This window comes from Gelidibacter japonicus, from assembly GCF_010725055.1.
Classification (GTDB): domain Bacteria; phylum Bacteroidota; class Bacteroidia; order Flavobacteriales; family Flavobacteriaceae; genus Gelidibacter; species Gelidibacter japonicus.
This window is the reverse complement of the sequence record NZ_BJKB01000007.1, coordinates 57,672-115,342: the sequence shown is the minus strand read 5'-3', so window position 1 is coordinate 115,342 and position 57,671 is coordinate 57,672. Positions and strand designations below refer to the sequence as shown.

46 protein-coding genes (2 of these 46 cut by a window edge) are annotated in these 57,671 nt (G+C 38.0%); 14 read left to right on the top strand and 32 right to left on the bottom strand.

Features of this window, described 5'->3' with window-relative positions; all coding sequences use genetic code 11:
* The 5 genes from G6N06_RS09115 to G6N06_RS09095 all read right to left on the bottom strand — a co-directional run.
* Positions 1-1,872, bottom strand: the 5' portion of a protein-coding gene (locus G6N06_RS09115) for an efflux RND transporter permease subunit (protein ID WP_163516090.1). Its footprint begins 1,326 nt before the window's first position; only the first 1,872 of its 3,198 coding nucleotides appear in the window; the start codon lies at positions 1,870-1,872; the stop codon falls past the left edge of the window.
* 19 nt (positions 1,873-1,891) lie between these two features.
* On the bottom strand, positions 1,892-3,016 hold the full coding sequence (locus tag G6N06_RS09110) for an efflux RND transporter periplasmic adaptor subunit (RefSeq protein WP_163516088.1): 1,125 nt from the start codon (positions 3,014-3,016) through the stop codon (positions 1,892-1,894).
* A gap of 3 nt (positions 3,017-3,019) precedes the next feature.
* Positions 3,020-3,520: a GbsR/MarR family transcriptional regulator gene (locus tag G6N06_RS09105; protein WP_163516086.1), complete on the bottom strand. Its 501-nt coding sequence runs from the start codon at positions 3,518-3,520 to the stop codon at positions 3,020-3,022.
* A gap of 123 nt (positions 3,521-3,643) precedes the next feature.
* Positions 3,644-4,663, bottom strand: coding sequence for a phenylalanine--tRNA ligase subunit alpha (gene pheS, locus G6N06_RS09100; RefSeq protein ID WP_163516084.1), 1,020 nt, complete (start codon positions 4,661-4,663; stop codon positions 3,644-3,646).
* 112 nt (positions 4,664-4,775) lie between these two features.
* Positions 4,776-5,132 carry a hypothetical protein gene (locus G6N06_RS09095; RefSeq protein WP_163516082.1) on the bottom strand — a complete coding sequence of 119 codons (357 nt, stop codon included), beginning with the start codon at positions 5,130-5,132 and terminating at the stop codon, positions 4,776-4,778.
* 341 nt (positions 5,133-5,473) lie between these two features.
* Between G6N06_RS09095 and G6N06_RS09090 the strand changes: the two genes are divergently transcribed.
* Complete coding sequence (locus tag G6N06_RS09090; RefSeq protein ID WP_163516080.1) at positions 5,474-6,013, top strand: CvpA family protein; 540 nt, start codon at positions 5,474-5,476, stop codon at positions 6,011-6,013.
* A 285-nt stretch (positions 6,014-6,298) separates the two neighbouring features.
* On the opposite strand, the gene G6N06_RS09085 is transcribed toward G6N06_RS09090, so the two are convergent.
* The 10 genes from G6N06_RS09085 to G6N06_RS09040 form a co-directional block, all read right to left on the bottom strand.
* Positions 6,299-6,925 (bottom strand): carbonic anhydrase, encoded by a 627-nt coding sequence (locus G6N06_RS09085; protein WP_163516078.1) that lies wholly within the window; start codon positions 6,923-6,925, stop codon positions 6,299-6,301.
* Between the two features lie 289 nt (positions 6,926-7,214).
* A complete protein-coding gene (locus G6N06_RS09080; RefSeq protein WP_163516076.1) occupies positions 7,215-7,964 on the bottom strand; it encodes a tetratricopeptide repeat protein in 750 nt (249 codons plus the stop codon).
* A gap of 1 nt (position 7,965) precedes the next feature.
* Positions 7,966-9,741, bottom strand: coding sequence for a BatD family protein (locus tag G6N06_RS09075; protein WP_163516216.1), 1,776 nt, complete (start codon positions 9,739-9,741; stop codon positions 7,966-7,968).
* Positions 9,742-9,784: 43 nt separating this feature from the next.
* A complete protein-coding gene (locus G6N06_RS09070; protein ID WP_163516074.1) occupies positions 9,785-10,603 on the bottom strand; it encodes a tetratricopeptide repeat protein in 819 nt (272 codons plus the stop codon).
* Between the two features lie 153 nt (positions 10,604-10,756).
* Entirely contained in the window at positions 10,757-11,794 is a 1,038-nt protein-coding gene (locus G6N06_RS09065) for a vWA domain-containing protein (protein ID WP_163516072.1), read from the bottom strand.
* 90 nt (positions 11,795-11,884) lie between these two features.
* On the bottom strand, positions 11,885-12,889 hold the full coding sequence (locus tag G6N06_RS09060; protein WP_163516214.1) for a vWA domain-containing protein: 1,005 nt from the start codon (positions 12,887-12,889) through the stop codon (positions 11,885-11,887).
* Positions 12,889-14,544, bottom strand: a complete 1,656-nt coding sequence (locus G6N06_RS09055) for a BatD family protein (protein ID WP_163516070.1) — start codon at positions 14,542-14,544, stop codon at positions 12,889-12,891. Before G6N06_RS09055 ends, G6N06_RS09060 begins: the two co-directional genes overlap by 1 nt.
* Positions 14,545-14,565: 21 nt before the next feature.
* Entirely contained in the window at positions 14,566-15,432 is an 867-nt protein-coding gene (locus tag G6N06_RS09050; protein ID WP_163516068.1) for a DUF58 domain-containing protein, read from the bottom strand.
* Positions 15,433-15,536: 104 nt separating this feature from the next.
* Positions 15,537-16,535, bottom strand: a complete 999-nt coding sequence (locus G6N06_RS09045) for an AAA family ATPase (RefSeq protein WP_323028310.1) — start codon at positions 16,533-16,535, stop codon at positions 15,537-15,539.
* A 154-nt stretch (positions 16,536-16,689) separates the two neighbouring features.
* Positions 16,690-17,499, bottom strand: coding sequence for a DUF4382 domain-containing protein (locus G6N06_RS09040; protein ID WP_240338022.1), 810 nt, complete (start codon positions 17,497-17,499; stop codon positions 16,690-16,692).
* A gap of 381 nt (positions 17,500-17,880) precedes the next feature.
* On the opposite strand from G6N06_RS09040, the gene G6N06_RS09035 reads away from it, so the two are divergent.
* The 3 genes from G6N06_RS09035 (at position 17,881) to G6N06_RS09025 (ending at position 20,316) form a co-directional block, all read left to right on the top strand.
* A complete protein-coding gene (locus tag G6N06_RS09035) occupies positions 17,881-18,639 on the top strand; it encodes an SDR family NAD(P)-dependent oxidoreductase (protein ID WP_163516066.1) in 759 nt (252 codons plus the stop codon).
* A gap of 41 nt (positions 18,640-18,680) precedes the next feature.
* Positions 18,681-19,070: a four helix bundle protein gene (locus tag G6N06_RS09030; RefSeq protein WP_163516064.1), complete on the top strand. Its 390-nt coding sequence runs from the start codon at positions 18,681-18,683 to the stop codon at positions 19,068-19,070.
* Between the two features lie 112 nt (positions 19,071-19,182).
* Positions 19,183-20,316 carry an ATP-binding protein gene (locus G6N06_RS09025; protein ID WP_163516062.1) on the top strand — a complete coding sequence of 378 codons (1,134 nt, stop codon included), beginning with the start codon at positions 19,183-19,185 and terminating at the stop codon, positions 20,314-20,316.
* A 418-nt stretch (positions 20,317-20,734) separates the two neighbouring features.
* On the opposite strand, the gene fbp is transcribed toward G6N06_RS09025, so the two are convergent.
* Positions 20,735-21,742, bottom strand: coding sequence for a class 1 fructose-bisphosphatase (gene fbp / locus G6N06_RS09020; protein WP_163516208.1), 1,008 nt, complete (start codon positions 21,740-21,742; stop codon positions 20,735-20,737).
* A gap of 122 nt (positions 21,743-21,864) precedes the next feature.
* On the opposite strand from fbp, the gene G6N06_RS09015 reads away from it, so the two are divergent.
* From G6N06_RS09015 to G6N06_RS08995, 5 genes are all read left to right on the top strand, one after another.
* Entirely contained in the window at positions 21,865-22,359 is a 495-nt protein-coding gene (locus tag G6N06_RS09015) for a GNAT family N-acetyltransferase (RefSeq protein ID WP_163516060.1), read from the top strand.
* Positions 22,346-23,605, top strand: coding sequence for an aspartate kinase (locus G6N06_RS09010; protein ID WP_163516058.1), 1,260 nt, complete (start codon positions 22,346-22,348; stop codon positions 23,603-23,605). Before G6N06_RS09015 ends, G6N06_RS09010 begins: the two co-directional genes overlap by 14 nt.
* 88 nt (positions 23,606-23,693) lie before the next feature.
* On the top strand, positions 23,694-25,532 hold the full coding sequence (locus tag G6N06_RS09005; RefSeq protein ID WP_163516206.1) for a GNAT family N-acyltransferase: 1,839 nt from the start codon (positions 23,694-23,696) through the stop codon (positions 25,530-25,532).
* Positions 25,533-25,845: 313 nt separating this feature from the next.
* A complete protein-coding gene (locus G6N06_RS09000; RefSeq protein ID WP_163516057.1) occupies positions 25,846-26,649 on the top strand; it encodes a GLPGLI family protein in 804 nt (267 codons plus the stop codon).
* A gap of 68 nt (positions 26,650-26,717) precedes the next feature.
* A complete protein-coding gene (locus G6N06_RS08995) occupies positions 26,718-29,321 on the top strand; it encodes a carboxypeptidase-like regulatory domain-containing protein (protein ID WP_163516055.1) in 2,604 nt (867 codons plus the stop codon).
* Positions 29,322-29,463: 142 nt separating this feature from the next.
* On the opposite strand, the gene G6N06_RS20050 is transcribed toward G6N06_RS08995, so the two are convergent.
* From G6N06_RS20050 to G6N06_RS08950, 9 genes are all read right to left on the bottom strand, one after another.
* Complete coding sequence (locus G6N06_RS20050; protein ID WP_163516053.1) at positions 29,464-29,898, bottom strand: DUF4870 domain-containing protein; 435 nt, start codon at positions 29,896-29,898, stop codon at positions 29,464-29,466.
* A gap of 156 nt (positions 29,899-30,054) precedes the next feature.
* Positions 30,055-31,002 carry a 2-hydroxyacid dehydrogenase gene (locus G6N06_RS08985; protein ID WP_163516052.1) on the bottom strand — a complete coding sequence of 316 codons (948 nt, stop codon included), beginning with the start codon at positions 31,000-31,002 and terminating at the stop codon, positions 30,055-30,057.
* Positions 31,003-31,317: 315 nt separating this feature from the next.
* Positions 31,318-32,691 (bottom strand): magnesium transporter, encoded by a 1,374-nt coding sequence (gene mgtE, locus G6N06_RS08980; protein ID WP_163516049.1) that lies wholly within the window; start codon positions 32,689-32,691, stop codon positions 31,318-31,320.
* 18 nt (positions 32,692-32,709) lie between these two features.
* Positions 32,710-33,495, bottom strand: coding sequence for a 16S rRNA (adenine(1518)-N(6)/adenine(1519)-N(6))-dimethyltransferase RsmA (gene rsmA, locus G6N06_RS08975; protein ID WP_163516047.1), 786 nt, complete (start codon positions 33,493-33,495; stop codon positions 32,710-32,712).
* Positions 33,496-33,700: 205 nt separating this feature from the next.
* Positions 33,701-34,024 (bottom strand): DUF4286 family protein, encoded by a 324-nt coding sequence (locus G6N06_RS08970; RefSeq protein ID WP_163516045.1) that lies wholly within the window; start codon positions 34,022-34,024, stop codon positions 33,701-33,703.
* Positions 34,025-34,233: 209 nt separating this feature from the next.
* Positions 34,234-36,018, bottom strand: coding sequence for a tetratricopeptide repeat protein (locus G6N06_RS08965; RefSeq protein ID WP_163516042.1), 1,785 nt, complete (start codon positions 36,016-36,018; stop codon positions 34,234-34,236).
* Between the two features lie 387 nt (positions 36,019-36,405).
* Positions 36,406-37,674 carry a serine--tRNA ligase gene (serS, locus tag G6N06_RS08960; protein ID WP_163516040.1) on the bottom strand — a complete coding sequence of 423 codons (1,269 nt, stop codon included), beginning with the start codon at positions 37,672-37,674 and terminating at the stop codon, positions 36,406-36,408.
* A 61-nt stretch (positions 37,675-37,735) separates the two neighbouring features.
* On the bottom strand, positions 37,736-39,088 hold the full coding sequence (locus G6N06_RS08955; RefSeq protein WP_163516038.1) for an HTTM domain-containing protein: 1,353 nt from the start codon (positions 39,086-39,088) through the stop codon (positions 37,736-37,738).
* The gene (locus G6N06_RS08950) at positions 39,081-40,016 is read right to left on the bottom strand and encodes a bifunctional riboflavin kinase/FAD synthetase (RefSeq protein ID WP_163516036.1); all 936 of its coding nucleotides are present in this window, start codon (positions 40,014-40,016) and stop codon (positions 39,081-39,083) included. Before G6N06_RS08950 ends, G6N06_RS08955 begins: the two co-directional genes overlap by 8 nt.
* Before the next feature lie 461 nt (positions 40,017-40,477).
* On the opposite strand from G6N06_RS08950, the gene G6N06_RS08945 reads away from it, so the two are divergent.
* The gene (locus tag G6N06_RS08945) at positions 40,478-43,732 is read left to right on the top strand and encodes a zinc-dependent metalloprotease (protein ID WP_163516034.1); all 3,255 of its coding nucleotides are present in this window, start codon (positions 40,478-40,480) and stop codon (positions 43,730-43,732) included.
* A gap of 297 nt (positions 43,733-44,029) precedes the next feature.
* Here G6N06_RS08945 and G6N06_RS08940 read toward each other — a convergent pair whose 3' ends face one another.
* Both G6N06_RS08940 and G6N06_RS08935 read right to left on the bottom strand, forming a co-directional pair.
* Entirely contained in the window at positions 44,030-45,223 is a 1,194-nt protein-coding gene (locus tag G6N06_RS08940) for a beta-helix domain-containing protein (protein WP_163516032.1), read from the bottom strand.
* Positions 45,224-45,274: 51 nt separating this feature from the next.
* Positions 45,275-48,010 (bottom strand): TonB-dependent receptor, encoded by a 2,736-nt coding sequence (locus G6N06_RS08935; RefSeq protein ID WP_163516030.1) that lies wholly within the window; start codon positions 48,008-48,010, stop codon positions 45,275-45,277.
* A gap of 179 nt (positions 48,011-48,189) precedes the next feature.
* Between G6N06_RS08935 and G6N06_RS08930 the strand changes: the two genes are divergently transcribed.
* Together G6N06_RS08930 and G6N06_RS08925 are read left to right on the top strand one after the other, a co-directional pair.
* Positions 48,190-49,533, top strand: coding sequence for a deoxyguanosinetriphosphate triphosphohydrolase (locus G6N06_RS08930; RefSeq protein ID WP_163516028.1), 1,344 nt, complete (start codon positions 48,190-48,192; stop codon positions 49,531-49,533).
* A gap of 72 nt (positions 49,534-49,605) precedes the next feature.
* Positions 49,606-49,743 (top strand): hypothetical protein, encoded by a 138-nt coding sequence (locus tag G6N06_RS08925; RefSeq protein ID WP_163516026.1) that lies wholly within the window; start codon positions 49,606-49,608, stop codon positions 49,741-49,743.
* On the opposite strand, the gene dxs is transcribed toward G6N06_RS08925, so the two are convergent.
* On the bottom strand, positions 49,740-51,518 hold the full coding sequence (gene dxs, locus G6N06_RS08920; protein WP_163516024.1) for a 1-deoxy-D-xylulose-5-phosphate synthase: 1,779 nt from the start codon (positions 51,516-51,518) through the stop codon (positions 49,740-49,742). The two genes, G6N06_RS08925 and dxs, sit on opposite strands and share 4 nt — an antisense overlap.
* Before the next feature lie 61 nt (positions 51,519-51,579).
* Between dxs and G6N06_RS08915 the strand changes: the two genes are divergently transcribed.
* A complete protein-coding gene (locus G6N06_RS08915) occupies positions 51,580-52,029 on the top strand; it encodes a nucleoside deaminase (RefSeq protein WP_163516023.1) in 450 nt (149 codons plus the stop codon).
* Here G6N06_RS08915 and G6N06_RS08910 read toward each other — a convergent pair.
* The 4 genes from G6N06_RS08910 to G6N06_RS08895 form a co-directional block, all read right to left on the bottom strand.
* Positions 52,026-52,259, bottom strand: a complete 234-nt coding sequence (locus G6N06_RS08910) for a hypothetical protein (RefSeq protein WP_163516021.1) — start codon at positions 52,257-52,259, stop codon at positions 52,026-52,028. The genes G6N06_RS08915 and G6N06_RS08910 overlap by 4 nt on opposite strands.
* Positions 52,259-54,061: a chloride channel protein gene (locus tag G6N06_RS08905; RefSeq protein WP_163516019.1), complete on the bottom strand. Its 1,803-nt coding sequence runs from the start codon at positions 54,059-54,061 to the stop codon at positions 52,259-52,261. The genes G6N06_RS08910 and G6N06_RS08905 overlap by 1 nt, the downstream gene beginning before the upstream one ends.
* A 39-nt stretch (positions 54,062-54,100) precedes the next feature.
* Positions 54,101-55,858 carry an aspartate--tRNA ligase gene (aspS, locus tag G6N06_RS08900; protein ID WP_163516017.1) on the bottom strand — a complete coding sequence of 586 codons (1,758 nt, stop codon included), beginning with the start codon at positions 55,856-55,858 and terminating at the stop codon, positions 54,101-54,103.
* Positions 55,859-55,961: 103 nt separating this feature from the next.
* Positions 55,962-56,249 carry an RDD family protein gene (locus G6N06_RS08895; protein WP_262890112.1) on the bottom strand — a complete coding sequence of 96 codons (288 nt, stop codon included), beginning with the start codon at positions 56,247-56,249 and terminating at the stop codon, positions 55,962-55,964.
* 695 nt (positions 56,250-56,944) lie between these two features.
* Here G6N06_RS08895 and G6N06_RS08890 point away from each other — a divergent pair.
* A protein-coding gene (locus G6N06_RS08890; RefSeq protein WP_163516015.1) for a LytR/AlgR family response regulator transcription factor crosses the window boundary here: on the top strand, positions 56,945-57,671 show its 5' portion. 8 nt of this gene lie beyond the right edge of the window; only the first 727 of its 735 coding nucleotides appear in the window; its start codon is at positions 56,945-56,947; the stop codon falls past the right edge of the window.

Genomic DNA, 57,671 nt, shown 5'->3' with positions numbered 1-57,671 from the left:
GAAGTTGCTCCCTGCACCTCCCAAAAAGCTACTTCCTTCAATAATTGACCCCCCTTTAACCCCTGGGATTTGAATGAGCTTTTTATATAAATCAGCGTTTACCTGATGGGTTCTGTCTATTGAAGATCCGGCAGGAAGTTCAATATTTACGAATACGATACCTCTATCTTCATCAGGGACAAATCCAGTTGGCAATACGGAAGAAGACCACCAGATAGCACCAACGGATATTGCAAGAACAACCACGGTTATCCATTTATGTTTGTATAGGAAATGAACAGATTTTCCGTATTTGGTAACGGTGGCGTTAAAACCTTTATTGAAACCATCAAAGAATCGTCCAAGATATCCTTTCTTCTTCTTATTTTGCTTGTCGTCATGACCTTTTAGGAACAGGGCACATAAGGCAGGGCTCAGGGTTAATGCATTAACGGCCGAAATAATAATGGCCACAATTAGCGTAACTCCAAATTGCTCATAGAACACTCCCGTCGGACCTTGGATGAAGGTTACAGGAACAAACACTGCTGCCATGACTAAGGTAATGGAAACAATAGCCCCAGTAATATCATGCATGGCATCTACCGTTGCTTTTTTAGGGTCAGATTCTCCTTCATCAATCTTGGCGTGAACAGCCTCTACCACGACGATGGCGTCATCCACCACAATACCAATTGCCAATACCAAGGCGAAAAGTGTTAATAGGTTGATAGAGTAACCAAAAAGATTTAAGAAGAAAAACGTACCGATAATCGAAACCGGAACTGCAATAGCCGGAATTAAGGTTGATCTAAAGTCTTGAAGGAAAATAAACACTACCACGAACACGAGTAAAAATGCCTCAGCCAGGGTGGAGACCACCTTTTCAATGGATGCATTCAAGAACGTATTGGTGTTGTAGGGTATAAAAATCTCTACACCTTTAGGTAAATCGGCTTTGATCTCTTCCAACTTTTTCTCAATATCAATAATAATGTCTCGAGCGTTGGAACCTTTGGTTTGAAAAATACCCATGTTTACCGCTGGAAGGCCGTTGGTAATAGATCCACCTGCATAAGACTGTGCGCCCAATTCAATATCCGCGACGTCAGAGAGTTTTAAAAACTGTCCGTTGCCCAGGGCTTTAATGATAATATCGCTATACTGCGCTTCAGTTTTAAATCGGCCACCGTATTTGATGACATAACTAAAGGCTTCTCCGTCATTTTCACCCAATGATCCTGCGGCAGCTTCCAAACTCTGTTCGCGCAATGCTGCGGTAACATCGGTAGGAATCAGTCCGTAGGCAGCCATTTTTTCCGGACGCAACCAAATACGCATGGCGTAATCTTTGACTCCAAACACATTCACATCACCAACGCCGTCAACCCGTTGTAATTCTGGAATGACATTGATTTTTAGATAATTCTGTATAAATGTGGCATCGTAATCAGGATTGGTGCTATAAAATGAGGTAAACATCAAGGCGCTGGTTTGCTGCTTTGAGGTAGTTACACCGGTTTGCAACACCGCTTGGGGCAATTGCGGATTGGCACGTGCCACACGGTTTTGAACGTTTACCGCTGCAATATCAGGATCGACCTCCTGATCAAAATATACGGTAATGGTTGCACTTCCTGTATTGGAAGCACTGGAGGTAATATAGGTCATTCCTTCCACACCGTTGATTTGCTCCTCGATGGGGATAATCACACTCTCCAAGATGGTTTCAGCGTTGGCACCAGGATAATTGGCATTTACTGAAATAGTTGGTGGTGCAATATCAGGATATTGCGTAATAGGTAATGTGGTAAGACCAAGAATACCCAAAATCACGATGATGATCGAAACGACCGTTGAAAGTACCGGTCTTTCTATAAATGTCTTTATCATAAGTTCTTATCTTGGTTTATTATCTGAATACTTTTTCGATTGGTTTTGCAATCGTGTCAAAAGGCACTTCCATTGGTTGTATCTGTGAATCACCTCTTAACTTTGCAACGCCTTTTGCAACAATTTTATCGCCTGCTTTAAGACCATCAGAAACTACATAAACATTGTTAACATCGGCTAAAACCGCAATTCGTGTAGAAACAGCCATATTATCTTCAGCTAGTTTATAGACATAATAACTGCCTTGCTGCTCATAGGTAGATTCTTTAGGGACTACCACAACATTTGAATAAGTTTTTGGAACTCTTATTTTTCCGCTGTTGCCGTTGGTCAATAATCTTGAGTCATTATTAAAAACGGCCCGAAAGGATATAGATCCAGTATTGGCATTTACTTGGGAGTTTATGGTTTCAATGGTGCCTTCTTGATCATAAACACTTCCATTGGCCAAGATCAAAGTGACTTTTGGAAGATTTTTGATCTTTTCTTGAATACTGTTGCCATCTGCGTTTTGAATAAAATCAAGATATTCTCGTTCATTCATTGAGAAATAAGCATAGACTTCACTAATGTCAGAAACTGTAGTTAACGGTTCTGGACCTGTAGGACTCACCAATGTTCCCTTACGTAATCTAATTGATCCAACATAACCGTCCACAGGACTTTTTATATTGGCATAGTCAATGTTGGCAACAATGCTGTTATAGGCACTTTGTGCCTGCAATAATTTGGCCTTTGCAGTTTCTAATTGTACACCACTGATAATGTTTTTTTCAACCAGAGGTTTTAGTTTGTCAACCTCAACTTGAGCTGCATTGACATTGGCCTTTGCTCCGGCAGCATCTTGGCTGAGTGTTTGTGTCTCTAACTTGAATAAGGTTTGTCCCTTTCTCACTTTCTGACCTTCGTCAACGAGTACCTCTGTAATATAGCCTGAGATCTTAGGGCGTACTTCACTGTTATTGACGCCTTCAATGCTCGTTGGATAAGTTGTAAAACCTGTTACAGTTTTTTGGGGAATGGTGGTCACTTGAAACGGCATCGGTCCTTGTGGCCCTTGTGGTGCTTGTTCTTTGTCCCCACAACTCAAGAAAAGAGTGATGATACTAAGGGAGATGACTAATGGGAGTTTGATTGTTTTCATTGATTAGAGTTTAGTGTTTTTTTCTAAAATTCTTGATTTTAATGTTGATACTGCTTTGGTGACTTCATCTAAAAACTCGATATAATTGTCATGAAAGTCCAGATTAAACTTTGAAGTATAATCGTTTTTCAATTGATTGGTCTTTTCCTTATATTCTCTTATTTCTAAATGCAGTTCTTTTTGGAGAATCCAAGACTCTGTCATGGCATCAATACTTTGAATGATACTGTCTTCGTTAATAGTGTAATACTTTTTTCGATCGCCGGTTTTGGTGAAGTAAAGAATTCGCTTTAAATCGGCTAAATGGTTTAAATGTGTGGAAATCGTGCTTTTACTGGCACATAAATCTCTGACTAAATCATCAAAAGTGGTCCCAGCCTTACCGGTTAAAATAATATAGGATAAAATACGGGCTGCAACCGGAGCAAGTTGTTCTTTTTGCTCCATAAAGACACCCAATCTTTCGACTAAGTCTTCTTTGTCATTACGCATTTTACTTATCATGTGATTCAAATTTCATGCAAAGATAAGCGAGGTTCGGAACAATCCGAACCAATCGAAGTTAAAAAAATGTTAAATAAAAAAACCGATGAAAACTCATCGGTTATCGTTATGGGTCATAACGATTTATAAAGATGATTTAAATTGCTCCAAAAATCGGACATCATTTTCGCTCAACAATCGGATATCACCAATTTGATGTAAAAGCATGGCAATCCGGTCAATACCCATTCCAAAGGCAAATCCGGAATAGACTTTTGAATCGATGCCGCAATTTTCTAGAACGTTCGGATCGACCATTCCGCAGCCCATGATTTCCAACCATCCAGTACCTTTGGTGATGCGATGGTCGATTTCAGTTTCCAGTCCCCAATACACATCTACTTCTGCACTTGGTTCAGTAAATGGAAAATAGGAAGGACGCAAACGGATTTTACTTTTCCCAAACATTTCGGTGGTGAAATATTGAAGAGTTTGTTTTAAATCGGCAAAACTCACGTCTTTATCAATGTACAAACCCTCCACTTGGTGGAAGAAACAGTGCGAACGTGATGAAATGGCCTCGTTCCTAAACACCCGCCCAGGAGAAATGGTACGGATTGGTGGTTTGTTGGTTTCCATATAGCGTACCTGAACAGAGCTTGTGTGTGTACGCAACAAAATATCGGGATTGGTTTGAATAAAAAACGTGTCCTGCATATCTCTTGCCGGGTGGTATTCTGGCAAGTTCAGTGCGGTAAAATTATGCCAGTCGTCTTCAATTTCAGGTCCTTCGCTGACGTTAAAACCTACGCGCGAAAAGATATCTATGATCTGATTTTTAACGATGGAAATTGGGTGACGTGCGCCAATGGCAATAGGTTCGCCAGGACGTGATAAATCGCCAAAGACGCCTTTGATCTCTTCTTTACTTTCCAATTCTTCCTTTAAAGAATTGACTTTGTCTTCGGCAGTGCTTTTTAATTGATTGATGACTTGACCAAACTCTTTCTTTTGATCATTAGCTACGTTTTTAAATTCTGCAAAATATTCATTCAATACTCCTTTTTTTCCTAAGTATTTAATCCGAAATGCTTCGATCTCTTCCTTGGATTGAGCTTTAAAAGCCTCGACTTCAGCGATGAGTTCTTTAATCTTGTCTATCATAAATCAAAAAAATGAATGGCAAATTTAAGGCTTTTCAGATAAAAACCTACAAGATTTTGTAAACCTTAAAGACCTATCAGGTTTTAAACACCTGAAAGATCTGATGAGAGAATTATTTTATAAATTCAGTTTCAATAAAATAATTGACAATGGCTTCTTTCATCAGGACACTTTGTTCCCCTGCTTTTAATGGAGGGAGTTGTTCTTTAATGGTATAATGAGGCCACTTATCCTCATCAAAATAATCGAATTCGTAATAACCATAAGGCTCTAATAATCGACAGATGCCAATATGCATCAAATCCAATTTATGGTCTTTCTTGAACTTTCTATGGAGTTGTCCTAATTCTTGCACACCAATCAAATAGATGATGGCATCCAAATCTAATATATCGCCTTCAGCGAATTGGGTAGAAAGCTTTTTGACTACTAACTCCCAACGTTCTTTTAATAGTTTGTCTCTTGACATGATCACTTCCTGCGAAGGCAGGAATCTTTTTAGTTAATAATTCCTTGTCATTACCATAATAGCAGCGACAATTTTAATTTCCTGCGTGTTACTGAGTTTGTCGAAGTAAGGCAGTAATCTTTTTAGTTAGTATTGAAATTCAACTTCAAATTGGAACGAAACTTGAGATTCAAATCAACTTCAAGTTCAATTTTGTCGGTAACTAAATAGTAGTGACCGTTTTTTGTTGTTAATCTTTCAACTAGAACTCTTAGGCAAAGTTAAGAAACTATACATTCTGTTTAGAATTTATAAGTCTTAAAATCCGAAATTTATGTACGTTTGCTAAAATACAATAGCTTATGAGTGTTTTGGATATCATTTTACTAGGGGTTATCGGTCTTGGATTGGTGAGAGGTTTTATGAAAGGATTTTTTGTGGAAATTGCTTCTGTCATAGCCTTGATCGCCGGGGTATATGGCGCGATCCACTTTAGTAATTATGCCGAAACCTTTATTGATGAAAACTCACAGTGGGATGAGAAAACAATTAATATTATTGCATTTGCCGTAACTTTTCTCATCATTGTCTTGGCGATAGCCTTAGCAGGGAAAGCCTTGACAAAGCTTGCGGATTTTGCCGCTCTGGGAATTGTCAATAAGCTGCTTGGCGCTCTTTTTGGAGCGATAAAATTGGCATTGATTTTAAGTGTAGTGCTCAATATTTATGATATTACTAACCGGGCCATTCCAATGACCGATGAAAAAAGCATTGAAGACTCTGCACTTTATACTCCTGTGAAATCCTTGGTGCCAATGATGTTTCCGATTATCCTGGAAAAGAAGAAAGAACTGGAAGAAGATTGGGAAGAAGATCCTGTTGAGACCGATGGTACCATTTAAAAATATCCAAATGTGTGTTCGCCGTCACACTGTTGGTTAGCCAAATGTTAACCATGTAGCAGATACGCCAAGTTCATGAGGCTATGAATTTTGTAGTGATACAATCCAAATCACAAAAGAATGCACTTTATATATTGATTGGTCTGATGACTAGAGAGCTGCTTTCGTTGGCAGTAATGACTGTAAAACCTGCAACCTTGGCTTGATGGAAATGACAGTTTCGCATTCTTCTCTTAAAATAGGGCTCGCCCGTGTCGGTCGGACGAGCCACGACATTTTTGGTGGTTATTCCAAATGATAAATCTCCATGATTTTACTGAGATATTTATCAAAATCAATTTTCAAATCGATCAACTTTCCTGTTTTGACATCAAATACCCAACCATGTACTTTTAGGCCTCTATCTCTATTTGCCTTTTGAACTGCTGCAGTTTTTATCAGGTTGACACATTGTTCCTGAACATTGAGTTCTACCAATCGGTCATATCTTTTTTCTTCATCTTCAATGGCATTTAGTTTGTTGCGATGGATTCGATAGACGTCACGGATGTTACGAAGCCACGGATTTAGAATCCCCAAATCAGCCGATTGCATCGCCGCTTTAACGCCACCACAGGCATAATGGCCACAAACGATAACGTCTTTAACCTGCAACTGATTGACCGCATAATTGACTACAGACATGACATTAAGATCAATACTAATGACCATGTTTGCAATGTTGCGATGTACAAATACTTCTCCTGGACCTAAGCCCATCAATTCTTCTGCCGCAACGCGACTGTCAGAACAGCCAATAAACAGTAATTCTGGGTTTTGTCCTTTGCTTAAACCCTCAAAGAAGCTTGGGTCAGCAGACAGTCTATCTTTGATCCATTTTTTGTTGTTTGCAAATACTTTGTTTAAATCCATCTTATTTAAATTCTTATTTTAAACATTCCAATTTATGTTTGGAGTTGATGCACTAAAAGTAGTGATAAAATGGCTTTTTTTGAATCAAATATGAAAGAATAAAACGTTCATGTTTACGAACTAGATATGCGTATCCAGCGATTCCATATTGGTAAATCGCAATAAAGCAGTGGAATAGGGGCATAATTTTTATTCTAAGGAAACTTGCTTCTTTTTTAATAAAATTATAACGAAGAATGTCCAAATGTCTTTATTGGGTGTTTATCCTCAGGAAACCATCCATGAAAGTCTAAAGTGCTTTTATGTCATCAGCAGGAATCCAACCGGTTTTTCCATCGGCGATCTGTATTTTTTTCCAGTGATTGACAGTATCCAAAATTTGAACTTTTGTACCTTCATGAAGCTTAAAGGATTCAGAACTTCTTAGGTTTGGCTCACTTTTTACTTGACTCTCTTTGGCAAAGACAATGGCAGGTTGATCATTTTTTGTAGAATGATAATTATTAAAAGCCAAAGCTACAGAACAACATGAGAGAATAAAGAAAGTTATCGCGGTGATAAACGCCACTCGTTTTTTGGTGGAGCCATAATTAAAATAATAAATGAGATAAAATACCACAAAAAGCACCATCAACAGTATCGATAATTTAGCCCAAGTATCAAAAGTGAGCCAATTGGTGATCTTCTTTGCGAATTTTTCGAATCCAAACACAGGCGTCTTGTCTATGGCATCAATGGTCATATTGCGGGCAAATGCAATATTGTTGTGAATTTCCTTATCGTTTGGTGATAATTTTAATGCCTTTTCGTAATAATAAATACTTGGGGCAATATGATTGAGTTTATAATGTGCATTGGCCAGATTAAAGTACAGAGCTGCAGAATGCTCTCCAGACTCAATAATGCTTTCATATTTTGAAATGGCATCTTCAAAATCGCCTTTGTTGTATAAGTCATTGGCTTGTTGAAAGAGCTGCTCATTTTGGCCAAACCCTAAGCTGCCAATTAAAAATACCAGTATATAAATAAAATGCTTCATCTTATCGAATCTGTTTATCAATTACTGAAATAGTTTGGGCTGCTTTGTCATAATCATGTTGCATGGTCACTTCAGAAAAAGGTGTATAGCGCGCCAATTCGCAACTGTCAAGAATGGTTACAAACTCATCTATTACATATTCGTCCACTTGTCTTCTTAAGAGTAACTCTTTAATCCGATCCTTACTGAAATCGCTGGTTTCAATACGCAGTTTTGCTTTTAAGTAATTATGAAGGGCTCTTTCGAGAGCAATATAAAAGGCTTCTTTTTGACCCAATGATTTTCTGGCTTCTCCCAAATATTTTTTGGCAAGTTTATCTGCCTTACGTATTTTATTCCCTTGTATGTCAGCACGACGCTCTGCCTTCTTCTTACGGAAAACCATTGCCAAAGGAATGGCCATAAGCGGTAATAAAAGTGAACTCCAATACCAAGAAGAGTTAAAGAAAGGCTCCGATTTAATTGGTTTAAGATTTGCCTCGCTTTTAACAAATGCAAACTGATCGTTATTCATGATCACCCGCTGTTTACCTTCCCCAGCAACGGTTATATTGCTATCGGTATGCGTACTGTTTGTTGGGCCTTCAAGTACGTTGATCATCATTTCTCCTGAAGAAATGGTTTTGTACGACTCTGTTTTTAAATCGAAATATGAAAATTCTACATTTGGAATAGGATACTTGCCCTTAAATTGTGGGACAATCGTATAACTATCTGCAATGCCACCTTGCATGCCGTCAATAGTGGTTCTTATATTTTGGGTGTGTTCTGGTTCATAGACCTCTAAGGAACTAGGTAAAGTTAATTTCGGCAATTGAAACAGTTTAAGGTTTCCCTTACCTTTTACTTCCAGTCGTGCCTGTAGAGACTCCGTGGCATTTAATTCGCTTTTGGAGGTGGTTACCTTAAAATCAAAATTACCCACAGCTCCAGTGAAGTTATCAGGTTTTCCGATTTCTGGAAGTGGTTTAACCTCAAGTGTTTTACTACCAGCAGAAACTGTTTTGTGAACTTGGGTCATCAACCGACCGCCAAAAAAGTCGCGTCTATTGGAAGGTACCTCTACTGTAATATCGAGACTTAAAGGTTCAATCTCCAACTTTCCTGATTTTTGCGGATATAGAACCACCTGTTTGATGACCAAAAAGCGATAAGGCCGTCCTTTAAATTGAACGTTTTGAATTTTATTTCCTTTGAGGTCAATATTCTGACTCCAAAAGTCATTGTATTTCGGGCTGTCAATTTCCCTAAATGTACTAACGCCGATATCTTCAGAAACATATAATTTATAAACCACAGTTACGGCTTCGTTGAGATAAGGGTTTCCTTTTGATATTTCTGCAATGAGATGAAGGTTGTCATCTGCAACATTTTCAGCATTGTCGGGATCATTAGGCCTGTTGACTGCTGAAGTAATTTGAACGGTTACCGGCGAAGTTTTATAAATTTCACCTTCAATTTCAATGGTTGCTTGATTGATTGTAATCGTTCCTGTTTTTTTTGGAGCTAAAAAGTAACTGTAGGTCTTTGTGAACGAGCGAACACCATTGATCCAAGAATGGCTGACGGATTGGTTTGGGCCACCTACTACCGTAAAGTCATTAAATGACGGTGGATTGAAATTATCGCCATCGGTATTCATTTCAAAATCGACGCGTAAACGTTCATTGATGCCAAGCTTGGTCTTGCTTACTTTAGCCTCAAACTTTACTTGGGCCGCAACAAAACTTGTACTAGCTACAATTAAAAATAATGATATGTATGCTTTTAATTTCATTGGATTACTGACTACTGTTGACTGTCGCCCGCCAACTTGTTCTCTACCAGTCTTTATCTGTTTGTATTTTGACGCCTTTTTGTTTATCGGCATTCATTTTTTCCTGAACTTTTTGTTCCTGCATATTCATGGCTTCCAATAAATTCTTTATTTGTTGAGGAGATAGTTGACCAGGTTGAGGTTTTTTCTCTTGATTCTTCTGGTCCTTTTCATCTTTTGGTTTCTCTTCATCTTTTTTATCGTCGCCGTCCTTCTTATCCTGATCGTTTTGGTCGTCTTTATTATCTTTCTTGTCTTGATCCTGCTGATCTTGATTGTCTTTATTCTGATCGTCTTGATCTTTGTTCTCGTCCTGTTTATCCTTGTCCTTATCTTGGTTTTCGTCTGGCTGATCATCTTTTTGCTGTTCAGCACATTCTTTTGCCAAAGCTAAATTATAACGTGTCTCATCGTCCGTTGGATCATTTCTTAAGGCATTCTTATAAGCTTCAACTGCTTCTTTACATTGTTTGTTCTTCATTAAAATATTTCCAATATTATGGAAAGCCTTATGCTTGTGCGATTTCTCGGTGGCGTTTTTGGCAGCTTGTTGCTGTCTGTAGAGTGCCTCTTCGTAATTGCCTTCCTTAAAATAGGAATTCCCTAAATTATAGGTGCCTGCTACTGAAGTGGGTTGTTTTGAAATAGCTTTTCGGTATTCTTTTTCTGCAGAAATGAACTTGTTATTATCCATTAGCTCATTGGCTTCATAGATGAGGTTATTCGATTTCTTTTCTGCCAATAATTGTTCTTTTTGGTTCTCCTTATCTTGAGAAAAAGTAAAACTTGTAAAAAACAAAATTAGAAGTGTAAGGTTTTTCATTTTTCTAGGTCATTATGGACTCGTTTTTAAAGTTGATGGTTGTATTCGTCAAAAGTCCAATTCAATCAAAATCATAATTTATCTTCCTCATTTTTAAACAGTTCATAAATCTAAAAAAACTATTGGTATCCATATTATAATGTTTTCTTAAAGTTATGTAGCGTTTTCGTTAAATAAATTTAAACGTTTTAGCCATGAGGTACGTCTTTCAAGTAATAGAACATCGATCATCAAAAAGAAAAGTGCCGCTCCCAAAAACCATTGAAACTGCGATTCAAAATCTGCGAATTGTTTGGCTTCAAATTCAGTTTTGTCCATCTTGTCCAAAATGTCGCGTATATGTTCTACCACTTCCGTGGTGTTTCGGCCGTTAATATACGAGCCATGGGCCTCTTGGGCGATACTTTTTAGAGTGTTTTCATCCAATCGGGTAATGACCGTTTCGCCTTGTCTATCTTTTTTATAGTTGACAATAATGCCATTTCGCTTTTCTGGAATAGGACCACCTTTTACATCTCCAACACCTATGGTGAAAATCCTGATTCCCTCTTCATAGGCTTCCCTTGCCACTTCCGTGGCCAATTCGCCATGATCTTCACCATCAGAAATGATAATGAGAACCCTGTTAGTGTCTTGGTCATCGTCGTAATAGTCTTTTGCAAGCTCAATAGCTTCATGAATAGCGGTGCCTTGAGATGAAAGCATATCTGTATTCATGCTCTGAAGGAACATTTTTGCCGAGCCATAGTCGGTTGTAATTGGCAATTGCGGAAATGCTTTTCCTGCGTAAGCGATAATGCCCACACGATCACTGGCCAAATTGTTAATGATTTGAGTGACCAATTGTTTTGATTTCTCCAAACGGTTAGGAGCAATATCCTCGGCCAACATACTTTTTGAAACATCAATGGCAAAAACTATATCAACACCTTCACGCTTTACTGTCTCAAGCTTTGTGCCAACTTTTGGGTTGACCAAAGCTATGACCAAGCACGCGAAAGCGAGAGAAAGCACTACAACTTTCAAAATAGATTTGAAAATGGACGTGTTTGGACTTAATCTTTTCAATAAAGGCTTACTTGCAAATTTGCGCTGCATTCGGTGTTTCCACCATTGCAAAAGCAAAAATATAAGCACAATCAATGGAATGACCATTAATCCCCAAAACCATATTCTTTCTTCTAATTGCATGTTAAGTATTCAGTGTTTAGTATTTTGATAGCGTTAAATGACCACAAAATGCACAAATGTTTTTCTATGAAATCTGTTTATAGTCCGTCGTTAATTAAAGCTTCTAAACAAGGTAGAGCGCAATAAAAATTCAAAGAACAAAAGCCCAAAAGCCAATAATATCAATGGACGGTACTTTTCTTCGTATTTGGAGTATTTAAACTCCTCAACCTCTGTTTTTTCCAACTTGTTTATTTCGTCATAAATAGCCTCTAATTTCTTATTGTTATCGGCTCTAAAATATTTTCCTCCAGTTGCTTTTGCAATATCCTTCATTAACTCTTCATCTATTTCTACCAGTTGGCGCTCGTATTGAAAACTGCCATTCGGTAAAATCCTAACCGGAGACAAGGCCATTCCGTTGGTTCCAATACCTATGGTATAAACTTTAATGTCATAAGCTACAGCTAGTTCACTCGCAATTTTTGGATCTATAAAACCACTGTTGTTGACCCCATCGGTCAATAAAATAATAACTTTGCTTTTTGCCTTACTATCTTTAATCCTGTTGACAGCGGTTGCTAATCCTGAGCCTATGGCAGTTCCTCCTTCAATAATGGTATTGTACCTAATATCGTTAAGAGCACGTAATACAATGGCCTTGTCACTAGTGATAGGTGTTTTAGTATAAGCTTCACCCGCATATTCCACAATGCCAATCCGATCATTAGGTCGGCTTTTTATAAATTCTGATGCGACCACTTTTAGCGCTTCCAAACGGTTGGGCATTAGATCTTTGGCCAACATACTTGCAGAAACATCAATGGCTATGACAATATCTATACCCCTAGTGGTTTTTGTTCTTGTAGATACATCTACGGTTCTTGGACGTGCCAAAGCGGTAATCACCAAAGATAATGCCAACAACCTCATAACAAATAAGGCATGCTTTGTTTTTGGCAACCAAGAGTTGGTCAGCTTAAATCCTTTTGTTGTTGAGATATTGAGTTCTGCTGTTTGTTGTTTGTGCTTGAACACATACCAAAGAATGAGCATTGGAAGTAGTAAAAACAACCAAAAAAACTCTTTATTTACAAATTCAATTCCTCCCAGCATCATTCTACCTTTTTAAGTTCGACGGAGTTCAAAACACGCTCCATTATCTCTTCAGCGTATCGGTCTTCTGCATCCCAAACCAAAATGACTTGCTGTAATATATTCTGAGCAGTAAATGCCAGAAAAACATACTTGCCTTTGCGATATTGATCAGGTAAGAGTCCTGGGAACGATGCTGTACCAAACACTTTCAATCCTTCGGCCGCATTTGGAGTGACAAATTTCTCTCTCTTAGTAATGATGTCCTTAACATTGTTTTGTTCAAGCATTCGCAGTCCCCCTTCAATGGCCATATTTAAATCGACTGATGCAGAATCTGGAATGTTCAACCTTGACGTGCTGACCGCGATGTTCAATGAACTCAATAGAGTACCATAGCTGAACATCGTTGTTTTGGCGTTGGAAATAGTGTCAATGGCCTTCGATTCAACCCGCTCTAAAACGACCGGAGTGGAAATGTAGATTGGCGGAATGCCGTATTCGCTAGTTACCCAATCACCTTCCAACAGTGTCTTGCTCTCATGACCAATGATGGTGTCTTTGACATAATCAAATCCGTATTTTACAGAGAAGCCAACAAAAGTTGCCAAAATTAAAAACAAGGAAACAGCCACAGTGATGATAATTTTGCGACGTTTCTTTTTGCGCTCTAGCATTTCCTTATACTGCTGATCGCGCAGTTTTTCTTCTTCTGTGGGTTCTGGAAGCGCTTGTTTGACATTATCAATTTCAAGATCAACGGTATCTCTATCAATTTTGGCCAATTCGATATCTGGGGTCACCTTGGCGAATTTCACCAAATCGGCCCGCTTTAAAATCGTTTCAATATTCCTGATATCGTTCTTGCTCAACTCAATCTGATTGCCATCTTTAAGTAGATTCAAACGATTGATCAATTCGTCGGTTGTACTTTCCAGCGCACGATCATATACTTGTTCATCCAAATAACGACGGATGATAAAAGTCAGTTCCGAATAGTATCCCTTAAGTTCGGCTTGTTGCAGGTAATCGGATTCGTCCAGCTTTTGAAGGGCCATTTTTGCACGTTCATAGGGTGGCAGCAATGCGATTTCCTCAGCTTCGGTCAATGGCTTTTTGCGCCAGATAAACCAGTACATTAAGAATGCTACCACGGCGAGAATCGCTATAATTATAAGGGCAGTCTTCCACCAATCGCTTCTGCTTTTTTCGACTTTAATAAAAGGTTTGATATCGTAAAGTCCCTGTTTTGTTGAATCGACAAGTACGTTATTCACTTCTACTCTTAAAGAATCAGTAAAATATTCTTTGCTGCCAATAATTATTTTCTGTCGCGGGATGGTATAATGGCCAGAATCAAATTGGGTTAGACCATATTTTTTAACGAGGTTGTATGTCGCTTGATTTCTTGTCGTATCCGGCTTATAGGACTCAATCATTTCCAGTGGTGTAAAGGTTTGTCCTTCTGGAAAAACGACTAAATCGGTAGTGTCCGCCTCCACTTCTATTTTATAGGTAATCTGCTCTCCAATTTTGATTTTTGTGGAATCGATGGATGATTTGACTTGGGCGGAGGAGAAAATAGAAAATAGAAAAAAGAGAAAAGACAGAACGCTTGAAGCACGGAGCGTGAAGCGTGAAGTTTTAATAGGTATATGTCGTAAATTGTAATTCATAAATCGTAAATCCTTAAGCCGTTACGCTCTGCGTTTAAAATAACCCAATAATTTTGTGACATAACTTTCGTCCACACGACAGTCGATGGCACCGGCGCCAGATTTTGTAAAGGTCTCCTTAAAATAGTTGACCCGCTCGTTGTAATACTTTCCGTAATCTGTTCTGATCTTTTTGGAGCCCGTATTGACCAACAAATATTCGCCAGTTTCTGCATCTCTCATTTGGACCATTCCCAAATTTGGAATATGTTCTTCGCGTTTATCGTAGACTCTTATTCCGGTCACGTCATGCTTGTTGGCCGCAATTTTAAGCGTTTGCTTATAACCATCAGCCATAAAATCAGAAAGTATAAAAACAATAACTTTCTTTTTCATTACGCTGGATAAAAACTTTATGGCTTGAGTAATATCTGTCTTTTTACTTTTTGGTTTAAATTCTATCAGTTCGCGGATAATTCGCAAGACGTGGAATCGACCTTTTTTTGGTGGAATATATAATTCGATGGCATCAGTAAAAAGGATTAAGCCAATTTTATCATTGTTTTGGGTGGCTGAAAATGCCAAGGTTGCGGCAATTTCAGTAATCACTTCATTTTTAAACTGGACGTCAGTTCCAAACCATTCTGAACCAGAAACATCAACCATGAGCATCATGGTAAGTTCACGTTCCTCCTCAAATATTTTTATATGGGGCTCATTGTAGCGCGCGGTTACGTTCCAATCGATATTACGGACATCATCACCATACTGATATTGGCGTACTTCACTAAAAGTCATACCACGTCCTTTGAAAGCAGAATGATATTCTCCTCCAAAGATGTGATTAGACAAGCGTCGAGTCTTAATCTCAATTTTGCGTACTTTTTTTAAAAGTTCTTTTGTGTCCATTTTTTTTTGAGTCTGCAGTTGGCAGTCTTCAGTTTTCAGTCGCTATAATTCAGAAATGAGTTGCCATATTATTGCCGACTGCATACTGAATACTGCGGACTTATTTATGGTACTTCAATTTGATTGACGATTTTGTTGATAATATCAACGGAAGTGATATTTTCTGCCTCGGCTTCGTAAGTAATACCAATTCTGTGTCTAAGGACATCATGAACCACGGCGCGGACATCTTCAGGTATCACATAGCCACGTCGTTTGATAAAGGCGTAACATTTAGCTGCGGTGGCTAAATTGATACTACCTCGAGGTGAGGCTCCAAATGAAATCAATGGTTTTAAATCGGCAAGTTTATATTTTTCTGGATAACGCGTGGCAAAAATGATATCAAGAATGTATTTTTCTATTTTTTCATCCATATAAACCTCACGAACGGCTTCTTGGGCCCTTAAAATTTGTTCTGTAGAAACAACGGCATTGACTTTATCAAAGGCGCCTTTAAGATTGGCACGTATAATCAATTGTTCTTCGTCGATTTTAGGATAATCGATAACGGTTTTCAACATAAAACGATCCACTTGAGCTTCAGGAAGAGGGTATGTCCCTTCTTGCTCAATTGGGTTTTGGGTGGCCATTACTAAAAATGGTCGGTCCAGCTTAAAGGTTTCATCACCAATGGTTACTTGCTTTTCCTGCATGGCTTCCAATAATGCCGATTGTACTTTGGCTGGAGCTCTATTGATCTCATCGGCCAATACAAAATTGGCGAAAATAGGGCCTTTTTTGATCGTGAAGTCATTCACTTTCATGTTATAGATCAAAGTTCCAATCACATCGGCAGGTAATAGATCTGGTGTGAATTGTATTCTGCTAAAACTGGATTCGATAGCTTGGGATAAGGTATTGATAGCCAATGTTTTTGCTAAACCAGGAACACCTTCCAAAAGAATATGGCCTTGCCCAAGCAATCCAATCAGCAAGCGTTCTACCATATATTTCTGGCCAACAATGACCTTGTTCATTTCAAAAGTAAGCAAGTCGACAAAGGCACTTTCTCTTTCAATTTTCTCATTAATGCTTTTGATATCAACAGTATCTTCCATCATATTTAGAATTTATTTTAGGCTCAAAATAGGGTCTGATTTTTTGAGTAGTGCAAATTGTTAAAATTTTTATTGGATTGCTGTTAAGGATTGGTTAAAAGTTAAAGAGCAACACCCACGGTGTTGCTCTTTTAATATAGTTTTATGATTTATACGCCTATTCCATTGTAATTACGCCTATTGCAGTGTTGTTTTCTGCTGACACTTCAACGTTTTCCAGAACTGTCGGCAGGAGATCAGACATTGGATCTGGTGTAATGGTAACGGTATAGTTTCCAGGAGTTAAACCAACCAATAAAAAGTTCCCTTCAACATCGGCGTAGGTTGTTATTTCATCCACACCATTAGTAGCGCTAATTTGTGTTTGTACATCTAATGGCAAAATGCTTCCTGAGATAGTACCTGTGGTTGCTTCCGCACTGGCTCTGATAACTGGTTTCAGATTGATATTGCCTGAGTTTCCAGCAACAACTATGGATTTGTCTACGTCAAAATCCAATAGAAATGTATAAGCCATATTTGGCAATAAGGTTTGGTTGATTTTTATTTTTAAACCAGATTGCTGTGCACTTGGAGTTTTTAGCGGATGGGTCACACCATCAATGACCACCGTGTTATGGTCACCTAAAATCAAACGGATTTGATTTAAAGTACCTGAAAGCACTTCAAAATCGTCAACCAAAAGTACATTTACGCCTCCTGTCAATGTGAGAAGATCATATACTCCAGTATTAATGGTTTCCAAACTTTGCCATCCTTCCTCCCCGTCCCTGTTGTCATTTACCTTAACCATCACATCAACGATGTCAATATAAACGTGCTCAAAATCTCCTGGAGCATCCATCAATTTGATAGAAACTTTAGCCTTTCCTTGTGTGTCAGGTGCGGAATCATCGTCACTGCATCCAAAGGAAAAGAAACTTATTAAGACTAATAAAATTGCTTTTTTTAATAGATTCATCATCATTTTATTATTTAAGGTGTACTATGTGTATATACGCTTTCTTTAGGGAATTGGACTACATGGATGTGTTCACTGATGTATAGTAAGCCGCATTATAGTCGTTGTTGTTAATAAAAGAATTTATGATTATATGAAATTATAAATGAAGACTATCATAAGAATTCAAGTTCGTTTAAGCTAAAAATCTCGGACACTAAAATCGATTAGTCTATGCGTTTTAAGTATTTTTATAATCAAAAACTTAAATTGCTGCACTTGCCTGTTGGCAGATATGAAGACATTTACTTCTTAATTTTAGAGATGTGGATAATAGGTAATATGGGAGACAATTAATTTTTAATAACAACATAAATAGAGATTCCCGTTTCCACGGGAAGAGGAAACATGAGAAGAAAAACAGCATTGATCACAGGCGCCACAAGTGGTATTGGACGCGCAACAGCACATGAATTTGCAAAACACGGCATTAATTTAATTTTATGTGGCAGACGGCAAGAACGCCTGGACATTGATAAAAAAGCGCTCGAAAAAACCACCGATGTACATACTTTAAATTTTGATGTCCGTGATAAGGATGCCACTTTTGAAGCTATTGCATCGCTACCCGAAGCATTTAAGCATATTGATATTTTAATCAATAATGCTGGAAACGCCCACGGTTTGGATCCCATTCAAACTGGAGATACTGACGATTGGGATGCCATGATGGACATTAATGTCAAAGGCTTATTGTACGTCAGTAAAGCCATCATTCCGCAAATGACCGAGCGACAATCAGGACATATCATAAACATCGGGTCTTCTGCAGGAAAGGAAGTCTATCCGAAAGGGAATGTGTATTGTGCCAGCAAGCACGCCGTTTTGGCCATTACGGAAGGGATGCGGATTGACCTGAATCCATTTGGTGTAAAAGTGAGTGCTATTAATCCAGGATTGGTAGAAACCGAGTTTTCCCAGGTGCGATTTAAAGGCGATAACTCAGTTGCCGATCAGGTATATAAGGGATATAAGGCATTGCAGGCAGAAGACATTGCAGAGATTATTTATTTCGCGGTTTCCAGACCTGCGCATGTGAATATTGCAGATTTGCTAGTGTTTCCGACGGCTCAGGCGTCGTCTACAATTGTCAAAAAAACGAACTGATTTTTTTCACAATTGTGGAGATTTTTTATTCTCTATTAATTTTGGCACACTTTAGATCATTTGAAGAATTAGAGGTTTATAAGGAAGCGACTCTATTTTGTGACGCTATTTGGGATATGATTAGTAACACCTCGCTTCAGAAGGATTATAAATTGAAAGAGCAGATCAATAGATCTTCTGGTTCAATTATGGACAATATTGCTGAAGGCTTTGGTCGTGGAGGGAACAAGGAATTTATTATGTTTTTGGGGTTTGCAAGAGGCTCTTGTAGTGAATCAAAATCACAACTATTACGGGCATATAATAGACAGCATATTTCGGAAGAAACATATCTTGAACTAAATAAAAAAGCACAGAACCTTATTGATCAACTTTCAAAATTCATTGATTATCTTAAGAATTTAGAACGTAGAGGTTCAAAGTTTGATTGAATAGTGTTTTCTCGAAACAATATATCAAATAATAGCAATAGAGACTATTCAACCCAGAACAGTGATAATAAATAATATTAATAACCAATAACCAATAATCAATCGCCACAAAGTGATCAACAAACGTCTTCTCATAAAAAACCTATTGGCTCACAACGATGAGAACAGCTTCTATGACAAAAAGCGGCAGGTGGATATTGGCGAAAAAGAAGGGAAGGCAAAGTTTTTAAAGCATATTTGTGCCTTGTCCAATAGCAATCCAAAGAACAACTCATATATCGTTATTGGTGTGGAAGATGAGGACAATAGCATTACAGGAGTGGACTTTTTTGATGACAGTAAAATACAAAATCTCATTAATGCTTATTTGACGAATCCACCGATTGTTCAATATGAGAATATTCCGTTTCCGCATCTGCCTGATGATAAAGTAGTGGGTTTGGTAACTATTAGGCCTATTGACGGTTTGACCTCATTAAGAAAAAATATCTGGAAATATTATGGGGGTTCCGTGTTTTTTAGAGATGGAAGTATGAGCATGCCGAAGGCTTTTGATATTGAGATCAAGGATGTCAACTCAAAAATTGTGGAAGCCATTGAAAATCATTCTCAAAATAACATCCAACATACACTTGATGGTGTGTTTGATTTTTTAAGCAAGCGAAAAGATTACCATCCCAGATACAAGGTGTTCAAAGAATATTTTGTTCTGTGTTGGGCGGGCCAGAAAAAGGTAATTAAAGATAAAACCTTTTATAGTAGGGTGGATATCGAGCTTATCAATGAACAGGTACGATTGTTTTTTTCAACTTTGGATGAAGTGGCCATCACCTATGATGAAGACTCATTTAAAATAGTAGAATATGTAAGCTTGGGATTGCAAAATAACTATCAATATTATCCGCTAGAAGAAACCTTGATCAACTTTGGAAATAATGCCACCTATCATATAGAAACTGAACTACTTTTTGAGGCGCCCCAGTTTGATAAAAAGGTATTGCATCATATTTACAATACCAACAATACAATTTTGGACAAACTAAAAAAAGGATTGACTTTAAGTGCCCATGAGGAAAAAGATCTGAAAAATCTGCCGGCAACTTATCTCATCTGCTATTTTAATTTATTCCACGATGCTGTAGATAAACTTAATGAAGCCAAACCTTATTTAAAAGATTACAGTGAAGACGTCTATAAGAGCTATAAGGAGACCTTGCGTATTTTAAGGAAGGTAAGATATAGTTGAGTGCGAAAGTTCATTCCGATGGTGCAGTTCGTCGAACTTTTTTGAATTGAGCTGCCATTCATATGTATTTATTGACCAATTATAGTTTTTTCTGAGGGGTTTTCAGAAAAAGTAGCATCTTTATAGCGCTATTAATCATTAATATAGAATCCTGTTTCTCCCGATAATAGTTCGGCACTGAGGCAGGGTTTTTTTGTACTACAGTTCGTCGATGTTTTTTAAGTAGAGGCATTTTGATGATTATCAGGATCATGAATTATCACAGATTTCAGCCTGATTCATTGGAATTTGCCTGCCCGTATCGGCAGACGGGGAGCTTTTGTTTTGAGATTTCTTAATGAGGCCCGATTTTCACAAAATTCTTCAAATTTTTGTTTTTGATATCCATTGGAATTTGGTGCTTGCCTATTTGGAGTTTTTATTTTGCGTTTCGCATAAATTCCTCACACTTCTCCACCATGTTTTTGCTGCCACAGATAAACGGCACACGTTGGTGAAGTTCTGTTGGTTGAATGTCTAAAATACGTTCAAAACCGTTGCTTGCCTTACCATTCGCTTGTTCGGCCAAAAATGCCATTGGATTACATTCGTAAAGTAAACGCAGCTTCCCATTGGAGTTTAAGGAGCTCTTCGGATAAATATAAATGCCGCCCTTAATCATATTTCTGTGAAAATCTGAAACTAAGGAACCAATATAGCGAGAGGTGTAAGGACGGTCGCCCTCCTCCATTTGACAGTATTTGATATAGTTTTTAACACCCTGTGGAAAATGGATATAGTTTCCTTCGTTAACAGAATAAATACGCCCGTTTTCTGGAAACTGCATATTGGGGTGGGACAGATAAAATGTGCCAATGGCAGGATTCAGTGTAAAACCGTTAACACCATCGCCCGTTGTATAAACAAGCATGGTTGAGGTGCCGTAAACCACATAACCTGCTGCAACTTGTTGGTGACCCGGTTGTAAAAAATCCTTAAGCGTTACAGGGGTTCCAATTGGTGTGACACGTCTATAGATGGAAAAAATGGTTCCTACGGATACATTCACATCTATGTTTGACGAGCCGTCTAAAGGATCAATGAGTACTACATATTTATTCTGATATTTTTCGTCCTGACTGTTGATGGCAATAAAATCATCCTCTTCCTCACTAGCGATCCCACAGACGATATTTCTATTGGTCATGGTCTGAATAAATTTCTCATTGGCGTAAACGTCCAGTTTTTGCTGATCTTCTCCTTGAATATTTGTATCGCCGGCCGCACCAAGAATGTCGACTAGGCCTGCTTTGTTAACTTCATAGTTCACTACTTTTGCAGCGAGCCTGATGGAATTGATAAGGCTGGAGAGCTCACCTGATGAGTATTTAAAAGATGCTTGGTTTTCAATAATAAATTCACCTAAGGTTTGATGTTTACGGTACATGAAATATTTTTGGATTTGTTTCTGCAAATATCGCATATTTTAGCAAACTACAACGTTTTCGTTAAGACTTAATGATTTTAATTTTCATGGTTTAGGTTATATTTGAATCCAATTTCTAAATAATGGATTTCAAAATAAGAAAGGCAGTCCCTCAAGACATGCCTCGAGTACTCGAATTAATTACGGAATTAGCAGTTTTTGAGGAAGAACCGGATGCTGTTGAAATCACAATTTCAGATTTACAAACCGATGGGTTCGGAAAACACCCTGCTTTTAATTGCTTTGTCGCTGAAGTTGAAGGTCGGATAGAAGGTATTGCCCTGTTTTATGGTCGATACTCTACGTGGAAAGGCAAGGTTTTACATTTGGAAGATTTGATTGTGAGCCAAAAAATGCGGGGCAGTGGATTAGGTACTGCATTGCTGGATGAAGTTGTACTTCACGGTCACCAATTGGGAGTCAAGCGAATTTGCTGGGAAGTGTTGGACTGGAATGAACCTGCGATTGAATTTTATCAAAAGAAAGGCGCTGATGTCAAACGCGATTGGGATGTGGTACATCTGAATGAAATCGGGATCAAAAATTATATAGCAAAATTGGAGGATGCACGTATTTAAATTTGGTGGGGCGTCAGTGAAAGATGTCTTGGGTGTCAAAAACTTGGAAGCAGTATTGCGAAAAGTTGATTGTGGAAATAGTTTAATCGTTGTTTCGGCTATGGGAAAAACGACCAATGCGTTAGAAACGGTACTTGATAATTATTTCCATAAGAAGAATGAATTGCAGAGTTCGCTTCAAGAGGTCAAAAAATACCATAATGCTATTTTGATGGACCTTTTCGACACCAATAGTGTGGAAACACATTCCGTTTTTAAAAAAATAAGCTCTTTATTTGATGAATTACAGAGTTTTTTTGATCGCAATAAATCGCCAGACTATAATTTTGTTTACGATCAAGTCGTAGGATATGGTGAGTTGGTGTCCACGATCATCATAAGTGAGTATCTTAACTTGGTGGGTATCACGAATAAGTGGTTGGATGTAAGAGAATATATCAAAACCGATAATTATTACAGGCGTGCCAACGTCAATTGGGAAGCCACTCAAACCATCATCACCAATAAATTGAATACATCGGTCTTAAATATTACCCAAGGATTCTTAGGGAGCGATGACAACAACTTCACAACAACTTTGGGGAGGGAAGGCAGTGACTACACTGCGGCCATTTTTGCCTATTGCCTAAATGCTGAGAATGTAACCATTTGGAAAGATGTTCCGGGCGTCTTAAATGCTGATCCGCGTTATTTTGATAACTCACAATTGCTCAACAAAATTTCCTATCGTGAAGCCATAGAGCTGGCATTTTATGGCGCGTCCGTTATTCATCCTAAAACTTTGCAACCCTTGCAGCAAAAAGAGATTCCGCTTTTTGTTAAATCCTTCATGCATCCAGAACATTCAGGAACTATGGTTGGAAAGGGTGTTGGCATTGAGCCGATGATTCCGTGTTTTATCGTTAAGAAAAATCAGGTATTGATTTCGTTGTCGTCCTTGGATTTTTCATACATTGTAGAAGAAAATATAAGTGAGATTTTCAAACTCTTGCATTTGTATAAAATGAAAGTGGATGTCATTCAAAATTCGGCCATTAGTTTCTCGGTATGTGTGGATAATATATATAATAATTTGCCCAATTTACTCCTACATTTAAAGGCGAAATTCAAGATCACTTGCCATGAAAACGTATCCTTATATACCATACGCCATTATGATTTGGAGGCTATAGCACAATTGGAGACAGATAAAACTGTATTGTTGAAGCAGTTAACACAAGAGACGGTCCAATTGGTCACCCGATAGATTTGATGGGCCTAATTGTTCATTAAATTGTGACTTGGAGAGGAAGCACAAAAGAGATTTATTAAAAAAAATGATTAGGTTTGTAACCATGACCAAACAGCAGGAAACAGGATTAGTAAATGCAAAAGAAGTCGCCAAGGCCATACATTTGGACAAATATGGTGCCTTCGGAACATTTAGCGGCTGGTTACTAATGAAGTTGCTTAAAATATCTACACTTAACAAAATTTACAATCGCAATAAGCATTTGGAAAATGTTGAGTTTTTGGATGCTATTTTAGAAGATTTCCAGATCCGATTCGAAATTCCGGAAGACGATTTGAAACGTTTGCCAAAAGATGGTGCCTATATTACCTTGTCCAACCACCCGTTGGGAGGAATTGATGGCATTTTATTGCTCAAATTGATGTTGGAGCAGCGGGAGGATTTTAAGATTATTGCCAATTTCCTTTTACACCGGATCGAACCGATGAAACCTTTTATCATGCCGGTCAATCCGTTTGAGGATCGGAAGGATGTGAAATCCAGTATTGCCGGGTTTAAAAGCGCTATTTCTCATTTGCGTGAGGGTCATCCCTTAGGAATCTTTCCTGCAGGAGAAGTGTCGACCTATAAGGATGGTAAATTGGTTATTGACCGCCCTTGGGAAGAAGCAGCCATGAAGTTGGTGCAGAAAGCTGAAGTTCCTGTAGTTCCGATTTATTTTCATGCCAAGAACAGTAAGCTTTTTTATAAACTTTCCAAGATCAGTGATACTTTCCGAACGGCCAAGTTACCGTCGGAATTGCTGACCCAAAAGCGTCGCGTCATAAAGGTGCGGATTGGTCGGCCAATTTCAGTAGCTGATCAAAAAGAACATGCTACCCTTCAAGGGTTTTCTGAATTTTTGAGAAAGAAAACTTATATGTTAGCCAATTCCTTTGATCAGAAGGGAAACATCCTCAGCAATATTTCCTCAACCTTAAAAGTTCGAAAATCGATCAAAAATATTGTGACTCCCGTAAGTTTGGAAAGTATGCATAAAGAGGTTGAATATCTGCGCGAGAATGATGGCCGACTTTTGGAAAGCAAAAACTACGAAGTCTTTTTTTCAGATTCACAGAGTATTCCCAATATCTTGCGCGAAATTGGTCGCTTGCGCGAAATTACCTTTAGGGAAGTAGGCGAGGGTACCAATGAAGCCATAGATTTAGATCAGTTTGACAACTATTATCACCACATGTTTTTGTGGGACAATAGCACCAATATGGTAGTAGGAGCCTATCGAATGGGCTTGGGTTCCAAGATATTTGCCGAATATGGGATTGATGGGTTTTATCTTCAGGATCTGTTCCGATTTGAACCCGAACTTTATAAAATGATGAGCCAATCCATTGAGATGGGCCGTGCTTTTATCATTAAAGAATACCAACTTAAACCCATGCCATTGTTCCTTCTATGGAAAGGAATTGTGCACACCACCTTACGCTATCCAGAACACAAGTATTTAATTGGCGGGGTGACCATTAGCGATAAATTCACCAACTTTTCAAAATCGCTGATGATCGAGTTTATGAAATCCAATTATTACGATCCTTATATTGCGCAATATGTGCATCCGAAAAAGGAATTCAAGGTAAAGTTAAAAGATGCCGATAAGGATTTTGTCTTTGACGAAACAGAAGCCGATTTGGTAAAATTTGACAGGATCATTGATGAACTCGAACCAGGAACCTTGCGTTTGCCCGTGCTCATTAAAAAATACATCAAACAAAATGCAAAGGTGGTGGCCTTCAACGTCGATCCGTTATTCAACAATGCCGTGGACGGCTTGATGTATATCAGGATTGCCGACCTGCCCGAAAGCACGGTGAAACCCGTGATGGAAGAATTTCAAGCGGAGATGGAGCGGAAGTTTGCGGAAAATGGGGATGCTTCTGAGGATTAAATATAATCCTGATATAGTATTTTAAATCACCTTTCTTAATTGGTAATAAAAAGTTAAAACTTTCTTGTGAAGCCTAATTTAGTTACGGGTTTACCGTACTATTCAAGTATGGCATGGCTTTCGGATTCTTTGGTTTAGGCGGTAGATTTCGCTTTTTTCCATTCAAAAGTTTAGATATCTGTTTTTCTTTATTGTAAATTTATAAAGTTTAGCTGGGTCTTGATACTGTGTGTATTCTGATATTTTTAATGGTGTCACCGCCGTTGTTTGTGTCAATTCCGACTATATATTCTTTTTAAAATATTATTAAACTATGAAGAACAAACTTCTATTCATCTTCTTTGTTTTTTTAATGGCTCCAATTTACGGTCAATATCTATATGTTGAATATGAGCATACAGTTAATGTAGTCAAGGAAACGGGTTCTTTTAAAATGAACGCCATTTTGGTTGCTGAAGACAACTTATCTCATTACACCGTTTTTTTCAACAATGATAAGTTCAAAAATATTTCTAATGTTATAAAAGATGAAAATGATGATTCGTCATTTCATGTGTTTACTTCTGCGGATGTTGGGGATTCGAGTACTCTTATTTATAATAAAATTGACAATGGTATTTCTCTAAATTTGTTGGACAATGGTAAACCTATCGTCATCCAAGATAATGGTGTTAAATTTGATTGGAAACTTTCCGATCAAACCAAAACCATTCAAAATTTCGAATGCACAAAAGCCACTGTGGACTTTCGAGGTAGGCGGTATATTGCTTGGTTTACCACGGACATTCCTGTTTCATTCGGACCATGGAAATTTCACGGCTTACCAGGATTAATTTTGCAAGTGCATGATGTTGATAATTTGTTTGAATGGAATGCAACAAAAATTCAATATCCTGTTCAATTGGACAAAACCTTAGATGCAGTACATTCAGGCGCTAATTTCAAAGTAATGTCTTTAAGAGATTATCTAAAAACACAATCTGAGAAAAGAACTGAAGATGAAAAGATGAGACTCTCTAAGTTGTCAAAAGGAACTCGCATAGTTGAGAGCAAAACCGAAAATAAAGGTATTGAATTGGTTTATGAATGGGAACTCGACGAGAGTAAGAAAAATTGATGAAGATATTCTTGTTAAAATCACAAAAATTCTATTGCCTAATAGTTCTCTTGCTATTAGGCAATTTTATGTGTGCCCAAACAATAAAAGGTCGAGTCACCGATACATTGGAAAACCCAATTGCCTATGTCAATGTCATTCTCAGGGATTCATTGAACAAACAAATCATTACCTACACGACTACCGATGAACAGGGGAAATATGAGATTACCATTGAAAAAGTAGGGAAATATGTCATAAGCTTTAATGCATTATCTTATCAACCGAAGTCTGAAAAAATCATATTAGAAAAACATGACTTTACAAGGAATGTCAAGCTACAAGAGCAAGCTACTGAACTCAATGAAGTTATAATTCATACCGAAAAGGCGATAGTCGTCAAAAAGGACACTATTATTTTAATTGTTGATGCATTTCTTAAAGGCAATGAAACCACCGTTGAAGATTTGCTTAAGAACCTCCCTGGCTTTCATATTGAAGCCGATGGCACTGTGAAAATAGGCAATCAAGAAATTGAAAAAGTTATGGTTGATGGCGATGATTTTTTTAAAAAAGGATATCAACTATTAACCAAAAACTTAAATGCAGATCTGGTTGAAAAAGTTGAAATCTATCAAAAGTATTCCAATAACAGGCTTTTGAAGGATATTGAAGATAGTCATAAAGTTGCTGTAAACTTGAAGCTTAAAAAAGATAGAAAGATTGATTGGTTTGGCAATGCAAGTCTTGCTTACGGGCTTACAACGACAAACAAATACCAAGTAAGAGCGAATGCTATGCGCTTTGGAGAGGTAGGGAAACACTACTTCCTAACCAATTTAAACAATGTTGGAGAGTCCTCAGGAGGTGAATCCTCCATTTACATTTCAGCGTCTGATCTCAATGAGGTTGGGGGCATTGGCAATATGGAAAACGCAAGTAGCCTAATTCGTTTAGACACTTATGAGTTGTCTTTAAAGAAGAGTCGTTTTAATCTGAATAATCAGGAACTTCTGTCTCTTAATTCCATCTTTAAAATCAATGAAAAGATGAAAATTAAAGCCAATGGCCTATTAAATTGGGATGAGAAGGCCTTTGAACAGCAAAGTATTCAAAATTATACAACCTCATCTATAAGTTTTACAAATAGGGAGTCAAACCTGATAAATAAAAACTTGTTTTCAGGCTCTGGTGCGATTGATTTTGATTATGATATGTCACAAAACGAGTTGTTAGAAATAGATGCTACCTACAAGCGTGGAAATGAAGATTCAAAAAGTCGGCTCGAATTTAATAGCGTTCCAATACAGCAATTTTTGTCTGACCATAACGAACGTTTTATGTATAAAACAATTTACACCAATAGGTTGGCTGCCAAAAAGGTTTTGGCGCTATCTGGAGTTTTTATTTATGAAAGGAAACCTCAAGACTATACGTTAGATACAGTTGTTTTTAATGATTTATTTGCAGATATCGATGCAACTTCTGCGAGACAATTGAGCAGTAATCAAATGAACTTTACAGGGTTTGAAGCGCATTTATTGGATCGAAAGACAACAGATGACTTGTTGGAATTAAAAATTGGTTTTACAAAGAGAATCGATTTTTTCACATCTAATTTAGATTTGATTGGTTCCAATGGAGATGAGATCACTTCAGAATTCAATAATGATTTAAAATATACAGTTGGCAAATTATACGCGAATGCTAAATACAAGATTAAATTTGGGAACTATGCTCTAAATGCCAAATTAGACTTTAATCAAATGTTCAATAAATTCGAAAGTTATGGAAACGAAGAATCACAATCTCCATTTTTTGTGAGTCCCTCTCTTTCAATGAATTATGAATTTAATGAAAACAATAATTTGAGCTTGAGTTATAATAACAATTTTACAAATGCCTCACTTATTCAGGTGTTTGATAATTATGTACTTACTAATAATAAGGATTTTTTAAGAGGAGGTTCAGGGTTGAGTCAAGTTAATTCGAGTGGATTAACTTTAGGCTATAACTTGGGAAGATGGACTAAAAGCTTTTTTGCAAGGACCAGAATTTCCTATCTTAAAAGTCATGATTTTTTCTCAACTAATACCATAATTGATCCTGATTATTCTTTGACAAATATCATTCGTATTAACAATTCTGAAACTTTATTAGGGGACGTAACTATTGATAGATACTTAAAATTTATGTCCAGCAACCTGAAATTAAATTTTAGTTTTTTCAAGTCTGATTTTAAAAACAGTGTGAATGATTCAGAATTAAGGGTAGTTCAAAACACAAGTTATGAATACGGATTTGAACTCCGTTCAGCTTTTAATGGCCTTTTTAATTATAATTTAGGAACCAAATGGAATAGCAGTGTGGTTAAGACAACTTCCAGATTTTCTAATACCAACAATACAAGTTTTATTGATCTAAACTTTAACTTCAATCAAAACTTCAATGCTGAAATTCAATCAGAAAGGTATTATTTTGGAAATTTTGATACCCACAAGTCATTCTATTTCTTAGACTTTGAGACGAAATATAAAATGAAGCAAAATAATGTAACTTTTACCTTGACCGGAAAGAATTTATTAAATGTTAAAACATTCAGAGAAAGATTTATATCAGATATAGGTACGTTTAGTACGTCCTATAGATTGATGCCTAGATTCCTTCTTTTAGGAGTTGACTTTAGTTTTTAGGTGTTGATTCAACTTGTTTTTATTATATTGTTTTTGAGTATATGAATGCCTGAATAATCAAGAAAGTTAATTTATGGTTAACATAAAAAAAGAGCCAAATCATCAACAATTTGGCTCTTTAAGATTATTTTAAAATAGAATCCTATAAGGACTTAAACCAATCCTGGAAGTACTCGCCCAATACTGGAGTTAATTTCTTTTCGCCGTTGAGTGCTCCTATTAAACTCATAATCCAAAGAACAAAGATACCTAAGCTCACAAGCCATCCAAGAAGCGGTATAAAACTTAACACTAGTCCACAAAGACCCAGTCCTAATACCTGTCGGATATAAAACGAGCCAAATTCACTTTTTGTGTTGTTGTTCATTACGAAGGCAATGATCCAACCGATTAAAGTAAGGTGTGCAATGAGTGCAATGTTTTTGCCGTCTTTAGAAACGGAATTTACATCGTTTTCAAATTCATTGGCTGCTCGCTTTGCGTCTTCCGAAAACTGATCTGTTTTTTGTTTTGCGGTATCTTTTGTCTCGTCCAGTTTCTCGCTAAGATCGTCGCCTAAATTTTGATTATTAGTCATTTGTTGTAATGTTTTAAAGGTTAGAAGTTTAAAGGTAATAAAAATAGCTTTGATTTTACAATAAAGACAATTTCATCGCTATGAAGTAAAAATCTCACATGAATGTCACGAAATCGTCAATAGTTATGAATTCAAATCTTATTGAATAATTGATGGTTATTTAACCATTGGATTGAATTTCACTTTAATCTTATCCACAATAGTCTGCGCCAATTTCTCTTTGCTTTCAACCGTCCAACCTGCAACATGTGGTGTGAGAAGAACATTCTCCGCCTTGATGAGATATTGGAAGGCTTCTGGAATTTCAGAGGTAAATAGATCTTCAAAAGATGATTTTTCGTATTCCAAAACGTCCAGTCCTGCGCCAAGAATTTTAGATGATTTTAAAGCAGTTACCAAATCTTTGGTTACCACACTTTTTCCGCGAGCGGTATTGATCAACCAAAATGGTTTTGAGAAGGCATTAATGAATTTGGTGTTGACCATTCCCATAGTCAGTGGCGTTTGTGGCGTGTGCAGACTTACAACATCCACTTTTTCTTGAAATTCTTTGAGAGACACTTGTCGCGCATGGTCATCTCCTAGCTTGGGCCTGATGTCATAACAAAGGACTTCTACTTCAAATCCACGTAATTTTTTGGCAAAGGCTTTCCCCATATTGCCATAACCAATAAGGCCAACGGTTTTTCCGTCCAATTCAATTCCCCTGTTGGCCTCACGAAGCCATTGTCCGGAGCGTACTTCACGATCGGCTTTATTAAGTTTGTTGAATAAAGATAACAACATGCCTAATGCGTGTTCTCCTACGGCATTTCTATTGCCTTCGGGTGCTGCGATGAGATGGATACCTTTTTGCTGTGCAACATCGCCGTCAATATTTTCCAATCCGGCACCTACACGGCCTATAAATTTGAGTTTTTTGGCGGCGTCCAAAAACTGTTTGTCAATGCTAAAACGACTTCTTATGATAAGGCCATCATAATTTTGGATTTTGGCTTCAATAGCTTCTTTTGGAGAGGTGTAATCCTCATCGTTTTCAAAGCCCAAAGTATGGAGTTGATTGATGAGTAACGGGTGATTGGTATCGACGTGGAGGATTTTCATGTTTACTTCCTGCGAAAGCAGAAATCTCAATTTTAATGGTTCGTAATATCAAAATTAAGGAAATTGGGTTAAACATTTAGTTGGAATGAAACATTTCTAATTTAAAGCCCTTCCGTCCTTAAACCCTTTTCAGGGTTTAAATTCATCCCGAAAAAAATCGGGACAAACTCTTCTCTTCATTTCGACAAGCTCAATGGTCAAGGGAAGGAATCTTTAATCTTGTAATTTTAAAATATAGAAGTTAATTGGAAATTCACAATTTTGAAGATTACAATGAAAAACATCACTTGAACAGGAAGCCCAATGCACTACAGCCTAAAACCCTAAAATCAATTTGGCAACGATAAAATAGGTCAGAATTCCAAAGATATCATTGCTTGTGGTGATAAATGGCCCAGTGGCAACTGCTGCATCAATGCCGCGTCTGTCCAGGAAGATTGGAATAAAGGTGCCAATTAATGCGGCCATGATAATAACGGTCACTAAAGCGACGCAAATTGTTAATGATTCTAAATAGGTGGTATGAAATCCGAAATGACTGATGATTAATACTACAAATGCAATAGCAAGTCCGTTGACTAAACCTAACAACATTTCTTTAAAGAGTCTTCCTATAATATTGCCGTCAATAGTGTTATTTGCCAAACCCTTTACCACAATGGCCGAAGATTGGACTCCCACATTTCCTGCGGTGGCCTGAACCAAAGGAATGAAAAGCAATAAGGCAGGAAACTGTAACATGGCATCGCTAAACCCATTAATAATACTTGCTGCTCCAATACCTCCAAACATACCAATAAAGAGCCATGGCAAACGTGCTATGGTCAAGTGCCAGATGCTATCATCGGCTTCTACATCTGTGGTAATACCCGCAGCCAATTGATAATCTTTGTCGGCTTCCTCAATTAAAACGTCTACAATATCGTCTATCGTAATACGACCAAGCAATACCATATCATCATCAACCACCGGAATGGCCTCCAAGTCATATTTTGCCATGATTTTGGCAACTTCTTCAGGATCTTCATCCACTTTTACATAATCGACATTCTTGATGTAGATGTCCGCAATTTTTTCATCACTTTTGGCTACGATCAAATCTTTTAAAGATAGTCGACCAATGAGCTTATTTTGTTTATTGACTACGTATATGGAGTGGACTCTGGTGACATCTTTGGCCTGCCCCCTAATTCGGCGCAAACATCCTGCAACGGTCCATGTTTCATAAACTTTTACCAACTCTTTGGCCATGAGGCCTCCAGCTGTATCTTCATCGTAAGCTAATAATTCGGTAATTTCAGCTTGGTGGTCTTTGTCCTCAATATGATGGATGACCTCGCGCTGACGTTCGGCGGAAAGCTCTGCAATGATATCGGCCGCATCATCGGTGTCCAGTTCTTCAACTTCTTCTGCAATTTCCTTGGATGAAAGGTTTCGTAAGACTTTTTGTCGATTGTCTTCATCCAATTCCATCAACACTTCTGATGTCGTCTCTGAATCTAAAAGTTTGATGACATACATCGCCTCTTCCAGATTGACTTCATCCAGAATTTCGGCAATATCGGCGTAATGGAATTCATTTAGAAGTCGGTTGAGCTCCTTATCATTTTTGGTGCTGATAAGAAGCTGGACTTGTTCAATAAGTTCGTCGGTAAGCTCAAATTGTATGTTCTCTCTTTTGTCTTGCAAATGGCTTGTTTTTATGAATTAGCGATCGTTTTCTATGAGTTGGGTCAGTGCAATAAACTGCTGTACGCTTAACTGTTCGGGGCGTTGGTCAAAGATAAGGTTTGATTTTAAATTTTCGGATAAATCGAATGACTTTAAACTATTTCGGAGTGTTTTACGACGTTGTTGAAAGCCTGTCTTTACCACTCTGAAAAATAGCTTTTCATCGCATGGGAGTTTATAATTTGTCTTTCGGGTCAGAAGTAACACTCCCGAATCTACTTTTGGGGGCGGATTGAATACCAATGGCGGCACCGTAAAAAGGTATTCGGCGTCGTAAAAAGCCTGAGTAAGAACTGAAAGAATACCATAGACCTTACTCCCTTCTTTAGAGCATATCCGAAGTGCTACTTCTTTTTGGAACATCCCCGAAAACTCGGGGATTTGATCACGCATCTCCAAAGTTTTAAATAGAATTTGTGATGAAATATTATAAGGAAAATTTCCGATGATGGCAAAAGGTTGATCGTTAAAAACGTCTTTTAGGTTATACTTTAAGAAGTCTTTTTCAATAATCCGATCAACGAGATTTAGGTAGTTGTTTTTCAGATATTCTACAGACTCAGTATCAATTTCGATTACATGCGTAATGATGTCTTTTTTCAATAGATATTTGGTCAGGACACCCATGCCTGGGCCAATTTCCAACACATGGTCATAACCTTTATAGGAAAGGGAATTCGCAATCTTTTCAGCAATGCTTTCATCGGTTAAAAAATGCTGACCAAGATGTTTTTTTGCTCTGACTTGATGATCTTTTGACACAGATTTATAGTGATTTTGAAAAGGTTAGAAGCTTAAAGCCTGTCTGTCGAAGCGCGAAGTTAGTGAGAATTATTTTTGGAGATGCAAAGTTCGGTTTATTTTTCTTTGTTCTCAGGGACCTGGATGTGAGGCTAATCTATCTGGTCTGAATGAGGAAACTCAGATTTTTAACGGAACAAGGTCATTGTATTCTCTTGCCGTTAAATCAGTTGAATTTTACGCTATATTCATCAATGACTTCCAATTCTGTGCGGAATGCCAAAACTTTATCACCAAATTGGGCAAATGCGTCTTGACGTAGTTTGGCAGCATCATTAGTGTAGTAATTGCTGAGCGCCTCACGAGATTTTGCTCGGTACTGAACGGAATAGGTAACGCTTCCCGACTGATTATCGACCAAAACTTTAGTGAGTTTTGCTTCCGTAAAATGGCCAGTTGCCAAAACCTGAGGAATATGTTCTTTGATCCAGACAAGCCATTGATCGTGGATGCTGACATCTATATTGGAGGTGACGTTGTATATGATCATGGTATCAGTTTTTCAAATTTATGGACCTTGTTTGCTGATAAGAAAACAAATTTCTATCACTGTGATAGAGAATTTATCACTATAGGCAATAAGGATTTACAAATAACGGAACTTCTGTTTTTTTGAACGAAGAGTTTACTGTTTTTTTAGTTCTAAATTCTTCATTTTAATACTGAATGAGTTGAATTGACGATTTTTCTGGTTAAAAATTAATTTATCGAATCCCCACGCAACATCCTGAACTTCTTCCGTGCTTCCACAAAATAGATACTGTCTTGATGGTTAAAGATGATTTTTTCATATAAAGCTTTGGCCTTCTCAGGTTCAGAAAGAATGTTATTGTACAATTCTGCCAAATGATAATAGGCATCGTCGGCTAATATGCCATCACTGTAATGGGCTATAATGGATTCGTAATTTGAAACGGCTTTTTCATATTGCTTTTTTTGAACAAAGAGTTCTGCTTGTTTAAATAGGGCCTGGTCCTCAATGCTTTCGCCTTTGTGTTCCGTCAGTACTTTGTCTAAGAGTGATATGGCTTCATCAGGTTTATTTTGAAATGCCATCAAATCGGCTTTGGCGTAGAGTTTTAACCCCACATGAAGTGAGTCTTCGTATTTATTATCAGAAATTAGGAGTTTTAAATCTAATGCATCATTGGCAATCAGCTGTGAGGTGGAGGATTTTAATATTTTTAATTGGGATTCTGCCCATTCAAAATCACCTTTATAATAACTCGTTTTTGCCACTTTAAATCGGGCTTCCTGTGCAAGTACACTGTTTTTTACGTTGGATTGGATTTGTGTATAATAAATCAAACCTTCGTTGAATTTTTCTTGAAACACTAAAATGTCGGCCAACTTCATTTTGACCGTTGCCTGTTGAAAGGGCGAAAGGTTGAGTTTTAAACTTTCCTTTAAAAAGTTGCTCGCTTCTTCAGACCTGTTTAAATGGAATGCGAGAAAATTGCCATATGCTATTTGAAGCCCCAAAGTCTGTTCAGATAGGCCATAGGTTGAAAAAAGTTGATTGTATTTGTCTTCTATTTTGGGTAAATCTTTTGGACTTGCATCGGTTGTTTCAATATCCAGTAGATATTGGTTGGCAGTCAGAATTGTAGCAATATTTTGAGTGTTTTCCAAAACATAATTGAAAATCTCAGTGGCTAGGTCGCTTTCTCTATCGCTGAGTGTGGTGAGCGCCAATTCAATAATGCGATTTAAACTTTCGCGTTGACGCATATACAAAGCTTTTTCTTGGGTAAAGGCTCTGTCGTAGGCTTTCTCTTGGATAAACAACCAACTAAGCATTTCGTACCAATAGGTGTCTGGTTGGATTTGAATTTTTTTGAGGAGTAGTCTTCTTAAGAGCAAATTATTCTCATTGTCCTTGTTTTCTGAAATAAAATCGCTGAACTCTCTTTTGGCACTGTTCAAAAATTCAGGCCTGAATTCTATATAAGCTATATAGTTGGTGAAAAGCATTTCAATATTGCCCTGTTCTCCATACACATTTGCCAATTCTCGATTGTAGTTTAAATTAGGATCAAGTGCCATCCCTTTTTCATAGGTTTTAATGGCATAATCCAGTAGGGAATGTTGCTCAAATTGTCTGCCAATCAAAGGCGCATAGTCAGCGCGTTCCTCAAGCTTTGAGATGGCTTCCTCATAACATTCGTTGGCCTTGTCCATGTCGCCCTGTAATTGATAGTTGTATCCTAATTCTATGACTAATGATGGATTTCTATACACGGCCATCTTGGATTTGATGAGCGATTCTGCAGCATCAAATTGTTCTAATTCCTGATAGGTTTTGATCAAATGGAAAATGTAGTAATAATTATTGGGTTGGGTCTCATATAACTTTTGATATGATATGAGTGCCTTCTCAAATTCACCACGTTTATAATAATCTGCCGCCAATTGTTCTTCGTCGCTTTGCGAAAACGAAAGGCATCCAAGAAGAAGGAAAAGGAGACAAACGAACTGTTTCATGAAGCTAATTTATGTAAATATAACCACTTATAGTCGAAGGAATTGTGAATGTTTTTATAAAAAAAATGCCTAAACGTGAGTTTAGGCATTACCATCAAAATAATTGTGCTATTAACCATTAATTATAAAATGATTCAAATATCTTGTTTGGTTTTCTTAAGTATTTTTGAGCGACGGGCTATATTTTAAAACAAAACTTTGATTAATAATACCACTAAGGATATAATTATTAAAATACGGACAAAATTTTTCATCGTTGGACAATTTCAATTTGGGAGTACTAACTTGAAAATTTTTTCCATAAAAACAAAAAAAAATGCCAAATATTCGTTGAACAACGTGAATATTTAGCATTTCATCGAATTTACGTATATTAATTCCTACAAATTAGATTTTATTAAATCCAGTATAAGGGATCAAAACCTCGGGGATATTGATACCATCTTCAGTTTGATAATTCTCCAAAATCCCAGCCAAAACTCTAGGTAAAGCTAAAGAGCTTCCGTTGAGTGTATGTGCCAATTCATTTTTTCCTTCAGAATTTCTGAATCGCAATTTCAACCGGTTGGCCTGAAAAGTTTCAAAATTTGAAACTGATGAGATTTCCAACCATCGATCCTGTGCTGTAGAGAACACTTCAAAATCGTAGGTCAACGCAGAAGTAAATCCGAGATCGCCCCCACACAATCGTAGGATGCGGTATGGTAATTTAAGTTCATCTAAGATTTCTTTTACGTGATCAACCATGCCATCTAAAGCCTTATAAGAGTTATCTGGATGTTCTACACGTAAAATCTCTACTTTATCAAATTGATGCAAACGGTTTAATCCTCTTACATGAGCGCCGTAACTTCCAGCTTCACGTCTAAAGCACGGCGTATAACCTGTGACACCGATAGGAAGGTCGGATTCATTCAGTAGCTCGTCCCTAAAGATATTAGTCCCTGGAACTTCAGAAGTAGGAATCAAATAAAGGTTGTCTTCCGTAACATGATACATTTGGCCTTCTTTGTCTGGTAATTGCCCAGTACCAAAGCCAGACGCTTCATTGACCAGAAGCGGCAATTGATACTCAGTATAACCTGCAGCGGTATTTTTATCCAAAAAATAAGAAATCAATGCCCGTTGTAATTTGGCGCCTTTACCTTTATATACAGGAAATCCAGCACCCGTGATTTTGTTTCCCAGTTCAAAATTAATGATGTCGTATTTTTTTGCCAATTCCCAATGTGGCAAAGCCTTGTCATGTAAGGTTGGAATGTCTCCTTTTCTATATACCTCTTCGTTATCATCTTCTGTACTTCCGGCCGGTACACTTTTATGGGGAACGTTTGGAAGTTTATAGAGTAATTGGTTTAAGGCTTCTATTGTCGCGTTAAGATCGTCTCCAAGTGTTTTTGAAGACTCTTTTAGCTCTCCGGTTTTTTCTTTTAAGGCATTGGCTTTTTCGGCTTGTCCGGATTTATACAAGTTTCCGATTTCTTTAGATAAGCTGTTGGACTCTGCCAAGGTGTTATCCAATTCCGTCTGTAGGCGACGTCGGGTTTCATCTAAGGCAATGACTTCATCAATCATTTGCGTAGCATCAAGGTTTCTTTTTTTTAAACCTTCAATCACTTTTTCTCGGTGATCTCTAATAAATGGTACTTGTAACATAATTTTAAATTTGATGTCAAAAATAAGGAAATTTTAGGCGTCTGTTTGAAGTCTTTGAATTTCAATCAAAATAATTATTGTCTTTTATTTCTCTTGAGGAGTTTTCCTGTTTAGAGGGTCTCAACCATTCGCTGTGTCTGAGCGGTTGCCATTTTACGCTGCCCAGGTCAACCTCAGGGTCAATGAGTTGCCTAAGCTCTCCACCATTGACACGAATGGACGAATTGACATACACCTTGACGTCCTGACCTTTTTCTGCAAACATTTTTTTTAGACGTTGGGCAAATTGCCAAATAACGTCAGGTTTGGTGCTGACGGTCCGCAGTTGTTTTTTACTGAGATAATCTTCAATTTGTATTGGAATCTGCACATTGGTTTCTGCATCAATGACCCTAAAAGTCGTGTGCCCACTCTTGGCACGAAGCATCATTCGCCATGACAAACGGTGGCCTTCTTCTGTCCAGAGTACATCATCTTTAAAAAACCAATGGCGAAGCGGTAATCCAATTTGAACAATAAAGTAGATGATAAATACTGCAACAAATGGTTTGTGGTAGCTTGGGACGATAACTTCTTTCTCATCATAATAGGGTTTCCGCTTCAAAAAAATACGGTGTATGGTTTTGGTCGGAAAAAAGAAGAGAACCAGAGCTAAGGATAAGTAAGGAAAAATGCCAATTTGAAAAACGTAGGAATTGAACAAATGAAAGAAAATAGAAGCGAAAAAAGCAAATTTACGTGTCGGCTTCCAGAGTAATAACGGAATAATTAAGGCATCAAACAAAATGCCTACATAGGCAATCGTATAATGTGTCCATTTTTGTTGTAGGATTTCGCCTACTAAAAAGAGATCTTTCTTACCTTTCATCAACACTTCAGCTACCGTAGCATCCAGCCAATCTGGGTAAATTTTGGCAATGGCGCCGTAAGTGTAAACAATAAACATTTGAAATATAAATATCAAGGCGCACCAACGGGGCATTGAGATCATCTTGATTTCTGGATGCAACCTGGCATCGACAGAGAGATATTTATGAGCCGGCTGAAAAACCATCATGGTACTCAACAGAATCAATAAGTAATAATGGTTGTTATAAGATGATTTCTGCATCAAATAGGTGCCTGTCCAAAGAATGGTAAAAACAATAATGCTCCATCGGTATTTATAGCCTACCATGACTAACAGTCCGCAAAGGCCCATCACGCCATAGTAAAAATACATGCCATTTCCTGGAAGGGGCTGAAGCCATTCAAACCCAATAAACGAAAATGTTTGTTGTGGCTCTATCAGTGTTCGTCGGATCCACCCTGTGTAGATGGAGCCGATGCTTTCCATGAAAATGAGAAATCCGAAAATAATCCGGAATACAATAAGTGCGCTATTGTCTATATGTTTAAAGAGCAGCTTATGCATTGAGCGCTGATATAATCTGTTGGGCGTTTTTTTGATCTTGTCTCAATTGTGCGATAAGGGCTTCAACCGAATCAAATTTATGTTCATCTCTTAAGCGGTCCAAGAAAATTATTTTTAATTCTTGATTATAAAGATTTTCTTTGAAATCGAAAAAATGGGCTTCTATGGTTTTTTTATTGGCATCAAAGGTGGGATTAACGCCAATGTTCATCATCCCATAGATTAATTTACCCTTATACATTGACGACACTACATAAACCCCATTTTTGGGAATTAGTTTATAGGCATCAGCTACGTGTATGTTGGCGGTGGGAAATTCCATTTTTTTACCAAGTCCTTTTCCTCTGACTACGGTGCCATTTATATAGTAGTCATATCCTAAAAATGAATTGGCGGTTTTGATGTCACCCGATTTGAGGGCAGTTCTTATTTTTGTCGAACTCACGGCGACATCTTCCACGTCCTGGGCAGAGATTTCTTCAACCTGAAATCCGAATTCTATTCCAAACCGTTTTAAATCGTCAATATTGGCACTTCGGTTTTTTCCAAATTGATGGTCATACCCAATGATCACGTGTTTGGCATGAAGTGTATCTACTAAAATAGTCTTGACAAACTCACGGGCGGAGAGTTCTGCAAACTCCTTAGTGAACTCTTTTACATAAATAAAGTCCAAACCTAATGCCGATAAAATCTCTTTACGTTCAGAAATGGTGTTCAACAGTTCAATATTTGGATTTTGCTGTAAGACCATTCGTGGATGGGGAAAAAAAGTGAGCACCACGGAGATCAGATTTTCTTGGGATGCTTTTTTTGTGAGTTTTTTAATGATTTTTTGATGTCCAATATGGACGCCATCAAAGGTGCCAATAGTAACTACCGATGGTGTTTTTGGGATGGAACTGTTTGATGCTGTAAGTACTTCCAATAGATTTTTTTGTAAAAATAGTTATTTAAGGGTTTAAAAAAAACTACTAGTTGTGAATTGGATCGTGAGGGGCATAATTTGAAAGGAGCATAAGCTTTGAAGAGTATTCTTCTTTAAAATTCATCACTCATCATATAGAGATCAAGACACAGTATCAGAATTTAAAGCAAGTCATAATCTCTGAACGTCAATGCCTGTTCCTATTAAAGCTTGTGTGTAAAGGTTGGACTTAAATAAAAAGGTGTTTTGATTTTTAAAAAAGTTGAGGTCTTGTGTGTTTTTTTCAGATCACAGCTAATTAAAATGATGTTTTTACAGAGATATTTCCAAATTATCGTATATAAAACTATAGTTTGCTTATGGATTCTTAAAAAACATTAACAGTTTGTTTTGTGATTTCTTTAATTTGAATGTAACTTTCACTCGACTATATATGATATCGATAAATTTCTTTAAACTATATGAAAAATAACTATTTAAAGTTTAGTTTGTTTTTTATTGTGATTTTTGCTTTTTCCATGACCTATGGGCAAAAAAATGAATCTCTTTGGACCAAGATAACAAAGAACAGTATTTCACATGATAAATTGCTACCAAAGAATTCTAACCCGGTCAAAGCGCAATACTATAAGTTGGATATGGAGGGTCTGAAGTCAAGATTAAAGAATGCCCCAGAAAGAGATTCAGCAGTTCTCTCCAAAACACTCATTGATTTTCCGAATTCAGAGGGGTCTATGGAAACCTTCAGAGTTATGGAATATTCAGTGATGCATCCTGAGTTGCAATCAAAATTCCCCGAGATTCGTTCTTATGTTGGCTATAGTTTAAAAAACTCGTCAACAGTAATATATTTCAGTGTGTCTTCAGATCAGGTGCACACCATGACCATGTCTATTGATGGGGGAACGGAATTTATTAACCCTTATGCCACTGATGGTGCCTATGAAGTGTTCTCGAGAAGAGGCGTTCCAATTGTGCAGAATTACTTTGAATGTGGTGTCATGGATGATGGGCTGTCAAATGAAATAGAGTTGGATTTCGTGTCGGCAAGAAATGCCATTGATGGTACAAGACGAACATTCCGATTGGCAGTAGGCACAAGTATCGAATATACAAATTTTCACGGCGGTACGGTTGCATCTGCTTTGGCTGCAATTAATACAACAATGACAAGAGTCAACGGGATTTATGATCGGGAATTATCCATCAGGATGGTCTTAGTGGCCAATAATAATCTTTTGATTTCGACACCTGGAAATAGTATCTTTCCGAATAATGAAAGTGTTTCATCACTAACAGGTATATTCAACGGAATTGTTGGAGACACCAATTATGACATTGGACATTCATTTACAACAGGTTCTGGAGGGGCAGCTTATTTACGTAGTGCCTGCGGAACGAATAAAGGGGGCGGGACCACGGGCTTGCCGAATCCTATAGGAGATCCATTTGCCATAGATTATGTGTCCCATGAAATAGGACATCAGCTAGGGGCAACACATACATTTAACGGTTCTGCAGGAAATTGTGGTACAGGAACAAGAACGACTGCTACCGCTTATGAACCAGGAAGTGGCTCTACAATTATGAGCTACGCCGGTATTTGTTCACCTCAAAATGTTCAAAACAACAGTAACGATTACTTCCATCAGGCTAGTTTACGTCAAATATGGACTAACATTACTACTGGCAACAGCACATGTGGTGCTTTGACAGTTACCGGAAATACAGCCCCCACGGCCGATGCCGGAGCATCGTATAATATCCCAATCTCTACACCTTTTAGGTTGACAGGCTCTTCCACAGATGTTGATGGCACTTCATCACATACCTATACATGGGAACAATTTGATTTGGGCTCTGCAGGTATACCAACAGAAACTACTGAGTTTGGTCCAATGGTGCGTTCTTTTCAAGGTACGCCAAACCCTGTGAGATACCTGCCAAAACTCCAGGATGTCCTTGCCAATGGAGGAAATTCAACAACATGGGAAAAATTGGCTTCAGTGGGAAGAGTCCTGAATTTTGTTCTTACCGTTAGAGACAATGATGCACGGGGCGGACAAACAGCTGTTGATAATATGGCGGTCACTACAATTGCCGCTGCCGGTCCGTTTAAGGTAACTTCCCAAACCTCAAATGTCACTTGGGAAATTGGATCGACTAAAACGGTCACATGGGATGTTGCCAATACCAATATGTCTCCTATCAACGCAGCAAATGTCAATATCAGGCTGTCTATAGATGGTGGTGTAACATTTCCTTATACCTTAGCATCGAATGTGCCTAATAACGGGGCCTATGAGGTTTTGGTTCCTCAAGTGACTAACACCAATACAGCAAGAATCATGGTTGAAAGTGTTGGAAACATTTTTTATAATGTGAATACATCTAATTTTAAAATCATAAGTGTCGATTATCTTCTAAATTTCACAACACCTTCAGTTACAGTGTGTCAACCAGATGATAATGCGGTCTACGATTTTATATACAATACGTTTGGTGGTTACACTCAAAATACCATCTTTTCTGCAGCGAATTTACCAGCCGGAACCACCGCTACTTTTAGTCCAGCCGCAGCAACTGCCAATGGAACTCAGGTGACGATGACGGTAACAGGTGTTGGTAGTACTTCTCTTGGAGATTATGAGATTTCAGCAGTAGGAACCTCCGGTAGTATTACAAATAGTTCTACAGTGGCGTTAAGCGTCTTCAGTAGCACAATTGAAGCCCCAGTTTTAACTGCACCTGCCAATAGTGCTTCCGGACTATACAGTGATGTGAGTTTCGCCTGGGAAGATGATGCCAATGTGGAGAACTACCTCGTGGAGATATCAACAGATAGCAATTTTAGTGATATTGTAGATTCTCAGACGCTAACAACCAATTCATATACTACTACTGCCTTGGCATTAGAAACGGTTTATTATTGGAGAGTTACAGGTTCCAATAGATGTGCGATAGGTACAACGTCTTCCGAATTTATTTTTTCTACGGGTATATCAACTTGTGATGGTCCTATTACGGCAACAGATACACCAATTGTTATCTCGGCCATGGGTTCAAATGTCTATAACTCGGTCGTCGCACTGACAGACAACTTACCTGTGACAGATGTAAATGTAAAAGTCAATATTGTTCATGCTTGGATAAGAGATATCAAAATGGTTTTGATCAGTCCTTCAGGTACTCGAGTCGTATTGTCCAACAACAACGGCGTTGATTTTGATGAAAATTACACTAACACCGTATTTGACCAAGAAGCGACAAACTCTATTGTTGGTGCCAGTGCACCTTTTACAGGCTCTTTTATACCTGAGGAAGATTTGTCAGCAATTTATGGCGAAATGTCTGCGGGGAATTGGACTCTTGAAGTCACGGATCTTTTTGATAATGATGGTGGAAGCTTAGATGAGTTTACATTAGAGCTTTGCCTTGCACAACCATTATCTGTTGATGAAAATAACTTTGATGCCTTTGCGATTTTCCCTAATCCGAATAATGGTGATTTCACTATCAAACTACAATCTCATTCAGGACATGACATCAAGGTGATAATATATGATATCAGAGGAAGAAAAGTGTTGGAAAACCGTTTTAAAGACACTTCCAGCTTCAGGGAAGTCATTCGAATGGATCATGCAGAATCCGGAATGTATTTGATCAATATCTCAGACGGATTAAAATCGGTTACGAAAAAGATTATTGTTCATTAAAGAATACCTAGTAAAGTACTAAAGCCGTCTCCATTACTGAATTAAGACGGTTTTTTTATGGACTTTTTGGAAACTGTAGAAAATACAATTCAATATTTATTTAAAAGCATTGGATTTCATTGTTTGTCATATTTCAATGTAAAACAAAAAAAAGACCCTTTCATACGATTGAAAAGGTCTGTTGCAACTTAAAGACTAACTCAAATTTTAACTTGCATTTTTATTCACACCAGTGCGTTTTTATACCTCGAGGCATACCCGCCCGTGCCGATCGGACGGGCCCCGTAGTTCTTGATTTTATAAACCTATGGTCCATCCATTCGCCCAAGCAGGTTTGGCACTGCCGTTACCTGCTCCTGTGGCATTTTCATTGATGCTGTACACCCCCGATACATCAACAGCTTCACCAGCAGTGTCTTTTCCTACAGATAGTGTGTTGACATTGTCAAATTTGACGTTGGTCGCTGCTAAACTGCCTGCAGCGACATAGCCCACACTTTCATCATGTTGAATGTCGAAGCCAGTTTTCCAGTTGCTCAGTACCACATTGTCAAATTGTGCTTGAGTACCCACTCTCAACTTGATGGCTTGTGCTTCAGAACTTGTGTCAGCAGCTCCCAAACCAACTAAGGTGAGGTTTTTAATAGTTGGGTTAGAGATTGGTGTAGCCAAATGATTGTTGGAATTGTTATCAGCCTCAATGCCTCTATTGCCTGCATTTGTTCTGATACCATACCAGTTTTCACCAGTTCCTGACCAACCTTCAGTCCAATCAAACAGATCATCACCTACTTGTTCAGAGAAATTACTTACAACTAAATATTTTGCATGTGCTGTTCCGCCGAAAAATTCAAAACCGTCATCTGAGCCTTCATGAACTTGAACATATTCTATGGTTGTACCACTGCCCACGCCGAAAAGTGACAGACCATTGAATTCTTTTTCTGAATTGTAAGCAAATCCAGAGTATTCAATTCTCAAATATTTAAGTGATCCTGAGCTGTCATTTGCGTCTCCACCGCCGTAAGTTAAATCGGATACTTCGGCAGAAGCGGTGGTGCCTTTGTTTATTGGAGCATTTCCGCACAATACCAGTCCTCCCCAAGCGCCAGGAGCATGAGTTGCGGAGGTCATAACTACCGGATTGGAAGCTGTGCCTTGTACATCAATTTTACCATTTTGTGCAACAGCAATATAACGTACTGCGGCAAAATCACCACTTGTAGCCGGAGTAGCTTCTATTTTAACACCGCTTTTAATCGTCAGTTTAGCGCCAGCGTTGACAATTAATTTTCCGGTTAATTTATAAGTTCCAGATTCCAAGATGACTTCACCTTCATTGATCTCTCCGTTAAGATTTTCACGATCTAAGACAAATGTAGTTCCACCATCATCATCTGATGGGTTGTCATCATCACTTGAACAGGCCGTTGTAAATATTAAAGCCAATAAAAGTGCTGTTCCTAAAAGTTTCGAAATTGTTTTTTTCATAATGTTACTTGTTAATTGATTTTGATTATTTAATTTATAATTATTGAGTTGTTAAAATTTGTAATGCAATCCTAATTTGAAAAACGCTCCACGCTTGTACGACAGTACCGTAATATCTTCTGATGCATTTTCTTGAACTCTTTCTACGGCTGGATTAAGCAGATTCTTGATCGAGAAATCGAGACCTATGTGCTTGTTTATCTTTGTTTTTAGTATGAAATCCAAAGTACCCACACCTTTATCAACCAAGTTTCCTTTGGTTTCTACACCAAGGGCATAAAGTCTGTCTGAAGTATAGGAATACGCCAATGTGGCCATCAAGTTAGCGTCACCACTAAACTTTGTGATGTATGATAAATCTGCGTTCAACAAAAAATCAGAAGCTCCGGTAAAACCTGAAGTGTCATGTGTCAGGTTAGTGTTGTAATTTGTTTCTTGCCTTACTTTTTCAGAATCCAAATCTTGAGTGGTTTGCATATAAGTGGCATTCAACCCTGCAGAAAGTTGATTGGAATGGGCTTCATCAAACTTGAAAATATCCTTTCTGAGTTCGATTTCAGCACCATAAACATATCCGGCATCTCCTGTATTTATAAATGAAATATCATTGGTGGAAGAGGCTAAAGTGATTTCATTGATCGGATCCAGAATGTATTTTCCAAAGGCTGTGACAGAAAAAAGCTCTGAACTTTTAGGGAAAACCTCCCATTTTAAATCGAGATTATAATTTTGTGAAGGATAGAGATCCGGATTACCAACTTTTACCTCTGTGACATCCTCGTAAATAAAGAGGGCTCTTTCTTTAAATTGTGGGAGCGTATAGGTTTTACTCGCGCCTAAACGTAAATTTTGTTGGTCATTCAATTCATACTTTAAAATAACACTTGGCAAAAACTCATTTCTGTCGAATGTGTTGCTTTTTCCTGAGGCGTCGAGTTGTGTTCTCCAAGACACGGTCTGTTCTACTTTTTCAAAGCGCAGGCCTGCCATAGCGCTCAGTTTTTCTGAAAATTGATATTCCAAACTCCCATAACCAGCGTGAATGTTTTGATCACCATCATAAGTTTGAGGGGTTAAGCCAGCGAAGGATTCGATACTAAACAGGCCGTTGTCAAAGTTTGTTTGATTTAAGAACAGGTCTAAATTGTCAGGGTCAATCGGCGTATTTAATTGAGATCCTGAAATTCTGAAATTAAATTGAATGGCTTCAAAATCACGTTTTTTAAATCTTCCGTTATAGCCTAAAGTCACTTTGCCTTTGGAATTGCCATCCACATCTTCATTAAGTTTATAGTTTACTGAGAGGTTGGCGGCCAATTCATCTTCAATCAAGTTTTGATAATATCGGTGGTTGTCGGTAATGGTGTTTTGCGCAAAAACATAACCATTGGCATCGTCCGAATATTTTAAAGTGTTTTGACTTCTATCCGGCATGTCACCCTCTACCTTGTTGTAAGAAGTTGCCCAGTCAAAATCGAATTTATCGGACAATTTATGGGTTCCCAACAATTGATGGACCAATAAAGTATTTTGAATGTAAGTGCTGCGTTGTATCAGTCCGTTGTCCTCTTCAGCAATGTCACGAATAAATCCTTGGTAAGTATCTCTATTTTGATTTGAAGAGTTCACCATTAAAAAGTTATAGGCAAGTTTATGCTTGGAATTAATCTGATAATTGGCATTAAACATGCCTGTAGTATTGGTGTTATAAGAAAAACGTTCTTGTTGAAAAGATTTTAGTTTTGCACCTTGTGCACTGACGCTTTGGTTAATGCCTTCGCGAGCTTCAAAGTCATTATCAAAACTCGCAGTGGCAAATAAATTGAGCTTGCCTTTTTTTCCTATCTCGAAAGATTTGCCCGCTTTTAGTCCAAAATTGCTTCCTAATGGTTTTTCTTTTACGGGGGCTAAGCTATTTTCAAAATGATAACCGCTTAATGGATTATTGGGAACGCCATAAGAAGAAAAACCAGATTTATTTGGACCATCCTGTAATTTGTAATCGTTGAATTTTGTCATGGCATTTGTTCCTATGGACGAGCCGATCGAAAACTCAAACATTCCCTTACCTCTATAGTTGACGGAGGTAATATCAACATTTCCACCAGCGAAATCTCCAGGGATATGCGGGCTATAGACCTTATCGATAGCTATATATTCAACAATATCTGTTGAAAAAAGATCAAGGTCTATGTTTTTCTTTTCAGGATCATTTGAGGTTACAGGAAGACCATTAATGGAGGTAGAATTATACCGGTCTCCGAGACCACGCACATAAATGGTATTGGATCCTTCTTGTTTTGAAACTCCCGTTGTCTTGGTTACTGCAGTAGCCACATCACCCACGCCTTTTCTTGATAATTCTTCTATGCCAATACTTTGCTTGATCTCAACGGCGTTTTTTTGGTCCATCAATAAAGCAGTTTCACTGATTTTTCGGGTGGTTGCGGTAATGAGCACCTCATCTAAACTTGCGGCGCTGGCAACCATATCAACATCAATACTCACTACCTTTCCTGCTTCCAATGCCACTTCCAATTCTTTGGTTTCATAGCCGACATAGCTGTAGATGAGCGTGTATCGTCCTTCATTTAAATTGTTAAAAACGTACAGCCCGTCCATATCCGACGTGGTTCCAATCGTGGTGCCTTTTATCAGCACGTTTCCGAAAGCCAAAGGCTCATTGTTAAATTCTTTATCAATCAATTTTCCGGCGATGGATGCTGTAGATTGTGCAGTCAGAATTGAGGAGAAAAAAAAGGGTAATGCAATTAAAATATTCTTCATCTGTTGGTTATAAATATTCACTGCAAAGAAAGCCATGATGTGTAAATGGGAGGTTAAGTCAAGATGAAACCTAAGTCATAAAAAAGTTAGATGAATGTTAGCTTTAGGTAAATTATTACAAAATGGACATCTTAATTTAACATTGAAAAATGTATCTTGCAGACGCATAAAACCTTACTATGAACTGGGAACAATTATTGTCATTAAAACGATTTGGAGATTCGAATAAACGGATTAGAAAAGAACAGGATGAAACCCGTTTGGGTTTTGAAGTGGATTATGATCGCATCATTTTTTCTTCTGAGTTTAGAAGCCTTCAGGATAAAACCCAGGTTATTCCTTTGTCGCAAACCGATTTTGTCCACACCCGCTTGACCCATAGTTTGGAAGTAAGCGTCGTGGGAAGAAGTCTTGGCAGGCGAGTGGGCCAAGAAATACTGGCCAAATATCCACATCTACAAAGCATCCATGGCTATCAGACCAATGATTTCGGTGCCATTGTTGCCGCAGCTGCCTTGGCTCATGATATTGGAAATCCGCCCTTCGGACACTCTGGCGAGAAGGCGATTGGTGAGTTTTTTAAAAATGGCAATGGCAAACGTTTTAAAGAGTATTTAACGGATAAGGAATATCAGGATTTATGCGATTTTGAAGGCAATGCGAATGGTTTTAAAATATTGACGGAAAGTCGCAAAGGGCGATTAGGTGGTTTGCGATTGAGTTACGCAACTCTTGGAGCTTTTATGAAATATCCAAAAGAATCCTTACCTAAAAAACCGACAACTAGTATCGCCGATAAGAAATACGGATTTTTTCAAAGCGAAAAGGAGGCCTTTGCTGATGTAGCACAGGAGCTCGGATTGATCAATCGTGGGAATCCTCAGGACTTGAGCTATTCCAGACACCCCTTGGCTTTTCTGGTTGAAGCTGCTGACGATATTTGTTACACCATAATCGATTTTGAAGATGGTATCAATTTAGGCCTGATTGAGGAAGAGTTTGCATTGGAATACCTTATCAAATTAGTGAAGAACACCATTAATTCGAAAAACTATCATGCCTTATCCAACACCGAAGATCGTGTCAGTTATTTACGCGCCTTGGCAATTAGCACCTTGATCAACGAATCTGTTGAGCTATTTATGGCCCATGAGGAAGATATTCTCAACGGAAATTTTGACAAGGCTTTATTAGACCTTTCGAAGTACCAAGCTCAGATAAATGATATTATCAAAATAAGTGTTGAAAAAGTGTATCAGTCTCAAGAAGTTGTAGATAAGGAAATTGCTGGTTATAAGATTATCGATGGTATTTTAGATGTTTTTACAGATACCATCAGTAACTATCACCACGGTACCTTAAGCAACTATCATAAATTGATACTTAAAATCTTCCCGAAAACTTTAGATCTCGATCAAGAAAATTTATACGACAGCTTATTGGGTATTTGCAATTATGTTGCTAAATTTTCAGATAGTAAGGCCATTTTAACACATAAAAAATTAAAGGGAACTCACTTCTAATTGCTTTTTATCGGATAAATTTGCTTTTTATCGGTATTTTTGTATATTTGATGAATTCCTAACTCAATTATTATGAAAAAGAATGCGCTCACTGCCATTGTTATTTTATTAATAACTGTCGCTTTTTTATTTGTGGTCAATGATCTTTCCCATACGAGAGAACTACCATCCCAGGTCAGCACTCATAAAGTACAACAGCCCTCAACCTAGTGGGTCTCGATATAGGCTAAGCTTTCTTCGATGGTTTTGGCTATATGATTGGCGTCTAAGTTTGCCAACTGTTGCAATTGCGCAACACTGCCGTGTTCCATGAAACTATCTGGAACACCTAATGTTTTTATGGGAAGGAAATAATTGTGTTCCGCTGCAAACTCTAAAATTGCTGATCCAAATCCGCCTTTGATCGTACCATCTTCAATGGTAATGATGTATACAAATTTTTTGAAAATCTCATGTAAAAGGGTTTCGTCCAACGGCTTTACAAAGCGCATATCGTAGTGGGCAACTTTGTTTTTAGCACTCAAATTTGAAATGGCTTCTTTGGCGTTCTCCGCAATAAATCCGATGGTTAAAATGGCGACACCATTTCCTTCTGTAAGCAATTCACCTTTTCCAATCTCCAATTTTTTAAAAGGTTGTTTCCAATCTGGAATGGCCCCATACCCACGAGGATATCTAATGGCGATAGGATGCTGAAGCCCCAATTGTGCTGTGTACATGATGTTTCGCAATTCAGTTTCATTCCGAGGCGCACTAATGATGAGGTTGGGAATACATCTCAGATAGGCCAAATCAAAAACACCGTGGTGTGTAGCGCCATCTTCACCTACCAAACCCGCACGATCTAAACAAAAAATGACCGGTAAATTTTGTAAGGCAACATCATGAATAACTTGGTCATAGGCACGTTGTAAAAAAGTAGAATAGATATTGCAAAAAACCATCATACCTTGGGTCGCCATTCCTGCGGAAAGCGTCACGGCATGTTGTTCTGCGATGCCCACATCAAAAGCCCGGTCCGGCATTTGATCCATCATGTATTTTAAAGAACTGCCGGTTGGCATGGCGGGAGTTATGCCTACAATTTTTGGATTCTGTTTTGCCAATTCAACTATGGTCAATCCAAAAACATCTTGGAACTTTGTAAGTGCAGATGCTGATCTTATAGCCAACTCTCCAGTTGTGGAATCAAATTTTCCTGGTGCATGATAAATGACTTGGTTTTCTTCAGCTTGTCTCAATCCTTTGCCTTTGGTGGTTATGACATGCAAAAACTTCGGCCCTTTTACAGTTTTGAGTCGGTTGAGCTCCTTGATGATTCCACGTAAATCATGGCCGTCAATTGGACCGGTATAATCAAAATTTAGAGCTTCAAAAATATTGTCTTGTTTTTCAGTACCTTTTTTGACATTGGTCAGATATTGTTTTAAAGCACCTACACTTGGATCAATCCCAATGGCGTTATCATTAAGGATGACCAGTAAATCGGCATCCGTAACACCTGCATGATTGAGACCTTCAAAAGCCATTCCGCTCGCAATGGAGGCATCACCAATAATGGCGACATGATGTTTGTGATCACCTTTCAATTGGGAGGCAATAGCCATTCCCAAAGCTGCAGAAATGGAGGTAGAAGAATGCCCAACGCCAAAAGTGTCATATACGCTTTCATCTCGTTTTGGAAAACCACTGATGCCATGAAGTTGTCTATTGGTATGGAAAATCGATTTTCTACCCGTCAGGATTTTATGTCCGTAGGCTTGATGGCCAACATCCCACACCAATAAATCCTCAGGTGTATTATACACATAATGGAGTGCAATCGTCAGTTCTACAACGCCAAGACTGGCACCTAAATGCCCTTCTTTAGTGGCGACAATATCAATAATAAACTCGCGTAATTCTTTGGCAAGTTGTGGTAAATCCTCTTGATTTAAGGCTCTTAAATCGGAAGGCGAATTGATATGTTCCAATAATTTTTTCATCAGAGTACAAATGTAGCATTTGAAATTGTATTTTTGATTTTTAACCCTTGAAGATTATCTAGTGGAAAACCCTTTTGACGACGTTTATTTTATGAAAAAGGCCTTGCAGGAGGCAGAATATGCTTTTGAAAAGGGTGAAATTCCCGTGGGCGCACTCATTGTCATTGATAACCGAATCATTGCCAGGGCACACAACTTAACCGAGCTTCTTACAGATGTTACGGCTCATGCCGAAATGCAGGCCATTACTGCAGCATCAAATTTTTTAGGTGGAAAATACTTAATAAATTGCACCTTATACGTCACTTTGGAACCATGCCAAATGTGTGCCGGTGCGTTGTATTGGAGTCAAATAAGTAGGATTGTTTATGGAGCAAAGGATAACGAAAGAGGCTGTACTGTCCTGAACACCAAATTACATCCCAAAACGGTCATGGTTGGCGGTGTTTTAGCAGAAGAATCATCCCAATTATTAAAACGATTTTTTATTGAAAAGCGAAATCTGAATTAAAAGTTGTGTTTTTCCTTATCGCGCATCTTATCGAGATTTTCTTTGGTAAGCATATAATCCCTAAAGTCCTTATCTTTCCATCGGTAATAGGCAAATAAAGGGAATACCAGAACAAATAATCCCATGGTTCCGAAACCAATAAATTTTTGGGAATATTCAGTCTCGAAAATAAATCCTATGGCAATACTGCCCACAGCGGCTACAGTAAGAACAATTATTAGATATTTCATTATTTATTAAAGTTAATCAATTGACGTCTATAAGCAGTCAATAGTTTGGATTTTGATACAAACCCATAATATTTTCCGTCCTTTAGGACAGGAAGATTCCATGCGCCAGAACGTTGGAATTTGTCCATGACGGTTTGCATGGTGTCTTCTTCAAAGATAATGACATCTGGAGGATTATGAATATAGTCATTAACAAAAGTAGTGTCATATAATTTTTGGTTAAAAAGCAATTCCCTGATATCGTCCAATAAGATAATACCTAAAAATTGATTTTCGGAATCTGTTACCGGGAATAGATTTCGGGTTGATTTGGACACCCCTTCGTGGAGCATTTCACCAAAGGTCATTTTTGGGTGCAGGATGATAAAATTTCTCTCAATTACGCTTTCAAGCCTCATGAGGGTCAATACGTTCTTATCTCTGTCATGAGTCAATAAATCACCTCGCTCCGCTAGTTCGCGCGTGTAAATGGTATGTTCCATATAGTTTTTGGTGATCATATACGAAATGGCCACCGTAATCATTAAAGGCAAGAATAGTGCGTAACCTCCAGTAATTTCGGCAATTAAAAATATGGCGGTCAGTGGTGCGTGAATGACTCCTGCAATCAATCCTGCCATGCCTACCAACGTGAAATTGGCTTCGGAAACTTGAAATCCTAAGCCTAAATTATTCAATATTTTGGCAATAACATTTCCTAGGGCACTTCCCATCACCATGGTTGGAACAATTACCCCTCCAACGCCGCCTGCCGCAAAGGTAGTGGTCATGGCAATAACCTTGAAGACCGAGAATCCGAGAAGAAGGACGACAACCACCCAGACATTATCCAGATATTTATCGAAAGGATTGGAGCCCAAAGCGCTCAAATAATCTCCACTGAACAAATCGCGAGTAAAACTCAAGCCTTCCCCATAGAGCGGTGGAATGAAATAAAGCATGATTCCAATGGCTAAACCGCCAACCAGTAACTTTACAAAACGCGTTTTAAAGCGGTCAAAAAAAGCATAGATCGCAAAATAGATCTTCGTAAAATATAACGAAGCAATCCCAGTTCCAATCCCTAAAAGAATATAGAATGGCGTGTCGGAGATCGAAAAATTATCTGATACCGAAAAATTGAACAGGACTTCATCTCCCAAAAAAAAGTATGACGTTAAAATTGAACAAATTGAAGCGATTAATAATGGCAATAGTGACACAAAGGTAAGATCGAGACTAAACACTTCAATGGCAAAAACAATTCCTGCTATGGGCGACTTAAACATTGATGCCATCGCGCCTGCAGTAGCACAAGCAATGAGCAAGGTCCTTGTTTTTCTGTCCACATGCAACAGCCTGCTTAAATTGGAACTCAATGCCGATCCGGAGGTGATTGCTGGACCCAATAACCCGACTGATCCACCAAATCCAACGGTTAGTGGCGCTAAAATTAGAGGGTGATAGATCAATTTATACGACAGTAGCCCTTTTTGCCGCAATAGAGAATATAGCAGTGATGGAATGGCACGCTTTAAAAATGAAGGCACTGAGGGTACAAGTTCGGATCTGACAAAGTATTTTCTGAAGAGATATACGAACAACAGTCCAATAAATGGTAAAATAAAGTATAATTGATTTTCTGAAACAACAATGCCCTGCTCCAATAATGACTGTATGGCAAAGGTGATGTTTTTTAATGCTACAGAGGCCAAGCCTACCAAAAGACCAACAAGAATACATAGGACATAGACATAGTTTTTTTGTGAAATATATTTATATCTCAAAATTAAAAAACGCTTTAATGTCTTATGCTTTGGCATTATTTTATGCAAAATGTCCTGCGTAATGCAGGACATAAATTATTTTGATTGAATATTAAGTTTCAAACTCAACTCTTCAAGTTGTTTTTCATCAATTGGTGCTGGAGCATCAATCATGATATCGCGACCAGAATTATTTTTTGGAAATGCTATGAAATCACGAATGGTTTCCTGGCCACCTAAAATGGCCACCAATCTATCCAAGCCAAAGGCCAATCCACCGTGTGGTGGCGCACCATATTGAAAGGCATCCATCAAGAATCCAAATTGCGCATTGGCTTCTTCAGGAGTAAACCCTAAATAATCAAACATCAGGGCTTGGGTTTTCTTGTCGTGTATTCTGATAGATCCACCACCAATTTCGTTCCCATTTAAAACCAAATCGTAGGCATTGGCTTTTACTGCCCCCGGGTTGGTAGCCAACAGCTCCAACTGTCCTGGTTTAGGAGCGGTAAATGGATGGTGCATGGCGTGATAGCGTTGTGTGTCTTCATCCCATTCCAATAATGGAAAATCGACCACCCATAAAGGTGCGAATTCCTTAGGATTCCTCAAGCCCAAACGGGTTGCCAATTCCATACGAAGTGCGCTTAATTGAGGTCTTACTTTGTGGGTGTCTCCTGAGAGCACACAAATAAGATCTCCAGGTTTTGCGCCGGTCAATTCGGCCCATTTTGCCAAATCCTCTTGATCATAAAATTTGTCAACCGACGATTTAAAGGAGCCATCGTCATTATAACGTGCGTAAATCATGCCTAAAGCACCAATTTGCGGACGCTTGATCCAGTCAATCAATTGGTCAATTTCTTTACGGGTGTACGAGTTTCCTCCTGGAACGGCGATACCAATCACCAATTCAGCGCTGTTGAACACACCAAAATCTTTATGTTGTGAGACGGCATTCAATTCGCCAAACTCCATCCCAAATCGGATGTCCGGTTTGTCGTTTCCGTATTTTTGCATGGCTTCGTCATAAGTCATTCGCGGGAACTTTTCAATTTCCACCCCATTGACTTCTTTCAATAAATGTCGGGTTAAGCCTTCAAAAGCAATTAAAATGTCTTCTTGCTCCACAAACGCCATTTCACAGTCAATTTGTGTGAACTCTGGTTGTCTGTCCGCGCGTAGGTCTTCATCCCTGAAACATTTCACAATCTGGAAATATTTGTCCATGCCGCCAACCATTAGGAGCTGTTTAAAGGTTTGAGGGCTTTGGGGAAGGGCATAAAACTGCCCTTGGTTCATACGGCTTGGTACCACGAAATCGCGCGCACCTTCTGGCGTTGACTTGATCAAATAAGGGGTTTCAACTTCAATAAAACCTTCGTTTGATAAGTAGTTGCGGACTTCTTGCGCTACTTTGGCCCTAAAGATCAAGCTGTTTTTTACAGGATTTCGTCTGATGTCCAAATAGCGGTATTTCATCCGTAATTCTTCGCCACCATCCGTATGGTCCTCAATGGTGAACGGAGGGAGAATTGCCGAATTTAGAACGGTCAATTCAGATACTAAAATTTCGATGTCGCCTGTTGGAATATTTGTATTCTTGGAAGCACGCTCAATGACCATTCCTTTGACCTGAATAACGTATTCACGGCCTAAACTTTGAGCTTGTTCCATCAAGGCTTTTGAGCTGCGTTCATCGTCAAAAACCAGCTGCGTAATACCATAGCGATCACGCAAATCTACCCAAAGCATGAATCCTTTATCGCGCACCTTCTGCACCCAACCTGAAAGTGTAACCTCATTATCGATATGTGATGCTCTTAACTCACCACAGTTGTGACTTCTGTACATAGTATGAAAAATTGAAGTGCAAATTTAATGAAGTTATATGAGTATCAAATAAAAAGAGAAAACAATTGTTGAGCTTATGCCGATATCCTCTATATTAAATAACTTAATCCGTAGACTGACCTATTTGGTCGAGTTCATTTGCCAAAATTTGTCCAGTTTTAAACTTCTCAATATCCACTACATAAGTTTTTGATAAAACATCATGCCAACCTTTGCCGTTTGTTCCAAGAAAGGACAGGCCATCAAAAGGGATTATCCTGCATAGGCTTCTAATTAAAACATCCTTGGGAGTTGGAGCTTGGCCGTTATTCATTATAACTATGGTGTTTGTTGCGTGTTTTCCCAAGGATCGGAAAGACAGGCTTTCGAAAATAAAGTAATAAAAAACAATTATGATAGAATCGATTATTAGTTCCTCTAGGTACTATAAATTCATTAAAAGCTGACTCAGTTCATAATTGTCCAAATATTCACCTAAGTAAAAGAGACTATAGATGAGGCCGTAACTAATGATGTAAAACGGAGTTAAATCGATAAGGTTATTAACGAAACGCTTAGTTCTGCTGGCGAGCATTTCTTAGGTAAATAGCATGTGTTTCACATCCATATTCCCCGATTAGTGTTCTCAAATATAGTGCTTTCCGCCACAGCTCAAAATTAAAAAGCATCGCTTTCAAAACTATGAAAGAGATGCTTTTCTGATTAATTAACTAAAACTAACTAAGATTAATGATATAAAAATAACAGGTTAATAGTGCTGCATTTCATTAAAAAAGCCAGGGACTAGCCCTGACTTTTTATTTGATTAATAGCATTTAATCTTAAAGTGAATCCCCACGATCACTTTATTGTTATTGGGTAATAAATAAATCCCTTAGCCAAATATGATAAATTTTTTGATTACAATAAGGTGTATTTGTATAGTTGGTAGTAAATAATGTATAGTTGGTAATTCTTGCATGATTTAGGTTAAAATAAATGTCCCTAAATTTGGAAAATGTAATAAAATTGACACATTACACATTAAATACTACTAAGCATACATTTTTATAAAAAATTAAGTTTTATTAATCTTATATTTAAATTATGATAAAAGCAGTAATAATCGATGATGAGCCGAAGGCGATACAAAGTTTGACCTGGGAGCTTTCTAGTTTTCGTGATCAGATAGACATTGTCAAAACATTCACTAGCCCTGAAGAGGCTATTGATTATATTGATAACAATGTTCTTGATTGTTTGTTTTTGGATATTGAAATGCCAACAATGGATGGATTTCAACTACTGGGAAAGCTTACCAACAAGGATTTTGCGGTGGTCATTACCACGGCGTATAATGAATTTGCAATAAAGGCGTTAAAGAATGAAGCCATTGATTATTTATTAAAACCGATTGACTCTGATGACTTGCAGGAAACCATCAAGAAAATTAAAAAGCACACCTCAAAGTTGACTAATTCAAATAAAATTGAGGAGGTATTGCTCAATTTTAATGCAAGATTTGATCAAAAGCGAATCACCATCAATACTGATGGGAAGCTTATTTTTTTGGATGCTGAAGAAATTGAATACGTTGAATCTGACGGTAATTATAGCACCATTGTTTTGTATAATGCTCAAAAAATAGTCATTACAAAGAAGTTGAAGGAAGTAAACGATATTTTACCGGAAAATCAATTCTTTAGAATTCACAATTCGTATGTTATCAATCTTAAAAAAATAAAGGAATTTATAAAAAGTGAAGGCTATGTTGTAATGGTATCAAATTTTAAAATTCCCGTGGCGAGACAACGAAAATCTGACTTTTTAGAAA

What these genes read in the sequence shown, in the direction of transcription:
- G6N06_RS09110 (WP_163516088.1), bottom strand. Translation starts at nt 3,016, where the DNA reads ATGAAAACAATCAAACTCCCATTAGTCATCTCCCTTAGTATCATCACT.
- G6N06_RS09105 (WP_163516086.1), bottom strand. Translation starts at nt 3,520, where the DNA reads ATGATAAGTAAAATGCGTAATGACAAAGAAGACTTAGTCGAAAGATTG.
- pheS (WP_163516084.1), bottom strand. Translation starts at nt 4,663, where the DNA reads ATGATAGACAAGATTAAAGAACTCATCGCTGAAGTCGAGGCTTTTAAA.
- G6N06_RS09095 (WP_163516082.1), bottom strand. Translation starts at nt 5,132, where the DNA reads ATGTCAAGAGACAAACTATTAAAAGAACGTTGGGAGTTAGTAGTCAAA.
- G6N06_RS09090 (WP_163516080.1), top strand. Translation starts at nt 5,474, where the DNA reads ATGAGTGTTTTGGATATCATTTTACTAGGGGTTATCGGTCTTGGATTG.
- G6N06_RS09085 (WP_163516078.1), bottom strand. Translation starts at nt 6,925, where the DNA reads ATGGATTTAAACAAAGTATTTGCAAACAACAAAAAATGGATCAAAGAT.
- G6N06_RS09080 (WP_163516076.1), bottom strand. Translation starts at nt 7,964, where the DNA reads ATGAAGCATTTTATTTATATACTGGTATTTTTAATTGGCAGCTTAGGG.
- G6N06_RS09075 (WP_163516216.1), bottom strand. Translation starts at nt 9,741, where the DNA reads ATGAAATTAAAAGCATACATATCATTATTTTTAATTGTAGCTAGTACA.
- G6N06_RS09070 (WP_163516074.1), bottom strand. Translation starts at nt 10,603, where the DNA reads ATGAAAAACCTTACACTTCTAATTTTGTTTTTTACAAGTTTTACTTTT.
- G6N06_RS09065 (WP_163516072.1), bottom strand. Translation starts at nt 11,794, where the DNA reads ATGCAATTAGAAGAAAGAATATGGTTTTGGGGATTAATGGTCATTCCA.
- G6N06_RS09060 (WP_163516214.1), bottom strand. Translation starts at nt 12,889, where the DNA reads ATGCTGGGAGGAATTGAATTTGTAAATAAAGAGTTTTTTTGGTTGTTT.
- G6N06_RS09055 (WP_163516070.1), bottom strand. Translation starts at nt 14,544, where the DNA reads ATGAATTACAATTTACGACATATACCTATTAAAACTTCACGCTTCACG.
- G6N06_RS09050 (WP_163516068.1), bottom strand. Translation starts at nt 15,432, where the DNA reads ATGGACACAAAAGAACTTTTAAAAAAAGTACGCAAAATTGAGATTAAG.
- G6N06_RS09045 (WP_323028310.1), bottom strand. Translation starts at nt 16,535, where the DNA reads ATGATGGAAGATACTGTTGATATCAAAAGCATTAATGAGAAAATTGAA.
- G6N06_RS09040 (WP_240338022.1), bottom strand. Translation starts at nt 17,499, where the DNA reads ATGATGATGAATCTATTAAAAAAAGCAATTTTATTAGTCTTAATAAGT.
- G6N06_RS09035 (WP_163516066.1), top strand. Translation starts at nt 17,881, where the DNA reads ATGAGAAGAAAAACAGCATTGATCACAGGCGCCACAAGTGGTATTGGA.
- fbp (WP_163516208.1), bottom strand. Translation starts at nt 21,742, where the DNA reads ATGTACCGTAAACATCAAACCTTAGGTGAATTTATTATTGAAAACCAA.
- G6N06_RS09015 (WP_163516060.1), top strand. Translation starts at nt 21,865, where the DNA reads ATGGATTTCAAAATAAGAAAGGCAGTCCCTCAAGACATGCCTCGAGTA.
- G6N06_RS09010 (WP_163516058.1), top strand. Translation starts at nt 22,346, where the DNA reads ATGCACGTATTTAAATTTGGTGGGGCGTCAGTGAAAGATGTCTTGGGT.
- G6N06_RS09005 (WP_163516206.1), top strand. Translation starts at nt 23,694, where the DNA reads ATGACCAAACAGCAGGAAACAGGATTAGTAAATGCAAAAGAAGTCGCC.
- G6N06_RS09000 (WP_163516057.1), top strand. Translation starts at nt 25,846, where the DNA reads ATGAAGAACAAACTTCTATTCATCTTCTTTGTTTTTTTAATGGCTCCA.
- G6N06_RS08995 (WP_163516055.1), top strand. Translation starts at nt 26,718, where the DNA reads ATGTGTGCCCAAACAATAAAAGGTCGAGTCACCGATACATTGGAAAAC.
- G6N06_RS20050 (WP_163516053.1), bottom strand. Translation starts at nt 29,898, where the DNA reads ATGACTAATAATCAAAATTTAGGCGACGATCTTAGCGAGAAACTGGAC.
- G6N06_RS08985 (WP_163516052.1), bottom strand. Translation starts at nt 31,002, where the DNA reads ATGAAAATCCTCCACGTCGATACCAATCACCCGTTACTCATCAATCAA.
- G6N06_RS08970 (WP_163516045.1), bottom strand. Translation starts at nt 34,024, where the DNA reads ATGATCATATACAACGTCACCTCCAATATAGATGTCAGCATCCACGAT.
- G6N06_RS08965 (WP_163516042.1), bottom strand. Translation starts at nt 36,018, where the DNA reads ATGAAACAGTTCGTTTGTCTCCTTTTCCTTCTTCTTGGATGCCTTTCG.
- serS (WP_163516040.1), bottom strand. Translation starts at nt 37,674, where the DNA reads ATGTTACAAGTACCATTTATTAGAGATCACCGAGAAAAAGTGATTGAA.
- G6N06_RS08955 (WP_163516038.1), bottom strand. Translation starts at nt 39,088, where the DNA reads ATGCATAAGCTGCTCTTTAAACATATAGACAATAGCGCACTTATTGTA.
- G6N06_RS08945 (WP_163516034.1), top strand. Translation starts at nt 40,478, where the DNA reads ATGAAAAATAACTATTTAAAGTTTAGTTTGTTTTTTATTGTGATTTTT.
- G6N06_RS08940 (WP_163516032.1), bottom strand. Translation starts at nt 45,223, where the DNA reads ATGAAAAAAACAATTTCGAAACTTTTAGGAACAGCACTTTTATTGGCT.
- G6N06_RS08935 (WP_163516030.1), bottom strand. Translation starts at nt 48,010, where the DNA reads ATGAAGAATATTTTAATTGCATTACCCTTTTTTTTCTCCTCAATTCTG.
- G6N06_RS08930 (WP_163516028.1), top strand. Translation starts at nt 48,190, where the DNA reads ATGAACTGGGAACAATTATTGTCATTAAAACGATTTGGAGATTCGAAT.
- G6N06_RS08925 (WP_163516026.1), top strand. Translation starts at nt 49,606, where the DNA reads ATGAAAAAGAATGCGCTCACTGCCATTGTTATTTTATTAATAACTGTC.
- dxs (WP_163516024.1), bottom strand. Translation starts at nt 51,518, where the DNA reads ATGAAAAAATTATTGGAACATATCAATTCGCCTTCCGATTTAAGAGCC.
- G6N06_RS08910 (WP_163516021.1), bottom strand. Translation starts at nt 52,259, where the DNA reads ATGAAATATCTAATAATTGTTCTTACTGTAGCCGCTGTGGGCAGTATT.
- G6N06_RS08905 (WP_163516019.1), bottom strand. Translation starts at nt 54,061, where the DNA reads ATGCCAAAGCATAAGACATTAAAGCGTTTTTTAATTTTGAGATATAAA.
- aspS (WP_163516017.1), bottom strand. Translation starts at nt 55,858, where the DNA reads ATGTACAGAAGTCACAACTGTGGTGAGTTAAGAGCATCACATATCGAT.